Source organism: Stackebrandtia albiflava (genome assembly GCF_007994225.1).
In the GTDB taxonomy this organism is placed as follows: Bacteria; Actinomycetota; Actinomycetes; order Mycobacteriales; family Micromonosporaceae; genus Stackebrandtia; species Stackebrandtia albiflava.
Map to the genome: position 1 here is coordinate 112,045 of NZ_VLLL01000011.1, position 44,285 is coordinate 156,329.

A 44,285-nucleotide genomic window follows, 5' to 3' on the forward strand; every position below is an offset into this window, starting at 1 on the left:
GGAACTGATCGACATGGTCGGCCTCAACCCGGATCACATCAGCCGTTATCCGCACCAGTTCTCCGGTGGGCAACGGCAACGCATCGGCATCGCCAGGGCGTTGGCCCTCAAGCCGGAGATCCTGATCTGTGACGAGCCGGTGTCTGCGCTGGACGTGTCGATCCAGGGACAGGTCATCAACCTGCTGGAGGAACTCCAGGACGAACTCGGACTGTCCTACCTCTTCATCGCCCACGACCTGTCGGTGGTGCGCCACATCGCCGACCGGGTCGCCGTGATGTACCTGGGCAAGGTCGCCGAGTCCGGCGAGGAGAACCAGATCTACGAACACCCGATGCACCCGTACACGCAGGCCCTGTTGTCGGCGGTCCCGGTGCCCGACCCGACACTGCGCGGGCAGCGGGACGAGATCGTCCTGGAGGGCGACGTGCCCTCGCCCGCCAACCCGCCGTCGGGATGCCGGTTCCGGACCCGCTGCTTCAAGGCGCGCGCCGAGTGGGCGAAGACCGCCACCGACGAACAGCGGAAGAACACGCCGCTGGCCGAGCAGGCACCGGACGTGTGCAAGCAGCAGATACCGGTGCTGGAGATCCGCGAGGGCGGCGCGCACCCCAGCGCGTGTCACTACGCGCAGGAACGGGACGTCGTCCACGCGCACTGACGGTGTGGTGTTCCTGCGCGGAGCGGTGGTGTGGTGCGCGGGAACGGGATGTCGTCCACGCGCACTGATGGTGTGGTGTTCCTGCGCGGGGAAGACGTCGTCCACGCGCACCGGGTGGCGGTCCTGCATCGCGCCGGGAGCCGGACCGCCTGACACGTCGATGTCTTCCGGCCGGTCGCACCGCGGTCGCCGCGTGGCCGCTTCTGACGCTTTTGTCAAGTCCGCCGACCCGCGTCACGGCGTCGTACGGTCGGCTCCGCACCGCCTCCGGCCCTCCGGGCGGTGGCGTGACCGGACGGTGTCGTCGCCGCCCGTCCACAATCCGAGCGGCCGGTGACGAGTCGGCGTCCGCGCCCGTGCCGATGTCGGGGTGCCGGATCGGTCACGTCCGGTAATTGCGCCTCCATAATCGAACCCATAATCGTCCCCTTTTCGGTTCGGGAATCGACACCGGCGGATGTTGTCGTCGGCGCAACCGCTATCTACTTGACAAGATGTGACGGCGGTTCGTCGGCAAAGCGATGATATGCCCGTTTCAGGTTGTCCGGAACTCCCGGTTTGACCGATCCTGTGGCCAGAACTTGACCACCGTGGCCGACTTGTTATCCGACCGTTGGTTTTTCGGTGCTCTCCAGCCATGTGACGGCGAGTACGGTGTGCGACAGCAAGGTGTCGCGTGGGTCACTCATGCGACCGCGCTCGTAACCGAATCTCCGCCCCAGTGGAAAGGCCGGTGGTCCGATGAGCGATGTCGACAAGAGCTCGGCAACGCCGCACACCGAGGACACTTCTGGTCCGCAGACCAGCGACATGCCGGGTGTCGAGCCTGTCTTGGTCGCCGACATGGACGAGGAGCCCACCACCGCGGGGGTGGGAAAGCCCGCCAGTGAGATCGTCGGCCGTTCTCCGATGCAGCTGGCCTGGCTCCGGCTCAAGCGCGACCGCACCGCCAAGGTCACCGGCGCGCTCATCGTCCTCATGCTGGTGGCCGCGTACGGGGCGCCGCTGTGGGCGCTCGTCTACGGCTACGACGCCTACGACCAGAACCCCGACAAGCTGGACGGCAGCGCCATCCCGCTGGGCGTGCTGGGCGGCGTCAGTTCCGAACACTGGCTCGGCGTCGTCCCCGGCAACGGCCAGGACGTGTTGATGACGCTGCTCTACGGCATCCGTACCTCGGTGTCGATCGCCATCGTCTCCGCGATCGTGGTGGTGGCGATCGGCGCGGTGATCGGTGCGGTCTCCGGCTACGTCGGCGGTTGGGTCGACGCGGTCATCTCCTGGTTCATCGACGTGATGCTTAGCTTCCCGTTCCTGATCTTCGCGTTGGCGATCGTCCCGATCGTCACCAACCTGATCCTGGGCGGCCCCGGCGCCAGGCCGTTGTGGTTGTCGTCGACGATGCTGATCGTCACCTTCATGGTGTTCTTCTGGATGAACACCGCCCGTCTGGTGCGAGGCCAGGTGCTCTCACTGCGGGAACGCGAGTTCGTCGAGGCGGCCCGCGCCTCCGGCGCCGGACTGGGCCACATCGTCTTCAAGCAGCTGCTGCCCAACGTGTGGGCTCCCATCCTGGTGTCGTTCTCGCTCATGGTGCCCGCCCTGGTCGCCTCCGAGGCGTACCTGGCCTTCCTCGGCATCGGCGTGGGCGAGCCGCACCCCGACCTCGGTCGGCTGGTGTCGCTGGCCGTGGGCGGTGTGAAGGCGCAGCAGGTCGGTGCCTGGTTCCTGATGATGCTCAGCGGCGGCACCATCCTGTTGCTCGTGCTGACCTTCAACATGTTCGGTGACGCGGTTCGCGACGCACTGAACCCGAAGTCTCACAAGTAGTGCCCGCACCCCTCGGGTCGCCGGGACGAATGAATGAGGAGTAAGGAATTGAAACGACAGGCAAGATTCATTGCCGTCGGCGGCGTCGCGATGGCGCTGCTGGTCACCGGGTGTGCAGAGAACACCGGTGACAACGGTGAAGGTGCCCAGGAACACGAGCAGAACACCCTGGACATCATCGGCACCGCCGAGGACTCGGTCGGTCCGGCCACCCCGGTGGAGGGCGCGGTGGAGGGTGGCGAGATCACCTTCATCCAGAACTCCGACATGGCGCACCTGGACCCGGCCCGTAACTACGTGTCGACGTCCATGATGGTCGGTCAGGGTCTGCTGTACCGTACGCTCACCGGATACCGCGAGGACGGCGACGGAAGCCGCAAGGTCGTCGGCGACCTGGCGACCGACCCGGGCACCGACGTCAACGGTGACTGCACCGTCTGGGAGTACACCCTCAAGGACGGCCTGAAGTACGAGGACGGCACCGACATCACCGCCGACCACGTCGCCTACGGCATCTCCCGGGCCATGGCCACCGAGGAGAACGACGAGGGCGAGCGGGTTCCGATGTACCCGGAGGGCGCGCAGTTCCTGCTGGACTGGCTCGACCCGGCCAACGAGTACGTCGGCCCCTACGAGGGTGAGGAGACCGCCCCCGGCATCGCCGTGGACGGCAACAAGATCACCTTCACCTTCGACAGCCCGCGTTGTGAGACCCCGTTCGCGGTGGCCATGCCCACCACGGCACCGATCCCGCCGGACAAGGACACCAAGGGCGAGTTCGACCAGATGCCGTTCTCCTCGGGTCCGTACAAGATCGAGGAGCGGGTCTTCGAGGAGCGGACCGTGCTGGTCCGCAACGAGCACTGGGACGCCAACACCGACCCGATCCGCCACGCCTACGTGGACAGCTTCGTGTTCGAGTACGGCACGCAGCCCGAGGACATCACGACCCGGTTGGCCGCCAACGCCTCCGGTGACGAGAACCTCGCCACCTTCACCCCGGTCGACTCCAGCCAGCTGAGCAACATCGTCGGCAACAAGGCGGAGTACGAAGGCCGGTACCTGGAGGGGCCGCGGAAGTACACCTCGTACCTGAACATCAACATGAACCGGGTCACCGACCTGGCGGTCCGTCAGGCCATCAACCACGCGTTCAACCGTGACCGCTGGGTGCAGGTCAACGGTGGTGAGTACTCGGTGCTGCCGAACACCACCCTGATGGGTCCGACGGTCCCGGGTTACGTGGACTACGACGTCTACCCGTACGACGTGGAGAAGGCGAAGGAACTGCTGGGCGGCGAGACCATCCAGCTGCGTTACGCCCACGCCGACACCGCGACCGAGGGCCGGATCGCCGCCGCCATGGTGGACGAGTTCGCCAAGGCCGGCATCGAGATCGAAGCCGTCCCGATCGACCCGCTGGACTGGTACGGCCAGATCGCCGACCCGGACAACTCGTTCGACCTGTACTGGAGCAGCTGGGGCGAGGACTGGCCGTCCGGTTCGACGGTCTTCCCGCCGCTGTACCACTCCCGGTCCATCCCGGTGGAGAACAACTACCCGTTCATCAACGTCCCCGAGCTGGACCAGAAGATCGAGGACCTGGAGTCGAGCAGTGCCGGCTTCGAGGAGACCGCCGCCCAGTGGGGTGAGCTCGGCAAGGAGATCATGGAGAAGTACGCCCCCGTGATCCCGACCGACATCGCCTACGGCGTGTGGATCTCCGGTTCCAACGTCGGTGGTCACTACCTCTCGGAGAACATCTCCACGCTCGACGTCACCAAGCTGTTCGTGCGCGAGCCGTAACAGGTACCGCGTCCGACAGTGAGACAACCGGTGTGGCCGCCGGGCGACCGGCGGCCACACCCTCACCTCCAGTAATCCCACGACCTTTCCAGATGGGTATCCACCGATGTTGCGGTTCATCATCCGCCGCCTGCTACTGGCGGTCTTGACGCTGACGATGGTCAGCATCATCACCTTCGGGCTGTTCTTCGCGGTGCCGGCCGACCCGGCGCGGCTGCAGTGCGGTCAGCGGTGCACCGCCGAACAGGTGGACGCCGTGCGCGCCAACCTGGGGCTCGACGAGCCGGTTCACGAGCAGTACGTCGACTTCGTGAAGGGCATCTTCGTCGGGCGTTCCTACGACAACGGCACCGAGTGCGGCGCCCCGTGTCTGGGTCTGCTCAACGTCGGTGGACGCGAGGTCACCGAGGTGGTGGCCGACGCGCTACCCATCACCGCCTCCATCGCGGTGGGGGCGTGGCTGATCCAGATGACCCTGGGCATCGGCCTGGGCGCGATCGCGGCCATCAAACGGGGCAGGTTCATCGACAAGTTCGCCGTCGGGGCGTCACTCGTCGGTGCGGCGACCCCGTTGTTCTTCTTCGGCCCCATGCTGTTGTTGATCTTCCGGTACGAGTTGGAGTGGCTGCCGCAACCGGCTTACGTGTCCCCGTTGCAGAGCATCGGGGACTGGATGGTGGGGATGATCCTGCCGTGGTTGGCGGTGTCGCTCATCGGGTTCGCGTTCGAGACCCGGATGACCCGTTCGCAGATGCTGGAGACCCTCGACGAGGACTTCATCCGCACGTCCTGGGCGAAGGGCCTGCGCGGCAGAACGGTGTTCGGCAGGCACGCACTGCGCGCCTCCATCACACCGATCGCCACCTCGGCGGGCCTGAGTCTCGCCGGGCTGTTGGGCGGTGCGGTCGTCACCGAGACGATCTTCGGCCTCAACGGGCTCGGAAAACGCGCGGTGGACGCGGTCCGCGCGCTGGAACTGTCGATGGTGATGGCGACCGTGCTCATCGCGGCACTGTTCATCGTCGTCTCCACCCTGTTGGTCGACCTGCTGTACGCGGTGATCGACCCACGGGTACGGCTGAGTTAAGAGAGGACGAGCCAGTGACCACCGTGACAGCTCCGGACCCGGCCGTCGGTACGGCCGTCGGCGGCGAGGACCCCTACCTCGAAGTCGAGGACCTGAAGGTCCACTTCTCCACCGAGGACGGCCTCGTGAAGGCCGTCGACGGACTCAGCTTCTCACTGCGCCGGGGGGTGACCCTCGGGATCGTGGGCGAGTCCGGTTCCGGCAAGAGCGTCACCAGCCTGACGGTGCTGGGCCTGCACAACCCCGGCAAGACGCGACTGTCCGGTTCGGTGAAGGTCGGCGGGGTGGACATCGTCACCGCCGACGCCGAGAAGATCCGCCGCATGCGCGGCAAGGACATGTCGATGATCTTCCAGGACCCGCTGACCGCGCTGCACCCGTACTACACGATCGGCCGTCAGATCGTCGAGTCGTACCGGGTGCACCACGACGTGCCGAAGAAGCAGGCGTGGACGCGGGCCGTCGAGATGCTCGACCGGGTCGGCATCCCGCAGCCCGACAAGCGCGCCAAGCAGTACCCGCACGAGTTCTCCGGCGGTATGCGGCAGCGCGCCATGATCGCCATGTCGCTGGTGAACAACCCCAGCCTCATCATCGCCGACGAGCCGACCACCGCGCTCGACGTCACCGTGCAGGCGCAGATCCTCGACCTGCTGGAAGACCTGCAGCGGGAGTTCAACTCCGCGATCATCCTCATCACCCACGACCTCGGTGTGGTGAGCGAGGTCGCCGACGAGGTCCTGGTGATGTACGGCGGACGCTGCGCCGAGTACGGGACCGCCCAGCAGGTGCTGCGTGAGAGTGAGCACCCGTACACGTGGGGGCTGCTGCGTTCGGTGCCGACACTGTCGGGCGACGCCGACCACGACCTGCACCCGATCCCCGGCAACCCGCCGAGTCTCCTGAACGTGCCGAACGGCTGCGCGTTCCACCCCCGTTGCGAGTACGCCATGAACGCCGGCGGCCCGTGCGACACCCAGCGGCCCGAGCTGCTGCCGGTCGTGGGCGGGACCGCGCACCTGGCGGCGTGCCACCTGCCGCACGACAAGCGGCGGACCATCCGCGAGACCGAAGTGAAGGACGGTTCCTGATGGCGCAAGCGCAAGCGACCACCGTGGAGGCCGAGCCGGCGTCGCCCGGCCCGATCCTGGAGGTCTCCGGACTCACCAAGCACTTCCCGGTCCGGTCCGGCCTCCTCGGCAACAAGCAGTGGGTCAAGGCCGTCGACGGCATCGACTTCGAGGTGGCTCCCGGGGAGGCACTCGGACTGGTGGGTGAGTCCGGGTGCGGCAAGACCACCACCGGGCGCATGCTGGTCCGGCTGCTGGAGGCCACCGCGGGCACGATCAAGTTCGAGGGCCGCGACATCACCCGGCTGGACGGCGCGAAACTGCGCAAGCTCCGCCAGGACATCCAGATCATCTTCCAGGACCCGTACTCGTCGCTGAACCCGCGTCACACCGTGGGGAAGATCATCGCGACGCCCTTCACCGTCAACGGCATCGACCCGCCCGGCGGCGTGAAGAAGCGGGTGCAGGAACTGCTGGAGACCGTCGGCCTCAACCCCGAGCACTACAACCGCTTCCCGCACGAGTTCTCCGGCGGGCAGCGGCAACGCATCGGCATCGCCCGCTCGCTCGCGTTGCGCCCCAAGCTGATCATCGCCGACGAGCCGGTGTCCGCGCTCGACGTGTCGATCCAGGCGCAGGTGATCAACCTGCTGCGCAGGTTGCAGCGGGAGTTCAACCTGTCGTTCGTGTTCATCGCGCACGACCTGTCGGTGGTCCGGCACTTCTGTGACCGGATCGCGGTGATGTACCTGGGCAAGGTCGTCGAGATCGGCGACCGCACCCAGATCTACGAGCGGCCCTCGCACCCCTACACCAAGGCGCTGCTGTCGGCGGTGCCCGACGTGAGCCGGCTCGGCCGGGAGCACGCCGGACGGATCAAGCTGGAGGGCGACGTCCCGACCCCGCTCAACCCGCCCTCGGGTTGCCGGTTCCGTACCCGGTGCTGGAAGGCGCAGGACGTGTGCGCCACCACGGAACCGCCGTTGGCTCCCACTCCGACCGGTGGTGTCGCCGCCTGCCACTTCCCGGAGAACGGTGACGCGCAGACCACCACCGAGGAGACGGCCGCCACGGCCTGACGGACCTTCACCGAATACAGGGGACACCGGCCTCACATCGCCCCCCGAACGAGGCCGGTGTCCCCGCTCGGTGTCCCGGGCGGGACGCCACCCGTGGTCACGGGGGCTACCGTTGTCCGGTGACCGAGATTTCCGCTCCCCTCCGGGCCGTGTTCGTGCACGCCCACCCCGACGACGAGACCGTCGGCACCGGCGCCACCCTCGCCCACTACGCCGCCCGCCCCGACTGTCACGTGACGCTCGTCACCTGCACGCTCGGCGAGGAGGGCGAGATCCACGTACCCGAACTCGCCGGTCTCGCCGTGGACGGCGCCGACCAGCTCGGCGGATACCGGCTGGTGGAGTGGCAGCGCGCGTGCGACGCCCTCGGCGTCACGGACCGGCGGATGCTCGGCGGCGTCGGCACCCATCGTGACAGCGGGATGATGGGGTTGCCCGCCAATTCGCACCCCCGGGCGTTCTGGGGCGCCGACGTCACCGAGGCCGCCACCCCGCTGGTCGCGGTGCTGCGCGAGGTCCGGCCGCAGGTCCTCGTGACGTACGACCCGAACGGCTTCTACGGCCACCCCGACCACATCCAGGCGCACCGGGTCTCCGTCGAGGCGGCACGGCTGGCCGGCGACGCCGCCTTCCGGCCTGACCTGGGCGAACCGCACCGCATCGCGAAGTTCTACTGGACGACCGTTCCCAAGAGCTCGCTGGCGGCCGGCTTCGAGGCGTTCAAGGAGTCCTCGGACAATCCGTTCGGCGACGCCGCCTCGGTGGCGGACCTGCCGTTCGGCGTCGACGACTCCGAGGTGGACTGCCTGATCACCGCACCGGAGTCGGCCGACCGGAAGCTCGCCGCGCTGCGCGCCCACGCCACCCAGGTGCCGCCGGAGAACTGGGTGTACGTGCTGGCCGCCCGGCTGGGCGCGGACGCCGTCGCCACCGAGCACTACATCCTCGCCGAGGGCGTCCGCGGCGACGGCGCCGGCCCGCACGGCTGGGAGACGGACCTGTTCGCGGGAGTCACCCCGCACTGACGGGGGCGAGGCATCGACGGACGTGGCTCTAGAATCGCCCGATGGCCGATGAAACCCCATCCCGTGTTCCGGAGCTGTTGATCCGGTGGGGCGGCGCCGTCGTCGTGATCGCGGCGGCCGTCCTCTCGACGGTCGTCGGGCTGTTCCTGGTGCCGTTGAAGGTGTCCGGCGGATACCTGCCGGTGTCGGCGGTGATCGCCGTGGCGGCCAACGCCGGACTGCCGCTGCTCGCGTTGTGGTGGACGCGGCTGCGTTCGGTCGCGTTGGTGCCCGGCGCGGTGTGGTTCGTCCTGGTGTTGCTGGCGGCGCAGCCCAACGCCTCCGGGGACGCGGTGCTGGCCAACATCTGGCCGTCTACGGTGTACATGCTGTGCGGGGCGGCGACGATCGCGTTGACCGCATACCTGGTGGTGTCGGGTTCACTGCGGCGAACGGGTTCCGCCAAATCGTGACCTGGAATGTATTGCGATGTGCGCGCCGTGTCTTGTATCCAAGGGGTTCGGCGGCGTACACCGGGTGGCGCGGCGGCATCGGGGAGTCGCACGCGCCCGACGGTCCCACCGCCGTGCTCAGCGTATCGACGAATCAATGGAGAACTCAATGAAGCGGATCGTCCCGGCCGCACTGATCGCGCTAGGTCTGTTCCTGTTCAACCTGGGCGCACGGATCATCGTCGAGGTCAGTGGTCAAGCCGACGACCCCGACGCCCAGTTCACGATCGGTCTGTACGCGACGATCGGGATGGGTCTGGTCGCACTCGCGGCGACCGCGTGGTGGGGGACCCGTAAGGCGGTCGACCGGTTGATCGCCGAGCTCGGACCGGCGCTGGTGGCGGCGGTCGTGTTGTCGGTGTTCGTGGCGCCGCTCCTGGTCGGCGGGAACCCGTTCGAGGGCGGGGCGGGCTGGATCATCATCCAGTTGCTGTTCTTCACGGGGGTCTGCGCGGTCGGTGGCCTGCTGGGCTACCTGGTGATCACCATCGTCGGGCTCGACCACCGCAGCCAGCGGCTGCGGCGGGTGGAGACCTACTACGGCGGCCGGAACCGCAGCCGGACCGCGAAGCGCTGACCCGGCCCTGCCCCTGATTTCCCGACCCACCCCTCACTGTTCCGCTTGGTCCCCGCCGTCGGTATGTCTCGTGCCCGTAATGTACCGGTTCGTCCGTATTTCACCGGCAACGGCGGGGACCAAGTGCCACGGGGCGGGGACCAAGCGGGGGGAGGTGCCACGGGGCGGGGACCGAGCGCGGTGAGGGGCGGGCCGGGTGGCCTACTCGGGGCGGTGGCCGGCCGACAGGGCCGCCACGTGCCGGGGCTCCGTGGACCAGCGGTAGTGGTACTCGTGATGCCGGACGAAGCCCAGGCGCGCGTACATCGCCAGTGCCGCGTCGTTGTCCCGTTCCACCTGTACGCAGGCGGTCGTCGCGCCGTGCGCGGCCGCCCACTCCGCCAGCGCGATCATCACGGCGCGGCCCAGCCCTCGGCGGCGGTGGGCCGGTGTCACCTTGATCGAGGAGAACAGGGCGACGCCGTCCTCGACCGCGACCCGGCCGACCGCCGCGACGTCGCTGTCGGCTCCCCGGACGGTCGCGAATCCCCGGTGCCCGCCGTCGGTCAGTACCCGGACCGCCGCCTCCGGCAGGTCTTCCGGTGAGCCGTACGCGATGGTCAGCCACTCGGCGGCGGGAGTGGCCGCGATCTCGACCGCGGGGTTGTCCGGGGCGGTCAGTTCCGCCACCGGACAGGTCATGGCGACGACCGGGGCCTCCCATTCCCAGCCGAGCCGGTCGAGTTCCCGGTCGAACCGGCGGCTGAGCGGCATGGGGACGCAGAACCCGGCGCGGAGGCCGCGCGCGGCGTACCAGTCACCCACCTCGCGGACGGCGGTGGCCGGATCGGACTCGGGCTCGCCGAGCACCAGCACGCTGTTGCCGCGGCGGGTCCAGCCCTGCGACGCGCGCAGCAGCCAGCCGCCGTCCCGGTGGCGCTCGACGGCGGGCCACGCCGCCGCGCACGCCGTCTCGATCCGGACTATGTCACTGAATGCCACCGGTTTGGCCGGTATCGGTTTCCCCGCCACGACCGATCGGAGGGCGATCCGGGTGACGTCTCCAGAGTCACGCCGCACGACCAGTTCCTCCTCGTTCAGGTGGTCGAGGCTGCCGGTGACGTCGGTGAACCGTGCCCCGGTGCCGGTCACGGGTATGCGGTGCCGCACGACGACGCGGCTTCCGACGTGGGAATCATCCAGCACGAGTGCACCTCCCGGACGCGAGTGGGACTGGGTACAGATTAGGCTGGGCGCGACGAACCGGATTCCGGTGGTCGGCACCGTGGGCCGCGCGACGAGGCACGGCCCACCTGACACCGTGGTTCCGGCAACGGTTCCGCCCGCACATTGGCTTTGGGTCCGATACACATCAGACCTCGAAGGGAGACTCGTGACCTACATCATCGCCGAGCCCTGCGTCGACCTTCTCGACAAGGCGTGTATCGAGGAATGCCCGGTCGACTGCATCTACGAGGGCAACCGGATGCTGTACATCCACCCCGACGAGTGCGTGGACTGCGGAGCGTGTGAACCGGTGTGCCCCGTCGAGGCCATCTTCTACGAGGACGACGTCCCCGAGGAGTGGAGCGACTACACGGGCGCCAACTACGAGTTCTTCGAAGACCTCGGTTCTCCCGGTGGCGCCTCCAAGATCGGCAAGATCGAAAAGGACGCCACGTTCGTGGCGTCGCGCCCGTCGAAGGAGTCCTGACCGCCCGGCCGCGTCGGGGGCCGTGCCGACCTCCGACACGGTGACGTCGTCACCTCGGTGACGGCAGTGAGGAGCCGACCGTGAGATCGCTGCCGGAGTACCCGTTCGATCGGATAGCGCCGTATCGCGCCACCGCCGAACGTCATCCCGGTGGACTGATCGACCTGTCGATGGGGACTCCGGTCGACCCGGTGCCCGAGTCGATCCGCAAGGCGCTGGCTGACCGGTCCGACCGGCCCGGCTACCCGATGACCGCCGGCACCCCGGAGTTGCGCCGGTCGATCCGCGACTGGCTGGCGCGCCACTGTCACACCCCCGCCGACGACGGCCCGGGCGTGCTGCCCACGATCGGCTCCAAGGAGGCGGTGGCCTGGCTGCCGACCCTGCTGGACCTCGGTCCGGGTGACGCGGTGGTGTTCCCGCGCCTGTCGTATCCGACGTACGAGATCGGCGCCCGGTTGGCGGGGGCGGATCTGATCCGGGCGGACGATCCCGCGGAGGTCGACCATCCCCGGGTGCGGCTGGTCTGGTTGAACTCGCCCGGCAATCCCACCGGTGAGGTGCTGTCCGCGGCGCGGCTCACCGGCTGGGTGGAGTGGTCCCGTGAACGTGGCGCGATCGTCGTCGACGACGAGTGCTACCACTCGCTCGGCTGGGAGGCCGCACCGGCGTCCATACTGGATCCCGCCGTCTCGGGGCCGGTCCCCTCGGGTGTCCTGGCGGTCCACTCGCTCTCCAAGCGGTCGAACCTGGCCGGTTACCGGGCCGGGTTCATCGCGGGCGACGCCGCCCTGATCGAGGCCCTGCTGCAGGTACGTAAACACGCGGGGATGATCGTGCCCACCCCCGTGCAGGCGGCGATGGTGGAGGCCCTGACCGACGAGTCGCACGCCGAGGAACAACGCGAACGTTACCGGCGACGCCGGGACCGTCTCGCGACCGCGTTGCGGGACGCCGGTTGGCGCATCGACCACTCGGAGGCGGGCCTGTACCTGTGGGTCACCGACGGACGCGACTGCTGGGAGGCGACCGCCGCCTTCGCGGAACTGGGCGTGCTGGTGGTGCCGGGCGAGGTGTACGGCCCCGACGGCGACCGTCACGTGAGGATCGCGCTCACCGTCACCGACGCGCAGGTGACCGAGGCCGTCACGCGGTTGGCGACCCGCCCACGTTCCGCCCTTGCCTAGAGCGCACTCGAACCGGTTAACGTCACGGGAGCCGTGCCCAGACGGGCGCGGCCGGGAGGACGCACATGACCGTTTCCACCACCACGTCGCTGCCCGCCGTACTGATGGGCCGGACGGCGGCGTCGTTTCCTCGACCGGACGGGGAGGACCACTACACGATCGGCGAGGTCGCCGAGATGACCGGGCTCAGTGCCCACACGTTGCGTTGGTACGAGCGGATCGGGCTGCTGCCCGACATCGACAGGTCACACCACGGGCGGCGGCGGTTCCGGAACCCCGACCTGGCCCGGATCCGTTTCATCACCAATCTGCGCCTGACCGGGATGCCGGTGGCGGACATGATCCGCTACGCCGAACTCGTGCGGGCCGGAGATCACACCGCCGCCGCGCGGGCCGAGATGCTGACCGCGCACCGCGACGCCGTGCGCGCGCAGATCGCGCGGCTCGGTGAGGCCGTGGCGGTACTGGACTTCAAGATCGACAACTATCGAGGCGCTTGCGCGCCGGAATGCGGGGCATGACATGACCTCTTCAGCACTTCCCGTCGTCGCACTGTCGAAGGCCGGGCCGTCGGTGGCGGTACAGGGCCTGGGCTGCATGGGGATGAGCGAGTTCTACGGCGAGGCCGATCCGGCGCGTTCCCGCGACACGCTCGCGGCGGCGCTGGAGGCCGGGGTGACCCTGTTCGACACCGCCGACATGTACGGACGCGGCGCCAACGAGGAGTTCCTGGCGCCGTTCGTCGCGCGTCATCGTGACCGGGTCGTCCTGGCCACGAAGTTCGGCATCGTCCGCAACGACGATCCCGCGCATCGCGCGTTCCGGGGCGACGCGGAGTACGTGCGGCAGAGCGCCGAGGCGAGCCTGCGCCGACTGGGCGTCGACGTCATCGACCTCTACTACATGCACCGCCGTGACCCGCGGGTCCCCATAGAGGAGACGGTGGGCGCGATGGCGGAACTGGTCACCGCCGGGAAGGTCCGCCACCTGGGCCTGTCGGAGGTGTCGGCCGAGGAGTTGCGCGCCGCGGCGGCGGTGCACCCGATCGCGGCGGTCCAGTCGGAGTGGTCGCTGTTCTCCCGTGACATCGAGACGGAGGTGGTACCGTCGGCGGTCGCTCTGGGAGTCGGGATCGTCCCGTACTCGCCGCTGGGACGGGGTTTCCTGACCGGGGCGTTCCAGGAGTCGGCGCTGGCCGCCGACGACATCCGTCGGGTGTGGCCACGGTTCAGCGGCGACAACGCCGACCACAACCGCACCCTGCTGGCCCCGTTGCGGGACATCGCCGAGGGGCGTGGGATCACGATGGCGCAGGTGGCGTTGGCCTGGGTGCAGCAACGCGCCGACGTCCACGGCCTCCCGGTGGTGCCGATCCCCGGAACCCGCAGCCCGCGGCGGCTGGCGGAGAACCTGGCGGCGGTCGGGGTGGTCCTGACCGACGACGAGCTGGCCCGGTTGGAACCGATCGCGGGGAAGGTCGCCGGCGCGCGTTACCCGGTGGGCCACCGAAGCGGTCGGTGACGTGACGCGACCCGCCCGCCTCGCACGGCCGAGGCGGGCGGGTCGCGTCGCCGGTCAGTTGCGGTGCAGCGCCTCGTTCAGCGCGCCCCAGCTCCCGGAGCGGGGCCGTGCCTCCAGCACCCCGGTGGTGGTGTTGACCCAGAACATCAGGTCGTCGGCTCCGGAGAGTTCCCGGGCCTTGACGACCGAACCGTCCGGGAGGGTCACCTTCGACCCGGCCGTGACGTAGCAGCCGGCGGCGACGACGCAGTCGTCTCCCAGTGAGATCCCGATGCCCGCGTTGGCGCCGAGCAGGCAGCGTTCCCCGATGGATACGACCTCCTTGCCACCGCCCGACAGCGTCCCCATGATGGAGGATCCGCCGCCGACGTCGCTGCCGTCGCCCACGACCACGCCCGCCGAAATCCGGCCCTCCACCATGGAAGTGCCGAGCGTGCCGGCGTTGTAGTTGACGAATCCCTCGTGCATCACGGTGGTGCCGGCGGCCAGGTGGGCGCCGAGCCGGACGCGGGAGGCGTCGGCGATCCGGACCCCCTCGGGCATGACGTAGTCGGCCATGCGGGGGAACTTGTCCACCGAGTCGACGCGCAGCCGGTGCCCGGCGGCCGTCGCTCGGGTCCGCACGTCGTTCAAGGCCGTCGCGGGCACCGGTCCCAGGTCGGTCCAGGCGTTGTTCGACAGCACCCCGAAGATCCCGTCGAGGTTCGCCTCGTGGGGCCGGATCACCCTTCCCGACAACAGGTGCAACCGCAGGTAGGCGTCGGTCGCGTCCACCGGGGGGGCGGCCAGTGACGCCACCCGGACGTCGACCGGCCGGGTCTCGACGGCGCGGATCTCGTCCCGGGTGGCGGGGAGGTCGCTGACCGGTCCGGGCTCACCGAGACCGAACCGGGTGAACCAGGCGTCCAACACGGTTCCGTCGTCGGCGTAGCTCGCCACCCCGCTGCCCCACGCGCTGCTGGTCGAGAACTCCGTCATGGTGACTCCTGCCCCGGTGTTACCCGTGTCGCGCCGGTGACGTGCCGGCTTGGCTCACTGATGTCATCACCGTAGACACCTGCGCGTATCGTGGCTGATCGTGGTGGCACTTTCGCAACGGCAACTGGCCGACCCGGTGGAGCTGACCCGGGCGCTCGTGGACATCGAATCGGTCTCCGGTGACGAGAAGGAGATCGCCGACGCGGTCGAGGCGGCGTTGACGCCGGTGCCGCATCTGCGGGTGGCCCGTAGCGGCAACGTCGTCCACGCCAGAACGGAACTGGGCCGTCCGGGCCGGGTGATGCTGGCGGGCCACCTCGACACCGTTCCGCTGCACGACAACTTCCCGTCCCGTCAGGACGGCGACCTCATGTACGGCTGCGGCACCAGCGACATGAAGTCGGGGACGGCGATAGCGCTGCACCTGGCGGCCACCGTCACCGAACCGGTCCACGACCTGAGCTTCCTGTTCTACGACTGCGAAGAGGTCGAGAGCGAACGCAACGGGCTGCACATCGTGTCGCGGACGCACCCGGAATGGCTGGCCGCCGACGTGGCGTTCCTGTTGGAACCCACCTACGGGGAGGTCGAGGCGGGCTGCCAGGGCACCATGCGGGCGGAGGTGCGGGCGAGCGGCACCCGGGCGCATTCGGCCCGGAGTTGGTTGGGGGACAACGCGATCCATCACGCCGGTGAGATCCTGCGCCGGTTGTCGGAGTATCCCGCGCGTCGCGTGACCATCGACGGGTGCCACTACCGGGAGGGCATGAACGCCGTGGGGGTGCGCGGCGGCGTCGCCGGGAACGTCATCCCGGACGAGTGCGTGGTGGAGGTGAACTTCCGGTTCGCGCCGGACCGGTCGCCCGAGCAGGCGGCGGCTCACGTGCGTGAGTTGTTCGCCGGCTTCGACGTCACCGTCACCGATTCGGCGGCGGGCGCGCTGCCGGGTCTGGCCGCGCCGGTCGTGGCCGGCTTCCTGGCGGCGGTCGGGCGCCCGCCGGTCGCCAAGCTCGGTTGGACGGATGTGGCGAGGTTCGCCTCGCTGGGTATCCCGGCCTTGAACTTCGGCCCCGGTGATCCCAATCTCGCGCACACCAGGGACGAACATGTGGAGTGTGCGCGTATCACCGCGTGTGCCGACACGTTGCGCAGTTATCTGACAGGGGAGTGACATGAAACCCAAGATCACGACGGATTCCCACCTGCTCGACACCGTTCACCGGCACGAGTGGAAGCAGCGTGACGCCTGGCGGGCGCTTCGGATCCTGTCGGAGTTCGTGGACGGCTTCGACAACCTGTCGGATCTGGAACCGGCGGTGTCGGTGTTCGGTTCGGCGCGTACGAAGCCGGGCAGTAGTGAGTACCTGCTGGGGGAGCGGCTGGGAAGCGCCTTGGCCAAGGCCGGGTTCGGTGTGATCACCGGTGGTGGCCCGGGCGCGATGGAGGCCGCGAACCGGGGTGCCCGCGAGGCGGGCGGGGTGTCGATCGGGCTCGGCATCGAGTTGCCGTTCGAGCAGCGGTTGAACGACTTCATCGACCTGGGCATGGACTTCCGGTACTTCTTCGTCCGCAAGACGATGTTCGTGAAGTACTCGCAGGCGTTCTGTGTGCTGCCGGGCGGCTTCGGCACGATGGACGAGCTGTTCGAGGCGCTGACGCTGGTGCAGACGAAGAAGATCACCCGCTTCCCGGTGGTGCTGCTGGGCGTCGACTACTGGAGCGGCCTCATCGACTGGCTGCGGGACCGGATGCTCCACACCACCAAGATCACCGAGGAGGATCTCGACCTCATCCTGCTGACCGACGACGTCGACGAGGCGGTGGCGCACGTGATCAAGGAGTCGGAGTACCTGCGGGACGAGGCGAGCGGCAAGAAGGACGTCTGATGGATCGACAAAGGTGAAGATTTAATAACCTCTTATGCCTACCGGGTATTGCCCCGGTGGGGCGGGCTCCTTTACGTTGGGGCGCAAGGAATGCGTAAACCTTTCGCGTTCCAGCCCCGAAAAGGAGTTCCCCACGTGCGAAAATCCACATTGTTCAGAGCCGGGGTCGCCGTCGTGGCCGGCGCCCTGGCCCTCGGTGCGTCGTCCCTCCCGGCATCGGCCGACGACACCGACGGCCCCGGCGTCAACGTGGTCGGCGGCACCCCCGCCGACGAAGGCGAGTACCCCTGGATGGTGCGACTGTCGATGGGCTGCGGCGGCTCCCTGCTGACCGACCGGATAGTGCTCACCGCCGCGCACTGCGTCGACGGCACCGGCGCGGACACCTCCATCACCGCCTACCACGGGTCGGTCGACCTGGAGAGCCCCGACATCGTCGAGTACCGGTCCGAGTACGTCCACTCCAGCCCGCAGTACGACCAGGACGGCACCGACGACTGGGCGCTGATCAGGCTGTCCGCGCCCGTCGCAGACGCCCGGCTCCTCCCGATCGCCGAGACCGGCGACCACGACGAGGGCGAGTTCGAGATCATGGGCTGGGGCGCCCCCTCCGAGGGCGGCCCACAACAGCGGTACCTGCTCAAGGCCGTGGTGCCCTCGGTGGACGACGCGACCTGCGAGGACGCCTACGGCTCCGATCTGGACCCGGCGACCATGCTGTGCGCCGGACTGCCCGAAGGCGGCGTCGACACCTGCCAGGGCGACTCCGGCGGTCCCATGATCGCCCGGGACGAATCGGGCGACCCGGTCCAGGTCGGCGTCGTCAGCTGGGGTTATGGCTGCGCTCGCGCCGGCTACCCCGGCGTCTACACCCAGGTCAGCAACGCCGCGGCCGACATCCTCGCTGCGGCCGACCAACTCGCGACCGCCTGATCCGGCGAACCGCACACGGCTGTGCCGACGACCGGCCCCACCGCGGACCGGTCGTCGGCACGGCACTTCCATGGAACCGCCACAACCCGCGCCCGTGGTCCACAGCCGCTCCACAATAAGGTTCGCGAAACGTTCATCTTCCGGTCGGGGAAACGGCCGAGCCGCCACGCCGCGACCACCACGAAACCCAACGGCCACAACAGGAACGGACTGCCCGCGACCGGGTAGAGACCGGTGAGCGCCCCGGTCGTGACGGACACCGATCGTCCACAGGTGATGGTGGCGGGACCCTCGAACCAGGTGTCCAGCCCGATCCCGCCGCCGTCGCCGGGCACCGCCACGCGCCGCCGTTCGCCCACGGCCGGATCGATCACGCAGGTCGTGTAGGTGCCCGGAACCGTGCTCCCGGCGATGAACACCGGCGCGCCCTCCCACCGGAACGGTTGCCGGTGATCGGCCGGCGCCCCGCCCAACCTGGCGAAACCCGTGATCAGCAACGCGGTCGCGAGCAGCGCGCCCGCCAACGGCAGCACCACGCGGCGCGCCAGCCGGCGCCCTCGGCGGCTGCGTAGAACGGGTTCCGTCAGAAGCGCCGATCGGGTAAAACGGGGTATCGCCATGGTCGCCCGAACGAAGGGATAGGCCGGTGGATCATGGCACACCGTAACGGATGCGCCGCGCAATGTCGCCATCGGACACGCCGAACATATCAATCCGGCATCACCGGGGCGCGGTGGCACGTTGTAGGGAGTCCACCCCTTGCCCGACCAGGCTAGGCTTAACCACAAACCACTCAAGGTCAGATCATGCTGCGTCTGAAACGCGGTGGACAATCTTGTTGGAGTAACGAGACATGACTACCGACTACTATCCGCCCGGCTACGAGCCCCGGCCTTCCATGGAGTTCCCCGAATCGGAGCCGGTCGAGATCGAGGTCGAGACCGTCTACGGTCTCGGTCTCCAGATGCGGGGAGAGAACGAGAACTTCCGTCCGCGTGTCGACGCCATCGCACAGCAGTTCGGCGTCAACGGGACGAACCAGCACAGCGGCCAGTTCTCCATGGCCGTCGGCCTGGCGAGCATCAGCCCGCAGGTGCGCAGCGCGTTGGAGTACACCGTCACGTCGATGGAGCGGGCCTCCGAGGTCATGCGCTCCCAGTCGGACGGTCAGAAGGCGCTCGCGAACATGTCGATGCTCATCGCGTCGCGGTTCTCCGGCACCGACGCGCTCAACGCCGCCGACATCGAGACGATCCGGGACATCACCGGCATCCCGCCGGAGCAGCGCCCCGACTACCCGTCGCGGCCCGGCGGCGGTCCCATCCCGGTCTAGGACACGAAAGGAGGTAGAGCGTGACGACCAACTACGAAGACGCGCCGCTCGAGGAGTTCTCGGGCATGAGCGTCGACGCGCTGTATTACGCGGTCCTCTACGACGGTGACGGCCCCAACGTCTGCTCCAGCGAACCGTTGACCTGGGAGACCGCCCAGGAGTTCAACTACGGCCCGATGGACGACCAGGCGGCCGGCTGGTACGGCATGTACCAGACGCTGACGCACCAGGTCATGCAGCTGGAGGCGTCGATCGGCAAGGCCCAGGAGTCCTGGAACAGCCAGGCGTCGCAGGTGTACTTCGACGAGGCCAACAAGGCCCTCGAGTCGATGAAGGAGGCCCAGGAGAAGGCGCTCGGCAACGCGCGCGCCTGGGACGAGCTGTCCAGCGCGGCCGCGTTCGCCTACTACGGCGTCGTCGGCCAGAAGATCGCCTGGGACGAACACCGCAAGAACAAGCAGGACGAGTACGACCAGGCGAAGAAGGACGACGACTGGTACAACCCGTTCGACGGCGCCGACGAGCCCGACTGGGACGAGGAGCGCGCGCCGTTCGACGAGGAGGCGCGCAGGGCGGTCAGCTACGGCAGCCGCGAGATCTCGCGCATCTACGTCGAGGACGTCTGGGCGCCCGCCTCGTACACCCCGCCACCCGACCCGGGCGGCGACTCCAGCATCCCCGACCCGGGAGGCTGGAACGACGGTGGCTCCGGCACTCCGGGCAGCCCCGGTTACCCGGGCGGACCCGGCGCACCCGGCTACCCGGGAGGTCCGCCCTCGGGCACCCTCCCGCCGCCCGGCAGCGGACCGGACCTCCAGGGCCCGATCCCGCCGCCCATGCCGCCGCCGAACTTCCCGCCTCCGACGTTGCCGACGCCGACTCCGACGCCGACACCGTTGCCACCGCCGACCCTGCCGCCTCCGACGGTTCCGCCGCCCGGTCTTCCCAAGCCGCCCCCCGGCTTGCCGAAGCCGCCGCCGAGCCTGCCGAAGCCGCCGCCGGTGACGCCGAAGCCCCCGCCAGGGCTGCCGAGGCCGACGCCGACGCCGACTCCGACGCCGAAGCCCCCGCCCAACCTGCCGAAGCCGCCGCCGCCGTCCACCGGCCCGACGCCTCGGCCACCGGGCAGGACGGTGCCTCCGGTCATCGGCCCGCGTCCGGGTGGTCCCGGCTTCAACAACACGCCGAAGCCGCCGCCGGTGCGCAACATCCAGCCGCCGGTGATCGGCCCTCGGTCACCGATGCCGGGCACGGGTGGAAAGCCGGTGCCGGGTGGCCCGGGAGGTCCCGGACGCGGTATGCCGGTCCCGGCCAACCGGCCGCCGGGCGTGCCGCAGGGCTTCAACTCGAAGTCGAAGCCCGGTGGAGCCCCGCCGGCCCGCACCGGTCCGATGCCGGGAGTCCGGGGTGGACCGAAGAACCGGCCGTCGCAGCAGCGGCCGGGACAGCGCGTCCCGGTGGACATGCGTCCGACCCGGTTCAGCAAGTCCAACCTGCCGGTACCGCCGACCAGCCGCGCGACCCAGCCCGCTCCGGGCGTACGCGCGCCGAAGGTGAAGTCCGGCGGCGACCAGCTCAACCGGGGCGTCATCCGTGGCGCCAAGGCGGGCAAGCTGTCCGGCACGTTCCAGGACAACTACGGCGCCCGGCCCGGCCGGACCGGCGTCGTCAAGCGCCGGGACGACGAAGAGGGCGTCGAGTCGACGTACGAGGAACAGGTCTTCACCGTCGACCAGAACGTGGTTCCCGGAGTGATCCGGGGCGTCTCCGGTCAGCGGCCGAAGAAGCAGGCCCCGTCGCTGGGTGGCGGAAACGCCGCCTTCGACGATGACGACGACTGGTAGCAGACACGGCTGACCGGCCCGACCGGCCGGTCAGCCCGAAACAGCACACTCGGCGGTGAACGCCGACCACACACGAAGCGGCGTCGGGGCGGCTGCCCCGGCGCCGCTTCGCGAACCCCGAAGGACACCGCCGATGCGCTTGGCGTGGACAGCCGCGATACTCGCCGCCGCCCTGGTCGTCAGCCTCCCCGCCACCGCCGGGGCGGACGAGGTGCGAGACGCCCAATGGCATCTCACCGCCCTGGAACTCCCCGCCGCCCACGAGCTCTCCACGGGTGAGGGCGTGAAGATCGGCGTCATAGACACCGGGATCGACGCCCGGCATCCCGACCTGGCCGAAGCCGTGACCGAGGGCACCGCCTTCGGCGACACCGACAGCCTCACCGACCCCGTCGGCACCGGCACCGCGGTCGCCTCCGTGCTGGCCGGTCGCGGCCACGGGCAGGACGCCGGAGTCCTCGGAGTCGCCCCCGGCGCCCAGATCACCTCGGTGTCACTGGGCACCGGCATCGTCGATCCGCAACACGTCGCCGCCGGGATCAAGTTCCTCGTCGACTCCGGGATGGACGTCATCACGCTCACGCGCGGCGTCGAGTTCCAGGAGGCCGTCCAGAACGCCATCGCCAACGCCGCCGCGGCCGACGTGGTCGTCGTCGTGGCCGCCGGGCCCGGAGGCGGTCGCGGATACACCGAGGCCGTCACCGCCATCGGGACCGACCGTTCGGGCGCGCCGATGACCCCCATACCCGAGGGGGCCGACGTCACGGTCACCGCACCCGCCGACCAGATCATGGCCGCCGGCCCGAACGGGGGCTACCAGACGACCAGCGACGCCGCCCTCGCCGTCCCGATGGTCGCCGGAACCCTCGCGCTGGTCAAGGAACGCCTCCCCGACCTCGCCGGGACCGACCTCATCCGGCACCTGGTAGACAGCGGCGAGCCCCGCGACGGCGGCGCCGTCACCCTCCGACCGTTGCAGGCGCTGTCCGCCGAGCAGGCCCAACCGGTCGACGGCGACGCCCACGCCGGAGCCGCCGACGGCGGGGACGGCGCGGCTCCCGCCGCAGCCGTCAACACGCCGCTGATCGCGGTCGTCGCCGCCGCCGGGCTACTCGTCCAGGCGGCACTGGTCGGGTACGCCAGGCTCGCCGCCCGCCGCGCCCGCCGCGTCTGAACCCGCAACCGACCCCGCAACCGGCAGGAGACCCATGGCCGTGATCGCGGTCCCCCAACGCCACGCCGCCCGCCTGCTCCTGGTGGCGGCGGGCGGCATGTGCCTGGACGCGGTCGCCGCGTTCGTCCGCCGTGTCCCCGCCGGTTCCGGGCAGTCCCGTCAGGTGATGGACTACCTGCGCACCGAGGCGACCAGTGAGGCGGCCTGGACCGCCGCCGGGAACCTGGTCGGCGCGGTCGCGGCCGGGCTGGCCGCGTGGTGGCTGTGGCGGGGACGCGCCGCCGCCCGCAGCCTCGCCGTCACCGTCGTCACCGGCTTCCTGCTCTACCGCTTCACGGTCCTGTTCGACCTCACCGCCGACCTCGCCTCCGGGACCCCGCGCCCGGCCTGGGTCACCGGCGTCCGGTTCGGCCTGGCGCTGGTGGTACTCCCGGCCCTGGCGGCGGTGCTGTGGTTCCTCTCCGACCGCGGACTCACCCGCGTCGAACGGCACCGCGCCTTGATCGGTGCCGGTGACGGCCCCGAGCCCCCCGGTGTCCGCACCCTCGCCACCCTGTTGTTCTGGTACGGCGCGGGCTGGCTGCTGTTGCCGGTGGTCGCCTTCGCCGCGTTCCTGGCCTGGTCGGGCGACGGCGGTGTCCCGGGCGCGACCGCCGTGGCACGCGCCATCGGGTCGGGAACGTTGGGCTGCCTGGGCGGCGTGGCGTTGACCGGTTGCGCCGTCGCCGTCTGGTTGGGCTACACCCGCGGGATCACCTGGTACGTCACGGTCGGCCTCGCCTCGGTGCAGCTGTCCGCCAGCGTCGCCGTCTTCATGTGGGAGTCGGTTCCCGTACCGGGCGCGGACTGGGCGGCCGGCGGCATGACGGCGTGGCTCGCGCAGCTCACGAACCTCGTCGCGTTCGCCCACATCCTGCTGCTGAGCGTGGCCGTCGCACTGCTGTGGAGCCGCCGCGTGAGCGGCTACTTCCGTTCCCGTCCCTGACGGCCCCACGCTGGCGCCGGTGGCGCAAGACGCATACGATGACTTCTCAGACCCCCGCAATGCATCTCCCGAAAGGTCACACCCTGATGACGATGGTGCAGGCGCCTGCCGCACGCGGGACGGCGGTGGTGGCCGAGAAACGGCAACGCATCGAACAAGCCGCCTCGATCACCGCGCGAAACAACGGCCGGTTGGGGCCGTTCGGCCTCATCCACCTGTTCGTGGTCGAAGTGGTCATCGGAATGGCCGCCGGAATCTACACCGTGACCATGGACGCCCCCACCGACCAGGCGGTGATCTGGTACGCCGGTGGCGGCGTCGCCGCCCTTCTGTTGCTGGTCCCGGTGTTCGCCCGCAGCGGCGGCGTGTGGCTCTACCAGGCGATCCCCATGCGGCGCAAACTGAAGGCGAGGCAACGGCAACTCGGCCTGTCGCAGGAGCCGCTGCACGGCCTCGCACCCGACCTCGGCATCGTCGGGATCGTCGAGCGCGACACCGACATCGGCATCGGCCACGACGACGGCGGATGGTTCGCCGGGCTCGCCATGGGCGGCATCGACGGTGTCACCGAGGCGGTCCCGCTCGACCGGCTCGCCCGGCTGTTCACCGAGTCCGGTGTCCCCGTGTCGGCGATCCAGGTGGTCGGCCACACCGTCCCGATCGGCCTGGCCGGGCACGACGGCAGCCCCGCCGCGGCCTCCTACCAGGAGTTGCTGGGCGGACTGCCCGCGGTCGTGCACCACACGAGTTGGCTCGCGGTGCGCATGAACACCGAGGACGCCATGGACGCCGCCACCGACCGCGGCGGCGACGTGGAGGGCGTACACAAGGCGTTGGCCGTGACGGTCAGCCGCGTCGGGAAACTCCTGCGCAACGCCGGCGTCCAGAACCGGGTCCTCGACGCCGACGGACTCCGCGACACGCTGCGGGAGTCCCTGGGGCTCACCGCCGACGTCGCCGGCGGGCAGCAACGCACGGCGGAGGAGTGGGACCGCTGGCACGGCGACGGCCTGCAGCACGTCGTGTACCGGGTCGCCAAATGGCCCGGTGACGAGTCCGCGCTTCCGCACCTCATCGACGTGCTGGCCGCGGTGCCCGCGGTGTTCACGACCGTCTCGGTCACACTGCGGCCCGGGACGGTCGACACCCGCGACGAGGACGGCCGCCCCACCGGCCGCCGTGTCGAGGTGGACTGCCTGGCCCGCATCGCGTTCGACGCCCACACCGCGGCGGCCGGGGTGCAGCGGGTACAGCAGGCCGCCGAGGCGCTCGGCGCGCGCCTGGAACGACTCGACGGGGAACAAGGGCCGGCCGTCTACGCGTCCGCCCCCACCGGAGGAGGCACCTGATGAGCGAGCAAGACTCCTACCGATCCGACGAGGAACGGTCCGGCGAACGGCGGTCACGGGGGCGGCACTACGCGCCCGACGACGACGCCCGGCCCGACGGCGACGACCGGGCCGAGCAGCAGGCTCCCCCGCCGCCACCCGGCCCCTTCCCGCCGCGTGGTCCCCGGCCGCCGCAGGCGTACCGCAGCAGTGCCTCGGTGCCGCCGCCTCCGGGGAACCGTGGCGCGGCCTCCGTTCCGCCACCACCGTCCTCGTCGTCGCAGGGCTACCCGTCCCGGCCGCAGGGCCCCCCGCAGACCTACCGCAGCAGTGCGTCCGTTCCGCCGCCTTCGGGGAACCGTGGCGCCGCCTCGGTACCGCCCCCGCAGACCTACCGCAGCAGTGCGTCCGTTCCGCCGCCTCCGGGAAACCGTGGCGCCGCCTCCGTACCGCCCCCGACGTCGCCGCCGCCCCCACAGCGACCCACGTCCCCGCCGCAGCGGCAGGCACCACCACCGCAGTCACCGGCGTCCCCGCCGCAGCGGCCGGCGTCACCGCCCCCGCAGCGGCCCCAGACGCCACCGCCGTCCGGGGCGCGACCGCAACAGCCGCCACCGCGGAACCCCGACGCGGCGCGTCCTGCCGCCCCGGCCGAACCGCCGACCAGGCAACCGTCCGCCAACGTGCCCGGTGCGCAGACCCGCAAGCTCGGTGGTGGCGGACGCGCGGAGACGCCCCCGCCACCGGCGGCCGGTCCCTCCTCGCCGCCGAGCCGCCCGGCCACCCCGGTGAACCGCCCCACGCAGCCACCGGCGGCCGAACGGGGCACGCCCCCGCAGCGGCCCCCGCAACCCGCGGCCTCCGGTGCAGACCGCGCCCCGGCGGGCGCGACACCGCCACCGTCCCGACCGCCGGCGACCCCGCCTTCCCGGCCGGACACGCCACCCGCCGGACCACCGACCCGATCCGTTCCACTGTGGCCGTCGACACCGGCCGGTGGCGCCGCGTCGTCCGGTCCGGGTCCGGCCGCCCCGGTCTCCCCGCCCCCCGGGCGGGCACCGGGCACCCCGCCGCCGACCTCGGCACCGCCGGTGTCGGGTGTCCCGGCAGGCGGGCCGGCGAGGCCACCGCAGCGTCCCGTGTCCGGTCCCCCCGCCGCGCCGCCCCGGCGGGCGCCCGTCGAGGGGCCGACCACCCGCATCCCCACCACACCGACATCCGGGCCGCCGGCGGCCTCACCGGTCTCCGGTGGACCGGCCCGGCCGGTGTCGGGTATGCCGAGCGGTTCCGCACGACCCGTGTCGGGCATCCCGGTCTCCGGGCCGGCCTCCGGCCCGGGCGGACCGTTCTCACCCGCGCCGTTCTCCGGCGGACCGGTTTCCGGTTCTCCCACATCGGGAAGCCCGTTCGCCTCGGTGTCGGGCTCGCCGTTCTCGGGTGGACCACTCGGGCGCCCGCTGTCGGCGTCACCCACCTCCGGCACGGTGTACGGACTGCCCACCACGGAGGACGCGCCGACCGTGGTCCCCACCATGGGCAGACCGGTCGATCCGGTCCGTTCCGCCGGGTTCCACGCCAACGCGCGCGCCCTGGAACTGATGGCGACGCCCGCGCCGCCGTCCGGCCTGGTCCTGGGACGTGACGCCGAGCAGAAACCGGTCGTGGCACCGATCTTCCGTCCCGACCCGGTGAAGGCCGTCGTCGTCGGCGGGGCCTTCGCGGCGCGGCTGGTGGTGTTCCGCGCACTGGCCGTCGGCGCGCGGGTGGCGGTGTGCACGACCCGGCCCCAGCTCTGGGAGGGCCTGGGCCGGGGAGCCACCGGCAGGGACGACCGACTGGCGGTCCTGCACGGCGACCGGCCCGTCACCGTCGACGCCAACCCGCACTCACCGGCGTTGTACGTGTACGACGTCGGCGAGCACGGCACGTCCACCACGCCGATCCTGGGACCGTGGCGTACCCAGCTCACGATCCTGCCCAAGCTGACGCTCTACGGCTCCCAGGCCGTCGAGGAGTCGCACGTGACGATCCTCCAGCGGCTCGGCGCCGAAGAGGTGGCCGCGGCCTCGGCGACGCTGCGGGTCAGCGGCGAGACCATCGGCCTGTTCCAGATGCTCTACGACGACATGTTCGCGATGATGCGCATCGGCGCGAAGGAACGCTACGTGTGGGCGAACGCGACCTCGATCGAACGCCGCATGTTCGGGGAACCCGTACGGGACATGTGAACCACCACGAAGGGGCGGGTCCGCGAGACGATCGCGGACCCGCCCCTTCGTCGTGTGTACCGACGAGAACGGCGGCCGGGCCTCCCGCTCGGGAGACCCGGCCGCCGCCGGGTTCGTCTACTGCGTCGGAAGCCCCTCGGGAGCATCCGACGCCGGTGTGGCCTCAGCCCCGCCAGTTGTCCAGGTAACCGCGCGCCACCGCGGCGGCCCGGTCGGCGATCTCGGTCTCGCTCATCTCCGAGTACACGACGATCCGCGCGTACAGGTAGGCGTTGCCGTCGTACAGGTGGAGGCTGTAGTCGGCGGTCCCGGTGTCCTCGCTCCACGGGCGCGACACCACGAAGGCCGCCTCACCGATGCCGTCCAGGGTCGCGAACGTGTCCGGGTCGGCCTCCTCGGCCTTGCCCGCCACGTGCTCGAACTCGTTGCGGGCACCGGCGTCCCGCGTGAACACCACCGTGGAGACCTCCACGTCGGCGCCGGTTCCGGGTTCGGTACCGATGCGGACCGCGCACACCTGCTCGGTCTTGGAACCGATCGTGTCGGACTCCTCGGCGAGCGGCTGCACGTCACCTGACAGGTCGGACATCACCGACGTGTCCAACGGCGCGCACGGCTGCTCCAACGCCTCGTACGCCAGACCGGAGTCGTCGGCGGTCTCCTCACCGCTGCTCAACCACCAGACGCCCGTACCGACCAGCCCCACCACCAGCACCACACCCACGATCACGAGGGTCTTCACCAGGGGTGACGTCTTCTTCGCCCGTCGCCGGGCACGGAACCGGACCCGGTCCTCGGCGGAGACACGGTCGGCGTCGAAGTCGGCCGGGCCGTTGCCCCGGACCTCCGGCGGTACGTAACCCAACCGGCTGATCGCCTTCGTGTTCTCCTCGTACGCCCAGTCACCGTGCTGATCACCCATCGGCGCCGGAGACGTCGGCACGGGCTCACTGGGGTGTTCCGGTTCGTAGTGTGGCCGCCGGTGATCCGGTACCGGCGACTGGCGAGGCGGGTGACCACCCCGGTCCGGTGCCTGAGACGGATAACCGGACGGCCGCTGCGGGCCCGGCCGGCGACCGTACGGGTCGCCGCGGTGGGGGTCCTCACCGTAGGGTCGCGGGTTGTTCACGTCGCCACCTCGCTGCGTTGGCTCACGGGTTCCTTCGAAGGTTTCCACACATTAATAAGCCGGGACCGGTGCCACCACACGGCGTCCGGCCGCCATGCGCCCGAACGGATCCGGTGGCGCCGCCGCGGTGGCCGGATCCGGGGACACGGCCACCGCAGCGTATCGGGCGTCGCTTCGCCGTTCCGGTCAGGCCGCCTTCGACATCGTCAGCAGCTGGTTCACCAGATCGGTGGACGCCTCGATAGCGCCGTCCTGGCTGCCGCCGGAGGTGCCGAAGGCGTAGAAGCTCACCAACACCACCAGGTTGTCGGCGCGGACCAGCATCGTGACGCTGAAGTCGCCCGTGTCGAGGCTCGAACCGTCACCGACCGACCCCTCGTCCCACGACCCCGTGTGGTCGCGGACGTTCGACGTGGACGCCGGGTCCAGCCAGATGCTCTTGGAACTGCTGTAGTCGTCCTGCGCCGCGGTCGCGTCGTCGAAGAAGTCCGCCGTGACGTACAGCGAACCGTACTCACCACTGGCGTCGCAACTGAGCGAGTCGGTGTAGGCGGTCTCGGTCATCCCGCCCAGGGTCGAGTCCTGAGCAGTCAGCTTCGCCATGTCCACCCTGCCGCACAGTCCCTCCTGGAACGCGTACGTGCCGCTGGAACCGCCCCCCTCGCCTTCGTCACCGCCGCCGAGCGACGCGATCACGACGATGCCCGCGACGACCAGCAGGATCACCACGACTCCGACGATGCCGCCGACGATCCAGCCGGTGTTGCCGCCCCGCTGCGGGGTCGGGATCGGCGGGCCGTAAGCCTGTTTCGGGGGGCCGTAACCGGGCTGCGCGCCCGGATACCCCTGCGGGGGCATCGGGCCGCCGCTGACCGGCGGTCCCGGAGGCCCCATCGGACCGTGCATCGGCACGGCCGTCACCGGTGCCGGGGCGTACTGGTACGGCGGAGGGGTCGAAGGACTGCCGCCCGGGGTCTCCAGCGAGTACTGGACACCCTCGTACGGCGACGGCTCGTCCGCCTCCGACGGAGGCTTGGCGTCGCCCGACCCCACGGGCGAGGTCGGGTCGGTGAAACCGAACGGCGAGTTGATGTCACCGCCTGGCCAGCCGCCCTCGCCCGGCTGGCTGGACGGCGGCTGATATGGACCGGTCATCGGGGAGCTCCTTGATCCTTGCCGGTGTGAAGATTGACAGGTGCGTCGCGGACCGCCGGCACGGGCGCCGACGATCCACGACAAGCCGTCAGGCCGCGGTCAGCGTCAGGATCTCCTCCATCAGCGCCAGGTTCATGGCCGGGATGTCGGACTCGCCGTACGGCATGTCGGTCCCGGCGACACCCACCTGCAACGCCAGGTTCCCGGTCGTCGCGAAACTGTAGACGCTCGTGTCGGAGATGCCGTTCCCCCCGATCATCACGACGCCGTTGTCCCAGTCGCCCTCCAGCGTCGTCTCCTCGGGGTTCTCCAGGAACGACCACTCGATCATCGACTCGTAGGAGGCCAGGGCCTCCGCCTCGTCGGCACCGACGTCGGCCGTCACCGTGACCACCGCGTACCCGTAGTCCTCGGTCGCGTAGGTGTACATGCAGCTCATGGACTCGCCGCTGTCGCTGCTCATGTCGGTGACGGGCTGGCTCTCCTCCATGCCGGCCTGCAACTGCGACATGTCGATGGTCTCGCAGAACCCGTCCACGTACTTGTAGGTGCCGCCGGTGGCCTCCTCGGTGCCCTCGCTCTCACCGGTGTCGGTGCCGTCGCCGGTCTCGCCGGCCGTGGTGCCGGAGTCGTCGCCGCCGCCGATCACCCCGGTCATGAACAGGGCGCCCACGGTGACCAGCAGGATCACCACGACGCCGACGATGCCGCCGACGATCCAGCCGGTGTTGCCGCCGCCCTGCTTGGGAGTCGGCATCTGCGGCAAACCGCCACCGGGGTAACCCGGCGGCGGGTAACCACCCGGCCCGCCCGAGGACGGCGAGTGGTAGGGATCGGAGGGCTGCGAGGGCGGGAATCCACCACCGGGATAACCCGGTTGGTAACCGGCCGGAGCGCCCGAGGACGGCTGACCGTACGGGTCGTACTGCGGCGGCGAGGCCGGGGGCATCCCGCCACCGGGCGGCGCGTACGGGTCCGGTTGCTGCGGGAACCCGCCGCCGGGTTGCCCGCCGTAGGGGTCGCTGGGCGGCATCTGGTTCGGGTCGCCGGGCCATCCCGGCGCGCCGGGTGGCCCAGACGGGGGCGGATAGGTCATCTGCGTTCTTCCTTCACGGGGGCCTGAACCGGTCGTTCCGCCGGTTGGTCACGGTTGTCGCCTCGACGATCGGCCGGACGGCGGCGGAAACCACCGTCCCACGAGCGGCCGACGTCCGGCCATCTGGAATTGTCTCCTAGCCCGATTCTGCGACGTGCGCGCCACCTGCGGAAGCGGTGCACGCCTCCGCGCCGGGACGACGGCCGGTCCACGACCTCACACATCGATCATGCAGCACCCCTGTGACGCCCGACATCACCCGATCATTCCGATCCCATAACGTCCAGCGTGCCCTGCGCGATCGCCGGCAGCAGGTCCCGCGCCTCGGCGGCACCCAGGCCGTCACCGGTGATGACCAGCGACACCGAGGCCACCCCGTTCGAGTCGCGCACGTGCGCCCGGTACTCCCGCACCTCCGGCGACTCCACCACGACCACGAACCCGGCCTCGTCCGCGGCCGTCTCCAACCCGGACACCGTCAACCCCTCCGACTCCTCGAAGTCGACGGCACCGGCGTACGCCTCCCGGGCGTCACCGATGTCGGCCTCCACCCGCACGTCCACCAGCAACGTCACCGCCAGGTAGCGGGTCGCCTCCTCGTGGCCCAGCAGCTTGACCTCGCAGCCGAACCTCGGCGGATCCGCCTCCGGGCTGCTGCGATCCTCCCGGCCCTCCTCGACGGGGGTGAGCTGCACCAGCGGCCGCACGTCCACCAGACCGCAGAAGTCGCCCACCGCGGCGGCGTCGATGTCACCGGGCTCCGCCGAGTCCGACTGCGCCGTCCACACGATCACCGCACCGACCGCCACCAACAACACCGCCACCGCGCCCAGCAGCCCACCGGCGTGCAGGAACTGGCGGCCGTGGGAGGGGCCGCGGTGCCTACCTCGGAAACCACTCGCCGGCCGTCCCCGATCGGGCGGCGACGAGGAGCCGATACCCTCGATGGTTATGAGCGTGACCTCCGTTTATCCGCAGCTCGAAATGCTGCTGCCCCAAGTGGGCAAGCCTATCCAGTACGTCGGCGGCGAGTTGGGCGCCGTGGTCAAGGACTGGGACGGGGCCACGGTCCGCTGGGCGCTCATGTACCCCGACGCCTACGAGGTGGGGGTGCCCAACCAGGGCGTCCAGATTCTCTACGAGGTCATCAACGAACGGGACGACGCCCTCGCCGAACGCACCTACGCGGTCTGGCCGGACCTCGAAGCGCTCATGCGTGAGCACTCCGTCCCGCAGTTCACCGTCGACGCGCACCGCCCCGTCGGCGCCTTCGACGTGTTCGGGGTCTCCTTCGCCACCGAGATGGGCTACACCAACCTGCTCACCGCCCTCGACCTGGCCGGGATCCCGCTCAGCGCCGCCGATCGCGACGAGAGCCACCCGATCGTGGTCGCGGGCGGACACGCCGCCTTCAACCCCGAACCGATCGCCGAGTTCATCGACTGCGCCGTCCTGGGCGACGGCGAGGAGGCCGTCGGCGAGATCACCGACATCGTCCGCGACTGGAAGAACGAGGGACGGCCCGGCGGCCGCCGCGAACTGCTGCTGCGACTGGCCCGCACCGAGAGCATCTACGTCCCGCGCTTCTACGACGTCGACTACCTCCCCGACGGCCGCATCCAACGGGTCGTGCCCAACCAGTCCGGTGTCCCGTTCCGGGTCCACAAACGCACCACCATGGACCTCGACGCCTGGCCGTACCCGAAGAAGCCGCTCGTACCGCTCGCCGAGAGCGTCCACGAACGCTACGCCGTGGAGATCTTCCGCGGCTGCACGCGGGGCTGCCGGTTCTGCCAGGCCGGGATGATCACCCGCCCGGTCCGGGAACGCAGCATCGACACCATCGGCCGGATGGTCCAGGAGGGCATCGAGAAGTCCGGCTTCGACGAGGTCGGGCTGCTGTCACTGTCCAGCGCCGACCACTCCGAGATCGCCGACATCTGCTCCGGCCTGGCCGACCGCTACGACGGCGACAACGTGTCACTGTCACTGCCGTCCACCCGCGTCGACGCCTTCAACGTCGACCTCGCCAACGAACTGTCCCGCAACGGCCGCCGCAGCGGCCTCACCTTCGCGCCCGAAGGCGGCAGCGAACGCATCCGCCGGGTCATCAACAAGATGGTCAGCGAAGAGGACCTGATTCGCACCGTCGTCACCGCGTACGGCAACGGGTGGCGACAGGTGAAGCTCTACTTCATGTGCGGCCTGCCCACCGAGACCGACGAGGACGTCGTCGGCATCGCGCGCATGGCCCACGAGGTCATCAAGGCCGGAAGGCAGGCGGCCGGGAACCGGGACATCCGCTGCACCGTCTCCATCGGCGGCTTCGTCCCCAAACCCCACACCCCGTTCCAGTGGTGCGGCCAGACCGACCCCGAGACCGTCGACCGCAGGTTGAAACTCCTCAAGGAGGCCATCAACTCCGACCGTTCACTGGGCAGGGCCATCGGATTCCGGTACCACGACGGGCGCCCCTCACTCATCGAGGGACTGCTGTCCCGGGGCGACCGCCGCGTCGCCGCCGTCATCCGGCGGGTGTGGCAGGAGGGCGGGCGGTTCGACGGCTGGTCCGAGCACTTCTCCTACGAACGCTGGGAGGCCGCGGCCGAGACCGAACTCACCGCGCAGGGCGTCTCACTCGACTGGTACACCACCCGGGAACGCGACGAACGCGAAGTGCTGCCCTGGGACCACCTCGACTCCGGCCTCGACAAGGACTGGCTCTGGGCCGACTGGCAGGACGCGCTGTCCGAGGTCGAACAGGACGACTGCCGCTGGACCCCCTGCTTCGACTGCGGCGTCTGCCCCGCCATGGACACCGAGATCCAGATCGGCCCCACCGGCAGGAAGCTGCTACCCCTGGCCGTGGCCGGACCGGCGGGGGAGCGCGCGCCACACTCGCATCAGGGACACGGCCGCACCGACGCGGCCACCGCCACCGCGATCGGAGACCACCGGTGAGCCCGCGACCACAACCCGAGGCCCAGGCGCCCGTGGTGCAGCGCATCCGGATCCGATACACCAAACGCGGACCGCTGCGATTCACGTCTCACCGCGACTTCGCCCGCGCCCTGGAACGTGCACTGCGCCGCGCCGACGTCCCCATCGCCTACTCGTCCGGCTTCCACCCACACCCCAGGGTGTCGTACCTGTCCGCCGCGCCCACCGGCGTCGCCAGCGAGGCCGAATACGCCGAACTGGCACTGCGGGACACCGCGGACCCCGTCGGCATCGGCGCCGCACTCGACCGGGCACTACCCCCCGGCCTGGACATCGGCGAGGCGGTCACCGCCCACACCGGCGGTTTCGCCGACCGGCTGGAGGCGTCGTCCTGGCGGGTCGAGCTCGGCGGCGTCACACCCGACCGCCTCGCGGCCGCCGTCGAGACCTTCCTGGCCCACGACGAGGTGCTCGTCACCCGCCTCACCAAGAAGGGCAACCGGCGGTTCGACGCGCGTGCCGCCGTGGTCAGTGCCGCGTCCACGCCGGTTGCCGGGGTTGACGAGCCCGCGTATGCCATACTCGATCTTGTCGTACGGCAGGTGACACCTGCGGTGCGGCCCGATGACGTCTTGTCCGGGTTGTCGCTGGTAGCGGACTTGGAGCTGCCGGTGCCACCCCGAGTCACCCGGCTAGCGCAAGGGCCACTTGCGGCATCCGGTGACATCACCGATCCGTTGGAAGCCGACCGTCGCGCTCCGGCAGATCGACACTGAGGGTGGCGGCCCGGCGCAACACGGCCGGACCGACCACCGGTACGGGTGACGAAGGCACGATTCGGCATCAACGCCGCCACCGGCGGGCCTGGGCATAGGGGTGTTCTTGACCAGGCAGTTGAAGACTTCGGCGGTGCCAACGCCGGCATCGCCACTGACAGCCACACCCGTGTGGCAGCGCGCGCCGAGGCGTCGCGCGCCCGGGTGAGGCGGGAAACGGAGTGGATTTCCACATGCACGATGAAGAGCCGAATACCAAGCGGGTGCAACCCGCCCCGATCCTGTTCGTCGCCCCTCAGACGGCCGTGGCCCCGCCGGCGGGGCACGACGACGACACCGCAGGCGACAAACCCAAGACCCGGAAACGCACCCGGAGCACCGCCAAGAACACCGAGGAACCCGCTCCGGAGACCCGCGACACCGAGGCCGACACCGACGACACCGAACCCACCGCCACCCGTCGCCGCACCCGGCGACGCGGCGGCAGCGCCGTCACGCCCGAGCCCACCGCCGCCGACACCGGCGAGGACACCTCAGACGGTGACGACGACGATGACGACGCGGGCCGGGGCCGCCGGGGCCGCCGAGGCCGCCGAGGCCGGGGCCGCGGCAAGGGCGGCGCCTCCGACACCGCCGACAACGACGGCGACACCGAGGACGACGACACCGGCACCGGCACCACCGAGGCCGAAGGCGACACCGACGGCGTCACCCGCCGCCGCCGCAGGCACCGCAAACGCGCCGGCGCCGCCGACACCTCCGACACCGGATCCGACGGCGGCCAGACCGAGGTCGTGGTCAAGGTCCGCCGCGGCCGGGACACCAGCGGCGACGACGTCCAGGGACTGTCCGGATCCACCCGGCTTGAGGCCAAGCGGCAACGCCGCCGGGAGGGACGGGGCCAACGCCGCACCCGCCCCCAGGTCCTCACCGAATCCGAGTTCCTCGCCCGCCGCGAGTCGGTGGTCCGCACCATGGTCATCCGGGGCAAGGGCAACCGCACCCAGATCGCCGTACTCGAAGACGACCTGCTCGTCGAGCACTTCGTCACCCGAAGCGGCGGCCAGGGCATGGTCGGCAACGTCTACCTCGGCAAGGTCCAGAACATCCTGCCGTCGATGGAGGCCGCCTTCATCGACATCGGCCGGGGCCGCAACGCCGTCCTCTATGCCGGCGAGGTCAACTGGGACCGCACCGGCCTGTCCGGCCGCACCCGCACCATCGAACAGGCGATGAGCGCCGGCGACTCCGTCCTCGTCCAGGTCACCAAGGACCCGGTCGGACACAAGGGCGCCCGCCTCACCAGCCACATCGCCCTCTCCGGGCGGCACCTGGTGTACGTCCCGCACGGCAACGCCTCCGGGATCTCCCGCAAGCTGCCCGACAGCGAACGCAAGCGCCTGCGGAGCACCCTGAAGAAACTGGTGCCCGAGGGCGCCGGAGTGATCGTGCGCACCGCCGCCGAAGGCGCCGGCACCCAGGACCTCGAACGCGACATCAACCGGCTCCAGGCCGAATGGGAGAAGATCGAGACCGGCGCCACCAAGGGCGGGGCACCCACCCTGCTCCACGCCGAACCCGACCTCATCGTCCGAGTCGTCCGCGACGTCTTCAACGAGGACTTCAACGAACTCGTCGTCGACAACTCCGACGTCTACGACGAGATCCACGCCTACCTGGAGAGCGTCTCCCCCGATCTGCTCGCCAGGCTCAAACGACACACCGGGACCGCCGACGTCTTCACCGAACACCGCATCGACGAGCAACTCATGAAGGCACTCGACCGCAAGGTCTTCCTCCCCTCCGGCGGAAGCCTGGTCATCGACCGCACCGAGGCGATGACCGTCATCGACGTCAACACCGGCAAGTTCACCGGCGCGGGCGGCAACCTGGAGGAGACCGTCACCCGCAACAACCTGGAGGCGGCCGAGGAGATCGTCCGCCAACTGAGGTTGCGCGACATCGGCGGCATCATCGTCATCGACTTCATCGACATGGTGCTGGAGAGCAACCGGGAACTGGTCCTGCGGCGGCTCACCGAATGCCTCGGCCGCGACCGGACGAAACACCAGGTCACCGAGATCACCTCGCTCGGCCTGGTCCAGATGACCCGTAAACGTGTCGGCCAGGGACTGCTGGAGGCGTTCAGCGAGACCTGCGAGCACTGCAAGGGCCGCGGCGTCATCGTCAACCTCGACCCCACGGCCGAACACCGCAACGCCAAGGCCGAGAAGAACGGCAAACCGGACACCAAGTCCGGGAAGAAGAAGGAGAGCAAGGGCAAGGCGAAGACGGACGGGGACGCGGGCAAGTCCGCCGCCGAACCCACCCGCAAGATCGCCGAGGCCGGCGCCACGTCGTCGGCCGCCTGAACCGTCCCGGAAGGGGCGGCCCGCCGCTCGGGCCGCACCCTTCCGGGGCCGGACGTTACCGCGAACACTCCGACCCGGGTTGGAACCTCGCGCGGTGATGACGTAGTTTGGACGACGGCCTGTTTTCGGGCCATGAAGCATCTGCTCGCCGACACGGCGAGATCGAACCGAGGAGACAAGCGTCGAGATGTACGCGATCGTCAAGTCCGGCGGCAAGCAATACAAGGTCGCCGAAGGGGATGTCCTCGAGGTGGAGAAGCTCGCGGGCGAGCCGGGCGACGCGGTCACGCTGCCTGCAGTTCTCCTCGTCGACGACGGCAACGTCACCACCGGCGCCGAGGCGCTGGCCGGCGTCACCGTCAACGGTGAACTCGTGGACCACGTCAAGGGTCCCAAGATCCGCATCCACAAGTTCAAGAACAAGACCGGCTACCACAAGCGGCAGGGCCACCGTCAGCCTCTGACCCGCGTCAAGGTCACCGGCATCAGCAGCGGCAAGTAAGAAGGGTAACGACCAATGGCACACAAAAAGGGTGCGTCCAGCTCACGCAACGGTCGCGACTCCAACGCGCAGCGGCTCGGTGTCAAGCGGTTCGGCGGCCAGCTCGTCAACGCCGGTGAGATCATCGTCCGCCAGCGCGGGACCAAGTTCCACCCGGGCGACCAGGTCGGCCGCGGCAAGGACGACACGCTCTTCGCCCTCGCGGACGGCGCCGTCAAGTTCGGCACCAGGCGCGGTCGCAAGACCGTCAACATCGTTTCGGTGGAGGCCTGACCCGAGTCGGGTCCACCGTCCCACGGCAGGTCCGGGAGTTCACTCCCGGACCTGCCGTTTTCGTGTTAAGGAGTAAGGGTGAGTTCGTTCGTCGATCGCGTGGTGTTGCACGTCCAGGCCGGTAACGGGGGCCACGGCTGCACCTCGATTCACCGGGAGAAGTTCAAGCCCTTCGGTGGGCCCGACGGCGGCAACGGCGGGCACGGCGGCGACGTCGTCCTCGAAGTCGACCCCAACGTCCACACCCTGCTGGACTTCCACTTCCGCCCCCACGCCAAGGCCGGCAACGGCAAGGGCGGCCAGGGCTCACACAAGAACGGCGCCAACGGCGAGACCCTCGTGTTGAAGGTCCCCAACGGCACCGTCGTCCAGGGTCGCGACGGCACCCGCATCGCCGACCTCGTGGGCGTCGGGACCAGCATCGTGCTGGCCCGCGGCGGCCGCGGTGGACGCGGCAACGCCGCGCTCGCCAACGCGAGCCGGAAGGCGCCGGGCTTCTCCGAACTCGGAGAGGAGGGCGACAAGGTCGAGGCCGTCCTGGAGCTGAAGAGTGTCGCCGACGTCGGCCTGGTGGGTTTCCCGTCCGCGGGCAAGTCCTCGCTCATCGCCGCGTTGTCGGCGGCCCGGCCCAAGATCGCGGACTACCCGTTCACGACACTGGTACCGAACCTGGGCGTGGTCGCCGCCGGCGACACCACGTACACCGTCGCCGACGTGCCCGGCCTGATCCCGGGTGCGGCGACGGGCAAGGGCCTGGGGTTGGAGTTCCTGCGGCACATCGAGCGCTGCGCCGTCCTGGCGCACGTGGTCGACTGCGCCACCCTGGAACCCGGCAGGGACCCGCTCTCCGACATCGAGGCGATCGAGCACGAACTCGCCGAGTACGGCGGCCTGCAGGACCGGCCCCGCGTGGTGGTCCTCAACAAGGTCGACGTGCCCGACGCCAGTGACCTGGCCGATCTGGTGACCGAGGACCTGAAGGCGAGGGGTTGGCCCGTCTTCGCGATCAGCGCGGCCACGCACGCCGGTCTCAGGCAGTTGTCGTTCGCGCTCGCCGAACAGGTGACCGAGCACCGGGCGTCGCAGCCGGCTCCCGAGGCGACGCGGATCGTGCTGCGCCCCGACGCCGTGGACGACTCCGGATTCGCGGTCGAACAGGACGACGACGGGGTGTTCGTGGTGACGGGCCGCAAACCCGAGCGGTGGGTCCGGCAGACCAATTTCAGCAATGACGAGGCGATCGGGTATCTGGCGGATCGGCTGGCGCGTCTGGGAGTGGAAACCGCATTGGCGAAAGCCGGCGCGACGCCGGGTGCGCCGGTGCGAATCGGCGCTCAGGAGTTCGAATGGCAACCCACCGATCCGAACGTCGCGGCAATGGTGAGTCCCCGGGGTACCGACGCGCGCCTGGAAACGTCGGATCGCGTGAGTGCGGCCGAGCGGTTGGCGGCCCGGAAGGCCCGCCGGGAGTCCGGATCGCTCGCCAACCCGGTCACGGATACCGATTGACCTGCGGAAACGGGGGGTGATGGCGAACACCCACCCCCCCGGTTGACGACCCGAAACAGGACCGCGTATCTTTATTTCTGCCCGCGGGGAACCGGACAGGGCGAGAGGGAAAAGCCTCAGAGGGTGAGTCTGCCGCCAAGGCGGAAACACCGAATAGCTGAGGGGGTACTTCTCGCGCCTGGCAGGCCCGAGGGAATCCCGGAGACAAAAGCAAGCTCTGGCGAGTCGCGCGAAGCGGACAAGGGTTAGGACCCCCGCTGAAACGGCCGAAACAGAGCCTGGTAAGTTAAAGGGGCCGCCTCACCGAGGCGCTCGGATCGGAGAACGGTTCGAGAAACGGTGTGGGTGTGTTTTTTGAGAACTCAACAGGGTGTTTTGTGATGGTCAGTGTGTGGGCCTCGCTTCTGCTTTAGGGTGGGGGCAGCCGGTGCTGTGTTGGTGCCGGTGTTGAGGTTTGAATCTTTGTTTGATTCCTTGACTATTTCATTAGTCAGGTTTCTTCTCTTGCTCTGCCCTCTTGGGGGTGGGGTTGCTGCTGCTGTCTTTGGATGGTGGTGGTGTTCAACAGGTTTTTGTTGGAGAGTTTGATCCTGGCTCAGGACGAACGCTGGCGGCGTGCTTCACACATGCAAGTCGAACGGAAAGGCCCTTTCGGGGGTACTCGAGTGGCGAACGGGTGAGTAACACGTGAGTAATCTGCCTTTAGCTTTGGGATAAGCCTCGGAAACGGGGTCTAATACCGGATATGACTCTTCCCTGCATGGGGTTGGGTGGAAAGTTTTTCGGCTAGAGATGAGCTCGCGGTCTATCAGCTTGTTGGTGGGGTAATGGCTCACCAAGGCTTTGACGGGTAGCCGGCCTGAGAGGGCGACCGGCCACACTGGGACTGAGACACGGCCCAGACTCCTACGGGAGGCAGCAGTGGGGAATATTGCGCAATGGGCGAAAGCCTGACGCAGCGACGCCGCGTGAGGGATGACGGCCTTCGGGTTGTAAACCTCTTTCAGTACCGACGAAGCGCAAGTGACGGTAGGTACAGAAGAAGCGCCGGCTAACTACGTGCCAGCAGCCGCGGTAAGACGTAGGGCGCGAGCGTTGTCCGGATTTATTGGGCGTAAAGAGCTCGTAGGCGGCTTGTCACGTCTGTCGTGAAAGATCCAGGCTTAACCTGGGTTCTGCGGTGGATACGGGCAGGCTTGAGGCAAGTAGGGGAGAACGGAATTCCACGTGTAGCGGTGAAATGCGCAGATATGTGGAGGAACACCGGTGGCGAAGGCGGTTCTCTGGGCTTGTTCTGACGCTGAGGAGCGAAAGCGTGGGGAGCGAACAGGATTAGATACCCTGGTAGTCCACGCTGTAAACGGTGGGCGCTAGGTGTGGGGCGGCATTTGTTCGTTCCGTGCCGTAGCTAACGCATTAAGCGCCCCGCCTGGGGAGTACGGCCGCAAGGCTAAAACTCAAAGGAATTGACGGGGGCCCGCACAAGCGGCGGAGCATGCGGATTAATTCGATGCAACGCGAAGAACCTTACCTGGGTTTGACATCACCCGGAAACCCCCAGAGATGGGGGCCTCTTCGGACTGGGTGACAGGTGGTGCATGGCTGTCGTCAGCTCGTGTCGTGAGATGTTGGGTTAAGTCCCGCAACGAGCGCAACCCTTATCCTATGTTGCCAGCGCGTTATGGCGGGGACTCATGGGAGACTGCCGGGGTCAACTCGGAGGAAGGTGGGGATGAGGTCAAGTCATCATGCCCCTTATGTCCAGGGCTTCACGCATGCTACAATGGCCGGTACAGAGGGCTGCGATACCGTGAGGTGGAGCGAATCTCATAAAGCCGGTCTCAGTTCGGATCGGGGTCTGCAACTCGACCCCGTGAAGTCGGAGTCGCTAGTAATCGCAGATCAGCAACGCTGCGGTGAATACGTTCCCGGGCCTTGTACACACCGCCCGTCACGTCATGAAAGTCGGCAACACCCGAAGCCCGTGGCCCAACCACTTGTGGGGGGAGCGGTCGAAGGTGGGGCTGGCGATTGGGACGAAGTCGTAACAAGGTAGCCGTACCGGAAGGTGCGGCTGGATCACCTCCTTTCTAAGGAGCATCACGTGCCCGCTTAGTGGCGCGATATTTGATGCAACATGCTGACGTTTATCATGGGACACCCTGTTGGGTCCTGAAGAAACACGCCCGTGGTGGGGAACCGGTTGGTTCCCTGCTGGGTCTGGTTCTTCTGGACTGGCCGGCCACGCTTGTGTGGGATAGCCGCCGATTCACCGGTTTCGTGCCGGGGGTGGGTGTGGGCTCTCACCGTCTGGGTGTGGTTGGTGTGTTGTTTGAGTTTTGTATAGTGGGTGCGAGCATCTAGCCGAGACGCTCTCTTTTTGAGGGGGTGTCCGGTTTTTGCAATGTGTCGTCTTAGTGGCAACTGTTAAGTTGTGTAGGGCGCATGGTGGATGCCTTGGCATCAGGAACCGATGAAGGACGTGTGAGGCTGCGATATGCCTGGGGGAGTTGTCAACAAAGCTGTGATCCCAGGATTTCCGAATGGGGAAACCCAGCACCAGTCATGTGGTGTTACCCGCGCTTGAATGTATAGGGCGTGTGGAGGGAACGCGGGGAAGTGAAACATCTCAGTACCCGTAGGAAGAGAAAACAACCGTGATTTCGTGAGTAGTGGCGAGCGAAAGCGAAAGAGGCTAAACCGTGGGCGTGTGATACCCGGCAGGGGTTGCGTCTTCGGGGTTGTGGGAGTGTTCTTCGTTCATCTGCCGGTGGACGGGACAGTGATAAAGCATTGTGTTAGGTGAACGTGTTGGAAAGCGCGACCGTAGACGGTGATAGTCCGGTAGCTGAAAACATGGTGCCTGTCTTGAACGCCACCCGAGTAGCAGCGGACCCCTGAAATCTGCTGTGAATCTGCCAGGACCACCTGGTAAGCCTAAATATTCCCTGATGACCGATAGCGGACTAGTACCGTGAGGGAAAGGTGAAAAGTACCCCGGGAGGGGAGTGAAATAGTACCTGAAACCATGCGCTTGCAATCCGTCAGAGCCTCACGCCCGGGTCCGCCCGGGGTGGGTGATGGCGTGCCTTTTGAAGAATGAGCCTGCGAGTTAGTGGTGCGTGGCGAGGTTAACCCGTGTGGGGTAGCCGTAGCGAAAGCGAGTCTGAATAGGGCGTTTATAGTCGCGTGCTCTAGACCCGAAGCGGAGTGATCTACCCATGTCCAGGGTGAAGCGGAGGTAAGACTTCGTGGAGGCCCGAACCCACCAGCGTTGAAAAGCTGGGGGATGAGGTGTGGGTAGGGGTGAAAGGCCAATCAAACTCCGTGATAGCTGGTTCTCCCCGAAATGCATATAGGTGCAGCGTCGCGTGTTTCTTACCGGAGGTAGAGCACTGATTGGTCTAGGGGGCCGACAAGCTTACCGAAATCAGTCAAACTCCGAATGCCGGTAAGTGAGAGCGCGGCAGTGAGACTGCGGGGGATAAGCTTCGTAGTCGAGAGGGAAACAGCCCAGATCACCAGCTAAGGCCCCTAAGCGTGTACTCAGTGGAAAAGGATGTGGGATCGCGTAGACAACCAGGAGGTTGGCTTAGAAGCAGCCACCCTTGAAAGAGTGCGTAATAGCTCACTGGTCAAGTGGTACCGCGCCGACAATGTAGCGGGGCTTAAGTACACCGCCGAAGCTGTGGCACTCACACGTTAACCCGGCTTCCCACCACGGTGGGTTGTCTAGGTGTGTGGGTGGGTAGGGGAGCGTCCTGCCGGCAGGGAAGCCGCCGTGTGAACGAGTGGTGGAGCCGACGGGAGTGAGAATGCAGGCATGAGTAGCGAAAGCAGGGTGAGAAACCCTGCCGCCGGATGACTAAGGGTTCCAGGGGCAGGCTAATCCGCCCTGGGTAAGTCGGGACCTAAGGCGAGGCCGAAAGGCGTAGTCGATGGACAACGGGTTGATATTCCCGTACCCGCGAAGATGCGACCATGACGAACCTTCGTCGTGCTAACCACCCAATCCCGGGTGACCGACCCTTCGGGGGAGGCGCTTCGGGTGCGGCTGGGACCCCGCGTGGTAGTAGTCAAGCGATGGGGTGACGCAGGAGGGTAGCTGATCCCGGTGACTGGTAGTGCCGGGCCAAGCATGTAGCCCGTGCCGTAGGTAAATCCGCGGTGCGTTCAAGGGTGAGATGTGACGGGTAGCCTGATTGAAGGTGAAGTCAGTGATCCCATGCTGCCGAGAAAAGCCTCTAGCGAGTATCGAGCGGCCCGTACCCTAAACCGACACAGGTGGTCAGGTAGAGAATACTAAGGCGATCGGGTGAACTGTGGTTAAGGAACTCGGCAAATTACCCCCGTAACTTCGGGAGAAGGGGGACCACTCTTGGTGACCCGCCATGCGCGGTGAGCTGAGGGGGGTCGCAGTGACCAGGGGGAAGCGACTGTTTACTAAAAACACAGGTCCATGCGAAGAAGTAATTCGATGTATATGGACTGACGCCTGCCCGGTGCTGGAACGTTAAGGGGACCGGTTAACCCTCACGGGTGAAGCTGAGAACTTAAGCGCCAGTAAACGGCGGTGGTAACTATAACCATCCTAAGGTAGCGAAATTCCTTGTCGGGTAAGTTCCGACCTGCACGAATGGCGTAACGACTTCCCCACTGTCTCAACCACAGGCCCGGCGAAATTGCATTACGAGTAAAGATGCTCGTTACGCGCGGCAGGACGGAAAGACCCCGGGACCTTTACTATAGCTTGGTATTGGTGCTTGGAACAGTTTGTGTAGAATAGGTGGGAGCCTGTGAAGCCCGCACGCTAGTGCGAGTGGAGGCATCTTTGAAATACCACTCTGATTGTTCTGGGTTCCTAACTTCGGACCGTGATCCGGTTCAGGGACAGTGCCTGGTGGGTAGTTTAACTGGGGCGGTTGCCTCCCAAAAAGTAACGGAGGCGCCCAAAGGTTTCCTCAGCCTGGTTGGCAATCAGGTGTCGAGTGCAAGTGCACAAGGAAGCTTAACTGTGAGACTGACGGGTCAAGCAGATGCGAAAGCAGGGACTAGTGATCCGGCACATGCTTGTGGAAGCGGTGTCGCTCAACGGATAAAAGGTACCCCGGGGATAACAGGCTGATCTTCCCCAAGAGTCCATATCGACGGGATGGTTTGGCACCTCGATGTCGGCTCGTCGCATCCTGGGGCTGGAGCAGGTCCCAAGGGTTGGGCTGTTCGCCCATTAAAGCGGCACGCGAGCTGGGTTTAGAACGTCGTGAGACAGTTCGGTCCCTATCCGCCGCGCGCGTAGGAAACTTGAGAAGGGCTGTCCCTAGTACGAGAGGACCGGGACGGACGAACCTCTGGTGTGCCAGTTGTCCCGCCAGGGGCACGGCTGGTTAGCTACGTTCGGAAGAGATAACCGCTGAAAGCATCTAAGCGGGAAACTCGCTTCAAGATAAGGTCTCCGACACCTTCGGGTGTGAAGGCCCCCAGCTAGACGACTGGGTTGATAGGCCAGAAATGTAAGCACAGCAATGTGTTCAGTTGACTGGTACTAACAGGCCGACCACTTAACACACCACACGCGACACGACGCACCCACTATACGAACCTGAAACCACACACCACCCCCACACACGCGTGGGGGACGGCCACCACCCCCTTTGGGGTGGACAGGCACACGGTGACACGTGGCACACGAACGTGCCGGCGGCCACAGCAGAAGGGAAACACCCGGTCCCATCCCGAACCCGGAAGTTAAGCCTTCCCGCGCCGATGGTACTGCCCCCGACAGGGAGTGGGAGAGTAGGACACCGCCGGACAAAAACA

At 68.4% G+C, this 44,285-nt stretch carries 35 protein-coding genes and 3 rRNA genes (1 of these 38 running past the window's edge); 31 read left to right on the forward strand and 7 right to left on the reverse strand.

Going from position 1 to position 44,285, the window contains the following annotated elements:
• The 9 genes from LX16_RS25100 to LX16_RS25140 form a co-directional block, all read left to right on the forward strand.
• Positions 1-661: the 3' portion of an ABC transporter ATP-binding protein gene (locus LX16_RS25100; RefSeq protein WP_147144408.1), read on the forward strand. It extends 419 nt beyond the left edge of the window; 661 of the gene's 1,080 nt are visible here — the last part of the coding sequence; its start codon lies off the left edge, out of view; it ends in the stop codon at positions 659-661.
• Positions 662-1,402: 741 nt separating this feature from the next.
• A complete protein-coding gene (locus LX16_RS25105) occupies positions 1,403-2,491 on the forward strand; it encodes an ABC transporter permease (protein WP_244615975.1) in 1,089 nt (362 codons plus the stop codon).
• A gap of 48 nt (positions 2,492-2,539) precedes the next feature.
• Positions 2,540-4,297 (forward strand): ABC transporter substrate-binding protein, encoded by a 1,758-nt coding sequence (locus LX16_RS25110; protein ID WP_158645737.1) that lies wholly within the window; start codon positions 2,540-2,542, stop codon positions 4,295-4,297.
• Between the two features lie 106 nt (positions 4,298-4,403).
• Entirely contained in the window at positions 4,404-5,384 is a 981-nt protein-coding gene (locus tag LX16_RS25115) for an ABC transporter permease (protein WP_147144412.1), read from the forward strand.
• Between the two features lie 14 nt (positions 5,385-5,398).
• Entirely contained in the window at positions 5,399-6,475 is a 1,077-nt protein-coding gene (locus LX16_RS25120) for an ABC transporter ATP-binding protein (protein ID WP_147144414.1), read from the forward strand.
• The gene (locus LX16_RS25125; RefSeq protein ID WP_147144416.1) at positions 6,475-7,533 is read left to right on the forward strand and encodes an ABC transporter ATP-binding protein; all 1,059 of its coding nucleotides are present in this window, start codon (positions 6,475-6,477) and stop codon (positions 7,531-7,533) included. Before LX16_RS25120 ends, LX16_RS25125 begins: the two co-directional genes overlap by 1 nt.
• Before the next feature lie 119 nt (positions 7,534-7,652).
• Positions 7,653-8,558, forward strand: a complete 906-nt coding sequence (gene mshB / locus LX16_RS25130; protein ID WP_147144418.1) for an N-acetyl-1-D-myo-inositol-2-amino-2-deoxy-alpha-D-glucopyranoside deacetylase — start codon at positions 7,653-7,655, stop codon at positions 8,556-8,558.
• Positions 8,559-8,599: 41 nt separating this feature from the next.
• Positions 8,600-9,010 carry a DUF6113 family protein gene (locus LX16_RS25135; protein WP_147144420.1) on the forward strand — a complete coding sequence of 137 codons (411 nt, stop codon included), beginning with the start codon at positions 8,600-8,602 and terminating at the stop codon, positions 9,008-9,010.
• Positions 9,011-9,158: 148 nt separating this feature from the next.
• Positions 9,159-9,626 carry a hypothetical protein gene (locus LX16_RS25140; RefSeq protein ID WP_147144422.1) on the forward strand — a complete coding sequence of 156 codons (468 nt, stop codon included), beginning with the start codon at positions 9,159-9,161 and terminating at the stop codon, positions 9,624-9,626.
• 201 nt (positions 9,627-9,827) lie between these two features.
• On the opposite strand, the gene LX16_RS25145 is transcribed toward LX16_RS25140, so the two are convergent.
• Positions 9,828-10,811, reverse strand: coding sequence for a GNAT family N-acetyltransferase (locus LX16_RS25145; protein ID WP_147144424.1), 984 nt, complete (start codon positions 10,809-10,811; stop codon positions 9,828-9,830).
• A 187-nt stretch (positions 10,812-10,998) separates the two neighbouring features.
• Here LX16_RS25145 and fdxA point away from each other — a divergent pair, with 187 nt between their 5' ends.
• The 4 genes from fdxA (at position 10,999) to LX16_RS25165 (ending at position 14,027) form a co-directional block, all read left to right on the forward strand.
• Complete coding sequence (gene fdxA / locus LX16_RS25150) at positions 10,999-11,319, forward strand: ferredoxin (protein WP_147144426.1); 321 nt, start codon at positions 10,999-11,001, stop codon at positions 11,317-11,319.
• A gap of 80 nt (positions 11,320-11,399) precedes the next feature.
• Positions 11,400-12,506, forward strand: a complete 1,107-nt coding sequence (gene dapC, locus LX16_RS25155) for a succinyldiaminopimelate transaminase (protein ID WP_147144428.1) — start codon at positions 11,400-11,402, stop codon at positions 12,504-12,506.
• A 65-nt stretch (positions 12,507-12,571) separates the two neighbouring features.
• Positions 12,572-13,027 (forward strand): MerR family transcriptional regulator, encoded by a 456-nt coding sequence (locus LX16_RS25160; RefSeq protein WP_147144430.1) that lies wholly within the window; start codon positions 12,572-12,574, stop codon positions 13,025-13,027.
• A gap of 1 nt (position 13,028) precedes the next feature.
• Entirely contained in the window at positions 13,029-14,027 is a 999-nt protein-coding gene (locus tag LX16_RS25165; RefSeq protein WP_147144432.1) for an aldo/keto reductase, read from the forward strand.
• A 54-nt stretch (positions 14,028-14,081) separates the two neighbouring features.
• Here LX16_RS25165 and dapD read toward each other — a convergent pair whose 3' ends face one another.
• Positions 14,082-15,005 (reverse strand): 2,3,4,5-tetrahydropyridine-2,6-dicarboxylate N-succinyltransferase, encoded by a 924-nt coding sequence (gene dapD / locus LX16_RS25170; protein ID WP_147144434.1) that lies wholly within the window; start codon positions 15,003-15,005, stop codon positions 14,082-14,084.
• Between the two features lie 100 nt (positions 15,006-15,105).
• On the opposite strand from dapD, the gene dapE reads away from it, so the two are divergent.
• From dapE to LX16_RS25185, 3 genes are all read left to right on the forward strand, one after another.
• On the forward strand, positions 15,106-16,176 hold the full coding sequence (dapE, locus tag LX16_RS25175; protein WP_147144436.1) for a succinyl-diaminopimelate desuccinylase: 1,071 nt from the start codon (positions 15,106-15,108) through the stop codon (positions 16,174-16,176).
• A gap of 1 nt (position 16,177) precedes the next feature.
• Positions 16,178-16,891: an LOG family protein gene (locus tag LX16_RS25180; protein ID WP_147144438.1), complete on the forward strand. Its 714-nt coding sequence runs from the start codon at positions 16,178-16,180 to the stop codon at positions 16,889-16,891.
• 135 nt (positions 16,892-17,026) lie between these two features.
• The gene (locus tag LX16_RS25185) at positions 17,027-17,824 is read left to right on the forward strand and encodes a S1 family peptidase (RefSeq protein ID WP_244615976.1); all 798 of its coding nucleotides are present in this window, start codon (positions 17,027-17,029) and stop codon (positions 17,822-17,824) included.
• On the opposite strand, the gene LX16_RS25190 is transcribed toward LX16_RS25185, so the two are convergent.
• Positions 17,758-18,657 (reverse strand): hypothetical protein, encoded by a 900-nt coding sequence (locus LX16_RS25190; RefSeq protein ID WP_147144443.1) that lies wholly within the window; start codon positions 18,655-18,657, stop codon positions 17,758-17,760. The two genes, LX16_RS25185 and LX16_RS25190, sit on opposite strands and share 67 nt — an antisense overlap.
• Before the next feature lie 20 nt (positions 18,658-18,677).
• On the opposite strand from LX16_RS25190, the gene LX16_RS25195 reads away from it, so the two are divergent.
• The 6 genes from LX16_RS25195 (at position 18,678) to LX16_RS25220 (ending at position 26,716) form a co-directional block, all read left to right on the forward strand.
• Positions 18,678-19,157: a hypothetical protein gene (locus LX16_RS25195; RefSeq protein ID WP_147144445.1), complete on the forward strand. Its 480-nt coding sequence runs from the start codon at positions 18,678-18,680 to the stop codon at positions 19,155-19,157.
• A 20-nt stretch (positions 19,158-19,177) separates the two neighbouring features.
• On the forward strand, positions 19,178-21,001 hold the full coding sequence (locus LX16_RS25200) for a WXG100 family type VII secretion target (protein WP_147144447.1): 1,824 nt from the start codon (positions 19,178-19,180) through the stop codon (positions 20,999-21,001).
• A 133-nt stretch (positions 21,002-21,134) separates the two neighbouring features.
• Positions 21,135-22,175 (forward strand): S8 family peptidase, encoded by a 1,041-nt coding sequence (locus LX16_RS25205; RefSeq protein WP_147144449.1) that lies wholly within the window; start codon positions 21,135-21,137, stop codon positions 22,173-22,175.
• Between the two features lie 34 nt (positions 22,176-22,209).
• Positions 22,210-23,160 carry a hypothetical protein gene (locus LX16_RS25210; RefSeq protein WP_147144451.1) on the forward strand — a complete coding sequence of 317 codons (951 nt, stop codon included), beginning with the start codon at positions 22,210-22,212 and terminating at the stop codon, positions 23,158-23,160.
• 86 nt (positions 23,161-23,246) lie between these two features.
• Positions 23,247-24,509 carry a type VII secretion protein EccE gene (gene eccE, locus LX16_RS25215; RefSeq protein ID WP_158645738.1) on the forward strand — a complete coding sequence of 421 codons (1,263 nt, stop codon included), beginning with the start codon at positions 23,247-23,249 and terminating at the stop codon, positions 24,507-24,509.
• A gap of 1,253 nt (positions 24,510-25,762) precedes the next feature.
• A complete protein-coding gene (locus LX16_RS25220; RefSeq protein ID WP_147144454.1) occupies positions 25,763-26,716 on the forward strand; it encodes a hypothetical protein in 954 nt (317 codons plus the stop codon).
• 163 nt (positions 26,717-26,879) lie between these two features.
• Here LX16_RS25220 and LX16_RS25225 read toward each other — a convergent pair whose 3' ends face one another.
• The 4 genes from LX16_RS25225 to LX16_RS25240 all read right to left on the reverse strand — a co-directional run bounded on the left by LX16_RS25225 (position 26,880) and on the right by LX16_RS25240 (position 30,920).
• Entirely contained in the window at positions 26,880-27,638 is a 759-nt protein-coding gene (locus LX16_RS25225; RefSeq protein ID WP_147144456.1) for a hypothetical protein, read from the reverse strand.
• 393 nt (positions 27,639-28,031) lie between these two features.
• Positions 28,032-29,000, reverse strand: coding sequence for a hypothetical protein (locus LX16_RS25230; protein ID WP_147144458.1), 969 nt, complete (start codon positions 28,998-29,000; stop codon positions 28,032-28,034).
• Between the two features lie 88 nt (positions 29,001-29,088).
• A complete protein-coding gene (locus LX16_RS25235) occupies positions 29,089-30,096 on the reverse strand; it encodes a hypothetical protein (protein ID WP_147144460.1) in 1,008 nt (335 codons plus the stop codon).
• A gap of 263 nt (positions 30,097-30,359) precedes the next feature.
• Positions 30,360-30,920 carry a hypothetical protein gene (locus LX16_RS25240; RefSeq protein WP_147144462.1) on the reverse strand — a complete coding sequence of 187 codons (561 nt, stop codon included), beginning with the start codon at positions 30,918-30,920 and terminating at the stop codon, positions 30,360-30,362.
• Between the two features lie 127 nt (positions 30,921-31,047).
• Between LX16_RS25240 and LX16_RS25245 the strand changes: the two genes are divergently transcribed.
• The 9 genes from LX16_RS25245 to rrf all read left to right on the forward strand — a co-directional run bounded on the left by LX16_RS25245 (position 31,048) and on the right by rrf (position 44,278).
• Positions 31,048-33,057, forward strand: a complete 2,010-nt coding sequence (locus tag LX16_RS25245; RefSeq protein WP_244615977.1) for a TIGR03960 family B12-binding radical SAM protein — start codon at positions 31,048-31,050, stop codon at positions 33,055-33,057.
• Between the two features lie 74 nt (positions 33,058-33,131).
• A complete protein-coding gene (locus tag LX16_RS25250; RefSeq protein ID WP_425304443.1) occupies positions 33,132-33,812 on the forward strand; it encodes a TIGR03936 family radical SAM-associated protein in 681 nt (226 codons plus the stop codon).
• 233 nt (positions 33,813-34,045) lie between these two features.
• Positions 34,046-36,184 (forward strand): Rne/Rng family ribonuclease, encoded by a 2,139-nt coding sequence (locus tag LX16_RS25255; protein ID WP_147144466.1) that lies wholly within the window; start codon positions 34,046-34,048, stop codon positions 36,182-36,184.
• A gap of 187 nt (positions 36,185-36,371) precedes the next feature.
• Positions 36,372-36,686 (forward strand): 50S ribosomal protein L21, encoded by a 315-nt coding sequence (gene rplU, locus LX16_RS25260; protein ID WP_147144468.1) that lies wholly within the window; start codon positions 36,372-36,374, stop codon positions 36,684-36,686.
• Positions 36,687-36,701: 15 nt separating this feature from the next.
• Positions 36,702-36,959 carry a 50S ribosomal protein L27 gene (rpmA, locus tag LX16_RS25265; RefSeq protein WP_147144470.1) on the forward strand — a complete coding sequence of 86 codons (258 nt, stop codon included), beginning with the start codon at positions 36,702-36,704 and terminating at the stop codon, positions 36,957-36,959.
• A gap of 78 nt (positions 36,960-37,037) precedes the next feature.
• The gene (gene obgE / locus LX16_RS25270; RefSeq protein WP_147144472.1) at positions 37,038-38,468 is read left to right on the forward strand and encodes a GTPase ObgE; all 1,431 of its coding nucleotides are present in this window, start codon (positions 37,038-37,040) and stop codon (positions 38,466-38,468) included.
• Between the two features lie 572 nt (positions 38,469-39,040).
• A 16S ribosomal RNA gene (locus LX16_RS25275) occupies positions 39,041-40,558 on the forward strand.
• 335 nt (positions 40,559-40,893) lie between these two features.
• Positions 40,894-44,034 (forward strand): 23S ribosomal RNA (locus LX16_RS25280).
• Positions 44,035-44,161: 127 nt separating this feature from the next.
• Positions 44,162-44,278: ribosomal RNA gene (rrf, locus tag LX16_RS25285) — 5S ribosomal RNA — on the forward strand.
• Together the 16S, 23S and 5S rRNA genes form the textbook arrangement of a ribosomal RNA operon.
• Positions 44,279-44,285: the final 7 nt, after the last annotated feature.

What these genes read in the sequence shown, in the direction of transcription:
- LX16_RS25125 (WP_147144416.1), top strand. Translation starts at nt 6,475, where the DNA reads ATGGCGCAAGCGCAAGCGACCACCGTGGAGGCCGAGCCGGCGTCGCCC.
- LX16_RS25245 (WP_244615977.1), top strand. Translation starts at nt 31,048, where the DNA reads ATGAGCGTGACCTCCGTTTATCCGCAGCTCGAAATGCTGCTGCCCCAA.
- LX16_RS25140 (WP_147144422.1), top strand. Translation starts at nt 9,159, where the DNA reads ATGAAGCGGATCGTCCCGGCCGCACTGATCGCGCTAGGTCTGTTCCTG.
- LX16_RS25205 (WP_147144449.1), top strand. Translation starts at nt 21,135, where the DNA reads ATGCGCTTGGCGTGGACAGCCGCGATACTCGCCGCCGCCCTGGTCGTC.
- rpmA (WP_147144470.1), top strand. Translation starts at nt 36,702, where the DNA reads ATGGCACACAAAAAGGGTGCGTCCAGCTCACGCAACGGTCGCGACTCC.
- LX16_RS25235 (WP_147144460.1), bottom strand. Translation starts at nt 30,096, where the DNA reads ATGACCTATCCGCCCCCGTCTGGGCCACCCGGCGCGCCGGGATGGCCC.
- LX16_RS25160 (WP_147144430.1), top strand. Translation starts at nt 12,572, where the DNA reads ATGACCGTTTCCACCACCACGTCGCTGCCCGCCGTACTGATGGGCCGG.
- LX16_RS25195 (WP_147144445.1), top strand. Translation starts at nt 18,678, where the DNA reads ATGACTACCGACTACTATCCGCCCGGCTACGAGCCCCGGCCTTCCATG.
- LX16_RS25255 (WP_147144466.1), top strand. Translation starts at nt 34,046, where the DNA reads ATGCACGATGAAGAGCCGAATACCAAGCGGGTGCAACCCGCCCCGATC.
- LX16_RS25230 (WP_147144458.1), bottom strand. Translation starts at nt 29,000, where the DNA reads ATGACCGGTCCATATCAGCCGCCGTCCAGCCAGCCGGGCGAGGGCGGC.
- LX16_RS25165 (WP_147144432.1), top strand. Translation starts at nt 13,029, where the DNA reads ATGACCTCTTCAGCACTTCCCGTCGTCGCACTGTCGAAGGCCGGGCCG.
- LX16_RS25220 (WP_147144454.1), top strand. Translation starts at nt 25,763, where the DNA reads ATGCCGAGCGGTTCCGCACGACCCGTGTCGGGCATCCCGGTCTCCGGG.
- LX16_RS25180 (WP_147144438.1), top strand. Translation starts at nt 16,178, where the DNA reads ATGAAACCCAAGATCACGACGGATTCCCACCTGCTCGACACCGTTCAC.
- LX16_RS25105 (WP_244615975.1), top strand. Translation starts at nt 1,403, where the DNA reads ATGAGCGATGTCGACAAGAGCTCGGCAACGCCGCACACCGAGGACACT.
- rplU (WP_147144468.1), top strand. Translation starts at nt 36,372, where the DNA reads ATGTACGCGATCGTCAAGTCCGGCGGCAAGCAATACAAGGTCGCCGAA.
- LX16_RS25115 (WP_147144412.1), top strand. Translation starts at nt 4,404, where the DNA reads ATGTTGCGGTTCATCATCCGCCGCCTGCTACTGGCGGTCTTGACGCTG.
- LX16_RS25210 (WP_147144451.1), top strand. Translation starts at nt 22,210, where the DNA reads ATGGCCGTGATCGCGGTCCCCCAACGCCACGCCGCCCGCCTGCTCCTG.
- LX16_RS25225 (WP_147144456.1), bottom strand. Translation starts at nt 27,638, where the DNA reads ATGGGTGATCAGCACGGTGACTGGGCGTACGAGGAGAACACGAAGGCG.
- eccE (WP_158645738.1), top strand. Translation starts at nt 23,247, where the DNA reads ATGACGATGGTGCAGGCGCCTGCCGCACGCGGGACGGCGGTGGTGGCC.
- dapD (WP_147144434.1), bottom strand. Translation starts at nt 15,005, where the DNA reads ATGACGGAGTTCTCGACCAGCAGCGCGTGGGGCAGCGGGGTGGCGAGC.
- LX16_RS25135 (WP_147144420.1), top strand. Translation starts at nt 8,600, where the DNA reads ATGGCCGATGAAACCCCATCCCGTGTTCCGGAGCTGTTGATCCGGTGG.